The 55622-nt window shown below is 59.1% G+C and carries 55 protein-coding genes, 2 pseudogenes and 1 riboswitch (1 of these 58 running past the window's edge); of the genes and pseudogenes, 23 read left to right on the plus strand and 34 right to left on the minus strand.

What is annotated here, in order from left to right:
- The 4 genes from J3353_RS05730 to J3353_RS05745 form a co-directional block, all read right to left on the minus strand.
- A partial coding sequence (locus J3353_RS05730) for a glycoside hydrolase family 2 protein (RefSeq protein WP_207684379.1) occupies positions 1–1658 on the minus strand: 1658 nt, incomplete at its 3' end.
- 162 nt (positions 1659–1820) lie between these two features.
- Positions 1821–2192, minus strand: coding sequence for a hypothetical protein (locus J3353_RS05735; RefSeq protein ID WP_117476446.1), 372 nt, complete (start codon positions 2190–2192; stop codon positions 1821–1823).
- 212 nt (positions 2193–2404) lie between these two features.
- Complete coding sequence (locus tag J3353_RS05740) at positions 2405–2761, minus strand: hypothetical protein (protein WP_156065495.1); 357 nt, start codon at positions 2759–2761, stop codon at positions 2405–2407.
- Positions 2762–2933: 172 nt separating this feature from the next.
- The gene (locus J3353_RS05745; protein ID WP_035393384.1) at positions 2934–3554 is read right to left on the minus strand and encodes a flavodoxin family protein; all 621 of its coding nucleotides are present in this window, start codon (positions 3552–3554) and stop codon (positions 2934–2936) included.
- A gap of 196 nt (positions 3555–3750) precedes the next feature.
- Here J3353_RS05745 and rsmD point away from each other — a divergent pair, with 196 nt between their 5' ends.
- The 11 genes from rsmD (at position 3751) to J3353_RS05800 (ending at position 17204) form a co-directional block, all read left to right on the plus strand.
- Entirely contained in the window at positions 3751–4320 is a 570-nt protein-coding gene (gene rsmD, locus J3353_RS05750) for a 16S rRNA (guanine(966)-N(2))-methyltransferase RsmD (RefSeq protein ID WP_097770180.1), read from the plus strand.
- A complete protein-coding gene (locus J3353_RS05755; protein WP_005930075.1) occupies positions 4317–4778 on the plus strand; it encodes a hypothetical protein in 462 nt (153 codons plus the stop codon). The genes rsmD and J3353_RS05755 overlap by 4 nt, the downstream gene beginning before the upstream one ends.
- Positions 4779–5052: 274 nt before the next feature.
- Positions 5053–6021, plus strand: a complete 969-nt coding sequence (gene rsmH / locus J3353_RS05760; RefSeq protein WP_005930069.1) for a 16S rRNA (cytosine(1402)-N(4))-methyltransferase RsmH — start codon at positions 5053–5055, stop codon at positions 6019–6021.
- A gap of 38 nt (positions 6022–6059) precedes the next feature.
- A complete protein-coding gene (locus J3353_RS05765; protein WP_005930066.1) occupies positions 6060–6548 on the plus strand; it encodes a hypothetical protein in 489 nt (162 codons plus the stop codon).
- A gap of 60 nt (positions 6549–6608) precedes the next feature.
- The gene (locus J3353_RS05770) at positions 6609–9164 is read left to right on the plus strand and encodes a PASTA domain-containing penicillin-binding protein (protein ID WP_207684380.1); all 2556 of its coding nucleotides are present in this window, start codon (positions 6609–6611) and stop codon (positions 9162–9164) included.
- Positions 9165–9178: 14 nt separating this feature from the next.
- The gene (gene murF / locus J3353_RS05775) at positions 9179–10543 is read left to right on the plus strand and encodes a UDP-N-acetylmuramoyl-tripeptide--D-alanyl-D-alanine ligase (RefSeq protein WP_207684381.1); all 1365 of its coding nucleotides are present in this window, start codon (positions 9179–9181) and stop codon (positions 10541–10543) included.
- Positions 10544–10552: 9 nt separating this feature from the next.
- Positions 10553–11596: a glycosyltransferase family 4 protein gene (locus J3353_RS05780; RefSeq protein WP_207684382.1), complete on the plus strand. Its 1044-nt coding sequence runs from the start codon at positions 10553–10555 to the stop codon at positions 11594–11596.
- A 13-nt stretch (positions 11597–11609) separates the two neighbouring features.
- A complete protein-coding gene (locus J3353_RS05785) occupies positions 11610–12884 on the plus strand; it encodes an FtsW/RodA/SpoVE family cell cycle protein (RefSeq protein ID WP_035393380.1) in 1275 nt (424 codons plus the stop codon).
- A gap of 12 nt (positions 12885–12896) precedes the next feature.
- Positions 12897–14024 (plus strand): undecaprenyldiphospho-muramoylpentapeptide beta-N-acetylglucosaminyltransferase, encoded by a 1128-nt coding sequence (gene murG, locus J3353_RS05790; RefSeq protein WP_117534217.1) that lies wholly within the window; start codon positions 12897–12899, stop codon positions 14022–14024.
- Between the two features lie 36 nt (positions 14025–14060).
- Positions 14061–15710 carry a cell division protein FtsQ/DivIB gene (locus J3353_RS05795; protein ID WP_242700872.1) on the plus strand — a complete coding sequence of 550 codons (1650 nt, stop codon included), beginning with the start codon at positions 14061–14063 and terminating at the stop codon, positions 15708–15710.
- A 15-nt stretch (positions 15711–15725) separates the two neighbouring features.
- Positions 15726–17204, plus strand: coding sequence for a UDP-N-acetylmuramoyl-L-alanyl-D-glutamate--2,6-diaminopimelate ligase (locus J3353_RS05800; protein WP_207684383.1), 1479 nt, complete (start codon positions 15726–15728; stop codon positions 17202–17204).
- 123 nt (positions 17205–17327) lie between these two features.
- On the opposite strand, the gene J3353_RS05805 is transcribed toward J3353_RS05800, so the two are convergent.
- From J3353_RS05805 to J3353_RS05815, 3 genes are read right to left on the minus strand one after another with little or no spacing between them, the layout of a single operon-like run.
- Complete coding sequence (locus J3353_RS05805; protein WP_207684384.1) at positions 17328–18647, minus strand: SLC13 family permease; 1320 nt, start codon at positions 18645–18647, stop codon at positions 17328–17330.
- A gap of 9 nt (positions 18648–18656) precedes the next feature.
- A complete protein-coding gene (locus J3353_RS05810) occupies positions 18657–19382 on the minus strand; it encodes a response regulator transcription factor (RefSeq protein ID WP_154277365.1) in 726 nt (241 codons plus the stop codon).
- A complete protein-coding gene (locus J3353_RS05815) occupies positions 19372–20448 on the minus strand; it encodes an ATP-binding protein (protein ID WP_005930036.1) in 1077 nt (358 codons plus the stop codon). The genes J3353_RS05810 and J3353_RS05815 overlap by 11 nt, the downstream gene beginning before the upstream one ends.
- Positions 20449–20677: 229 nt before the next feature.
- On the opposite strand from J3353_RS05815, the gene glmM reads away from it, so the two are divergent.
- Genes glmM through J3353_RS05830 form a run of 3 tightly spaced genes read left to right on the plus strand, consistent with a single transcriptional unit; the run spans position 20678 to position 22816 of the window.
- On the plus strand, positions 20678–22063 hold the full coding sequence (gene glmM, locus J3353_RS05820) for a phosphoglucosamine mutase (protein ID WP_207684385.1): 1386 nt from the start codon (positions 20678–20680) through the stop codon (positions 22061–22063).
- 25 nt (positions 22064–22088) lie between these two features.
- Positions 22089–22523 (plus strand): InlB B-repeat-containing protein, encoded by a 435-nt coding sequence (locus J3353_RS05825; RefSeq protein ID WP_207684386.1) that lies wholly within the window; start codon positions 22089–22091, stop codon positions 22521–22523.
- An 11-nt stretch (positions 22524–22534) separates the two neighbouring features.
- Entirely contained in the window at positions 22535–22816 is a 282-nt protein-coding gene (locus tag J3353_RS05830; RefSeq protein WP_207684387.1) for a hypothetical protein, read from the plus strand.
- A 67-nt stretch (positions 22817–22883) separates the two neighbouring features.
- Here the strand turns inward: J3353_RS05830 and J3353_RS05835 are convergent, their stop codons facing one another.
- Positions 22884–23105 (minus strand): helix-turn-helix domain-containing protein, encoded by a 222-nt coding sequence (locus tag J3353_RS05835; protein WP_117534224.1) that lies wholly within the window; start codon positions 23103–23105, stop codon positions 22884–22886.
- A gap of 118 nt (positions 23106–23223) precedes the next feature.
- Here J3353_RS05835 and J3353_RS05840 point away from each other — a divergent pair, with 118 nt between their 5' ends.
- Both J3353_RS05840 and J3353_RS05845 read left to right on the plus strand, forming a co-directional pair.
- Complete coding sequence (locus J3353_RS05840) at positions 23224–23589, plus strand: hypothetical protein (RefSeq protein WP_156058929.1); 366 nt, start codon at positions 23224–23226, stop codon at positions 23587–23589.
- 20 nt (positions 23590–23609) lie between these two features.
- Positions 23610–25007: a hypothetical protein gene (locus J3353_RS05845; RefSeq protein ID WP_186851638.1), complete on the plus strand. Its 1398-nt coding sequence runs from the start codon at positions 23610–23612 to the stop codon at positions 25005–25007.
- A 106-nt stretch (positions 25008–25113) separates the two neighbouring features.
- On the opposite strand, the gene lepA is transcribed toward J3353_RS05845, so the two are convergent.
- From lepA to J3353_RS05865, 4 genes are read right to left on the minus strand one after another with little or no spacing between them, the layout of a single operon-like run.
- Entirely contained in the window at positions 25114–26925 is a 1812-nt protein-coding gene (gene lepA, locus J3353_RS05850) for a translation elongation factor 4 (RefSeq protein WP_207684388.1), read from the minus strand.
- Positions 26926–26947: 22 nt separating this feature from the next.
- Positions 26948–28153, minus strand: a complete 1206-nt coding sequence (gene alr, locus J3353_RS05855; protein ID WP_207684389.1) for an alanine racemase — start codon at positions 28151–28153, stop codon at positions 26948–26950.
- Positions 28134–28934 (minus strand): tRNA 2-thiocytidine biosynthesis TtcA family protein, encoded by an 801-nt coding sequence (locus J3353_RS05860; protein WP_207684390.1) that lies wholly within the window; start codon positions 28932–28934, stop codon positions 28134–28136. Before J3353_RS05860 ends, alr begins: the two co-directional genes overlap by 20 nt.
- On the minus strand, positions 28931–29500 hold the full coding sequence (locus J3353_RS05865; protein ID WP_097772909.1) for a hypothetical protein: 570 nt from the start codon (positions 29498–29500) through the stop codon (positions 28931–28933). The genes J3353_RS05860 and J3353_RS05865 overlap by 4 nt, the downstream gene beginning before the upstream one ends.
- 287 nt (positions 29501–29787) lie before the next feature.
- Between J3353_RS05865 and rplM the strand changes: the two genes are divergently transcribed.
- The 3 genes and pseudogenes from rplM to J3353_RS05880 all read left to right on the plus strand — a co-directional run.
- Positions 29788–30216 carry a 50S ribosomal protein L13 gene (gene rplM, locus J3353_RS05870; RefSeq protein ID WP_005929998.1) on the plus strand — a complete coding sequence of 143 codons (429 nt, stop codon included), beginning with the start codon at positions 29788–29790 and terminating at the stop codon, positions 30214–30216.
- Between the two features lie 17 nt (positions 30217–30233).
- Positions 30234–30632 (plus strand): 30S ribosomal protein S9, encoded by a 399-nt coding sequence (gene rpsI / locus J3353_RS05875; protein WP_005929995.1) that lies wholly within the window; start codon positions 30234–30236, stop codon positions 30630–30632.
- Between the two features lie 286 nt (positions 30633–30918).
- Positions 30919–31260, plus strand: a pseudogene (locus tag J3353_RS05880) (Bro-N domain-containing protein); the annotation flags it as partial.
- 92 nt (positions 31261–31352) lie between these two features.
- A riboswitch (cyclic di-GMP riboswitch) is annotated at positions 31353–31427 on the minus strand.
- A 260-nt stretch (positions 31428–31687) separates the two neighbouring features.
- On the opposite strand, the gene J3353_RS05885 reads toward J3353_RS05880, so the two are convergent.
- The 12 genes and pseudogenes from J3353_RS05885 to J3353_RS05940 form a co-directional block, all read right to left on the minus strand.
- Positions 31688–32494 (minus strand): ChbG/HpnK family deacetylase, encoded by an 807-nt coding sequence (locus J3353_RS05885; protein ID WP_005933023.1) that lies wholly within the window; start codon positions 32492–32494, stop codon positions 31688–31690.
- 17 nt (positions 32495–32511) lie between these two features.
- Positions 32512–33699, minus strand: a complete 1188-nt coding sequence (locus J3353_RS05890) for an N-acetylglucosamine-6-phosphate deacetylase (protein ID WP_005933024.1) — start codon at positions 33697–33699, stop codon at positions 32512–32514.
- 3 nt (positions 33700–33702) lie between these two features.
- On the minus strand, positions 33703–34644 hold the full coding sequence (locus J3353_RS05895) for a hypothetical protein (RefSeq protein ID WP_005933025.1): 942 nt from the start codon (positions 34642–34644) through the stop codon (positions 33703–33705).
- 91 nt (positions 34645–34735) lie between these two features.
- Complete coding sequence (locus J3353_RS05900) at positions 34736–35551, minus strand: PTS system mannose/fructose/sorbose family transporter subunit IID (protein WP_207684391.1); 816 nt, start codon at positions 35549–35551, stop codon at positions 34736–34738.
- Complete coding sequence (locus J3353_RS05905; protein ID WP_005933029.1) at positions 35551–36369, minus strand: PTS sugar transporter subunit IIC; 819 nt, start codon at positions 36367–36369, stop codon at positions 35551–35553. The genes J3353_RS05900 and J3353_RS05905 overlap by 1 nt, the downstream gene beginning before the upstream one ends.
- A gap of 51 nt (positions 36370–36420) precedes the next feature.
- Positions 36421–36912 carry a PTS sugar transporter subunit IIB gene (locus tag J3353_RS05910; protein ID WP_005933031.1) on the minus strand — a complete coding sequence of 164 codons (492 nt, stop codon included), beginning with the start codon at positions 36910–36912 and terminating at the stop codon, positions 36421–36423.
- A 23-nt stretch (positions 36913–36935) separates the two neighbouring features.
- The gene (locus J3353_RS05915) at positions 36936–37355 is read right to left on the minus strand and encodes a PTS sugar transporter subunit IIA (protein ID WP_099357231.1); all 420 of its coding nucleotides are present in this window, start codon (positions 37353–37355) and stop codon (positions 36936–36938) included.
- A 192-nt stretch (positions 37356–37547) separates the two neighbouring features.
- Entirely contained in the window at positions 37548–39542 is a 1995-nt protein-coding gene (locus J3353_RS05920; protein ID WP_207684392.1) for an HTH domain-containing protein, read from the minus strand.
- 593 nt (positions 39543–40135) lie between these two features.
- Positions 40136–40567 (minus strand): annotated as a pseudogene (msrB, locus tag J3353_RS05925) (peptide-methionine (R)-S-oxide reductase MsrB); the annotation flags it as partial.
- Between the two features lie 40 nt (positions 40568–40607).
- Positions 40608–41567: a TlpA disulfide reductase family protein gene (locus tag J3353_RS05930; protein ID WP_156074524.1), complete on the minus strand. Its 960-nt coding sequence runs from the start codon at positions 41565–41567 to the stop codon at positions 40608–40610.
- A 12-nt stretch (positions 41568–41579) separates the two neighbouring features.
- Entirely contained in the window at positions 41580–42464 is an 885-nt protein-coding gene (locus J3353_RS05935; protein ID WP_181967145.1) for a 4Fe-4S binding protein, read from the minus strand.
- 25 nt (positions 42465–42489) lie between these two features.
- Positions 42490–42636, minus strand: a complete 147-nt coding sequence (locus J3353_RS05940; RefSeq protein ID WP_165643166.1) for a CD1871A family CXXC motif-containing protein — start codon at positions 42634–42636, stop codon at positions 42490–42492.
- 148 nt (positions 42637–42784) lie between these two features.
- Between J3353_RS05940 and J3353_RS05945 the strand changes: the two genes are divergently transcribed.
- Entirely contained in the window at positions 42785–43462 is a 678-nt protein-coding gene (locus J3353_RS05945; RefSeq protein WP_156072628.1) for a response regulator transcription factor, read from the plus strand.
- Entirely contained in the window at positions 43459–44610 is a 1152-nt protein-coding gene (locus J3353_RS05950; RefSeq protein WP_156074526.1) for a cell wall metabolism sensor histidine kinase WalK, read from the plus strand. The genes J3353_RS05945 and J3353_RS05950 overlap by 4 nt, the downstream gene beginning before the upstream one ends.
- A gap of 109 nt (positions 44611–44719) precedes the next feature.
- On the opposite strand, the gene J3353_RS05955 is transcribed toward J3353_RS05950, so the two are convergent.
- The 6 genes from J3353_RS05955 to asnS all read right to left on the minus strand — a co-directional run bounded on the left by J3353_RS05955 (position 44720) and on the right by asnS (position 50402).
- Complete coding sequence (locus J3353_RS05955) at positions 44720–45205, minus strand: RNA polymerase sigma factor (RefSeq protein WP_117535622.1); 486 nt, start codon at positions 45203–45205, stop codon at positions 44720–44722.
- Between the two features lie 4 nt (positions 45206–45209).
- Positions 45210–45896, minus strand: coding sequence for a zf-HC2 domain-containing protein (locus J3353_RS05960; protein WP_207684393.1), 687 nt, complete (start codon positions 45894–45896; stop codon positions 45210–45212).
- 89 nt (positions 45897–45985) lie between these two features.
- On the minus strand, positions 45986–47290 hold the full coding sequence (locus tag J3353_RS05965) for a murein hydrolase activator EnvC (RefSeq protein ID WP_207684394.1): 1305 nt from the start codon (positions 47288–47290) through the stop codon (positions 45986–45988).
- Between the two features lie 165 nt (positions 47291–47455).
- Entirely contained in the window at positions 47456–47662 is a 207-nt protein-coding gene (locus J3353_RS05970) for a hypothetical protein (RefSeq protein WP_005929737.1), read from the minus strand.
- A gap of 127 nt (positions 47663–47789) precedes the next feature.
- The gene (locus tag J3353_RS05975; RefSeq protein WP_207684395.1) at positions 47790–48845 is read right to left on the minus strand and encodes an A/G-specific adenine glycosylase; all 1056 of its coding nucleotides are present in this window, start codon (positions 48843–48845) and stop codon (positions 47790–47792) included.
- A gap of 168 nt (positions 48846–49013) precedes the next feature.
- A complete protein-coding gene (gene asnS, locus J3353_RS05980; RefSeq protein ID WP_097772833.1) occupies positions 49014–50402 on the minus strand; it encodes an asparagine--tRNA ligase in 1389 nt (462 codons plus the stop codon).
- 467 nt (positions 50403–50869) lie between these two features.
- On the opposite strand from asnS, the gene J3353_RS05985 reads away from it, so the two are divergent.
- Positions 50870–52354, plus strand: coding sequence for a hypothetical protein (locus tag J3353_RS05985; protein WP_207684396.1), 1485 nt, complete (start codon positions 50870–50872; stop codon positions 52352–52354).
- A 118-nt stretch (positions 52355–52472) separates the two neighbouring features.
- Here the strand turns inward: J3353_RS05985 and spoIIP are convergent, their stop codons facing one another.
- Positions 52473–53582 (minus strand): stage II sporulation protein P, encoded by a 1110-nt coding sequence (gene spoIIP / locus J3353_RS05990; RefSeq protein WP_242700873.1) that lies wholly within the window; start codon positions 53580–53582, stop codon positions 52473–52475.
- 153 nt (positions 53583–53735) lie between these two features.
- The gene (gpr, locus tag J3353_RS05995) at positions 53736–54521 is read right to left on the minus strand and encodes a GPR endopeptidase (RefSeq protein ID WP_035393352.1); all 786 of its coding nucleotides are present in this window, start codon (positions 54519–54521) and stop codon (positions 53736–53738) included.
- Between the two features lie 176 nt (positions 54522–54697).
- On the opposite strand from gpr, the gene rpsT reads away from it, so the two are divergent.
- Positions 54698–54958: a 30S ribosomal protein S20 gene (gene rpsT / locus J3353_RS06000; protein ID WP_207684397.1), complete on the plus strand. Its 261-nt coding sequence runs from the start codon at positions 54698–54700 to the stop codon at positions 54956–54958.
- A gap of 1 nt (position 54959) precedes the next feature.
- On the opposite strand, the gene J3353_RS06005 is transcribed toward rpsT, so the two are convergent.
- Both J3353_RS06005 and J3353_RS06010 read right to left on the minus strand, forming a co-directional pair.
- Entirely contained in the window at positions 54960–55241 is a 282-nt protein-coding gene (locus J3353_RS06005; protein WP_207684398.1) for a peptidoglycan synthetase, read from the minus strand.
- 106 nt (positions 55242–55347) lie between these two features.
- On the minus strand, positions 55348–55622 hold the 3' portion of the coding sequence (locus J3353_RS06010; protein ID WP_207684399.1) for a SpoVA/SpoVAEb family sporulation membrane protein. It continues 82 nt past the right edge of the window; the window shows 275 of its 357 coding nt (coding positions 83–357); its start codon lies beyond the right edge, outside the window — the gene reads right to left on this strand; its stop codon occupies positions 55348–55350.

Genomic DNA, 55622 nt, shown 5'->3' on the forward strand with positions numbered 1-55622 from the left:
CCCAGCGCCATACTGGAAGAGACCTCGAACACCACGTCCGAAGGGGAGCGGGGCGTTTTCTGGCTTGCGTAGACGGCGGCAGAGAGCTTCGGGTTGCGGAACAGGTCCGTCACGCCGTGGTAGCAGATGCGGTCGCCGCTGCCGAACTCACGGTGGGTGTTGTAATCGGCCATGCACCAGCCAAGGGCACCGGCCACGCCCTGCTGGGCAATGGCATCGTTGAGGACGGCGGCGTGGCGCAGAGCCTGTGCCAGCCGGTGCGGCTCGTCGTCAAAGGCTTTGGCCGGGAACTGCTGGCCCCCGAACTCGCTGATGAGGTAGCCCTTGCGGAGATCGGGCGTAACGGCAGACCGGGGCTCGCAGCCCGGGCCGCGGCCGGAATAGGAGTAATCGTTGTAGGCATAAACGTCCTCGAGCAGCTGGCTCTTGCGGGCGATCCGCACGCCGCCGGTGGGGCGGGTGGGGTCCAGCCGATGGACGGCCTCGTTGGTGCGCTTGTAAAAGGCCTCGTTGTCGGAACTGCCGTTCACCCGCACGCCCCACAGGAACACGCTGGGGTGATTGCGGCACTGGCAGACCATCTCGCGGCAGTTCTGCAATGCCTGGGCCTGCCAGGCTTCATCCCCGATGTGCTGCCAGCCGGGCATCTCCACGAACACCAGCAGGCCCAGCTCATCGCAGGCATCCAGAAAAGCCGGGCTCTGGGGGTAGTGGCTGGTGCGCACTGCATTGCAGCCCAACTGCTTTTTCAACAATTGGGCATCCAGCTGTTGAATGCTGTCCGGCATGGCATAGCCCTGATAGGCGTAGCTCTGATGCCGATTCAGGCCCCGCAGCTCCACCCGCTGGCCGTTCAGATAAAAGCCCCCGGCCACGAACTGGATGGTGCGGAAGCCGAACCGGGTGCTCTTTTCGTCCAGCACCCGGTCGGGCAGGCCGCTGGTGCCGGGCCGGATGAGCCGGACGGTCAGGGTATAGAGGAAGGGGTGTTCCACGCTCCAGGGGTGCACGCCGTTCAGGGTGCCCACAATGGGCAGGCTGAGTTCACCGCTGTACAGGGCTCTGCTCCCGGCGGGGCTGCGGATCTCGGCCTGCAGGGTGCAGCCGATGGTCTCGCCCACTGTGGAGGAATAGATGCGGAAATCGCCCTCGGCCTGCGCCTCGATGAAGATGTCGCGCAGGTAGGCGGGCTCCTTCACGTCCAGACTGACGGCCCGGTAGATGCCGCCGTAGGTCAGAAAATCGATCTGCCCGCCGAAGGGGGGAATGTTCAGGTCCTCCCGGCTGTCGCACCGGACAGCCACCACATTTTTTTGGCCCAGCAGCAGCGATTCGGTCAGGTCCACAGTAAAGGCGGTGTAGCCGCACCCGTGGTGGAACACCCGCCGCCCGTTGCAGAACACAGTGGCATCGTGGGCCACGGCTCCAAAGGTCAGCAGTACCGTGCGGCCCTGCCACTCTTTGGGCGCAAAAAACTCCCGCCGGTAGCCGGACACCCGCTGGTATTCGTTCTCGTTGCAATAGTTGTAGGGCAGCGTTTTGACCGTGTGGGGCAAGCGCACCGGCTCCAGCTCCACCCCGGTGCATTCGGGGCGGACGATGGCGGGATCAAAGGTGGGGGCAAACAGCCAGCCGTCGTTCCAATCGTAGTGTTCCATAGCCTGTCTCCATCGCTCTGCACAAAATAATTCTTACCCTTATGCTACCACAAAGTTGTGAACGAAAAAAGCACTCCGTCCCTTATTTTTTCCGTTTTTGCAGAAAAAGCTGTTAAAATCAAAAACGCCCCCGCCGGCAAGGGCAGAGGCGCAAGGGAAATATCAGAATCTGGGAAGGTCGTAGGCACGCATGGCGGGGTGCTTGTGGGAAATCTGCTCTTCCGTAGAAACTACGCTGGTGCCAAACTTACAGGATTGACATTGATAAATTTCAACATGAGTGCGATTCTCGACCGAATCATTATATCGGGGGTCGCGTCCCTGACAAGGAATAAAATTGACTGTATACCAGGAAGCATAATACTCATCCACACAAATCATATCGCTCTGTCCGCAATATTCACAGACGAGGACCGCAGGTTCGGCAGTTGTTGCAGCATTTGTGGAACGAACCTGAGACGCTGCGAATGTGGGAAGAGCACATAGACTTGCCAGAAGAAAAGCGGCGAAAAATGCGGAAAGAATCTTTTTCATGGTAAACGCCTCCTTTTTGAGAAAGTATGGGGGTGAACTTCTCTGATCTCATCTTCATTATAGCATGGATCGCAGAAAGAGAAAATTGTGAGAGGAACAGAAAAAAGAGAGCTCCTTTTATGCGGATTGACGACAAAAAAACGCTCCCGCCGGAAAGGCGGGAGCAGAATGCAAGGATTATAAAGTACTATAAGTGAATAAGCAAAAGCTAATTACCAGCCGTGTTCATGCTCAACCTTCGTTTCACGGACAGCGTCGCCAAAGCCGCTTCCACAATGATCACAGAGATAGTACTTGGTTAAATCGCGATAATACTCCTTATCACGATATTGAGGATCGCCGGAAAGGCATTCGACATACCGATTGAAAATCCAAGGACCTTCTGTTTTGGTATTGTACCGGACTTGACCAATGCCACATTCGTCGCAAAGAGAAGCATAAGGAACAACGCTAGAGTTGTCGATAGAAGGGTCATCAGAAATGACAGAAGTTGTTGTAGCTGATGCGGGAGCGAGCAACATGGAACCAACTAAAACTCCAGAAAGTAAACAGGTGATAAGCTTTCTCATAGTGATGGCCTCCTTTGATAAAATAATAATTCAACCCTCACTGGATTGTGAATACAGTATATCATAAAATCCTTTTAATGGGAATTGAGGAAGTAAATGAAAAAAGATAATAGATATTGTGCGATTTGTCAACGAAAAAGCCCCCGCCGGGCAGGCGGGAGCGAGGGGAAACTCAGCGGATGAAATTGGTCATGGGGCGGCGGGGATTTTCAGGGTGGGTGATGCCGTTTGCTTTGCCCAGTTCGATGCACTTGAGCAGCCAGGCCATGTTGCGGCCCAGCTCCCGCATCACGGCACAGCCCTCTTCATCCTCCAGCACCTGCTCGGGCTTGGAGCCGTGGACCATGGGCCAGTAGGAGCCGCTGACCAGCGGCATGTGGAAGAACTCGGGGTACTTTACCAGCTGGTCCAGCGTGGTGGTGGTGCCGGCGCGGCGGGCCGAAGCGCAGATGGCGGCGGGCTTGTAGGCCAGATACTTGCCGCCCGCGTAGGCCAGACGGTCCATGAAGCTGGTCATGTTGCCGGAGGCGGACGCATAGTGGACAGGTGTGCCGAACACAAAGGCATCGGCGGTCTTGGCCTTTTCGATGGCCTCGTTGACCACGCCGCCGAACACGCAGCCCTTACCGGCGGCACAGCCGCCGCAGCCGATGCAGCCGCCCACCGGCTTTGTGCCGACGTTCAGGATCTCGGTCTCGATGCCGCTGGCGTTCAGCTCCCCGGCGATCAGGGACAGGGCGGTATAGGTGCAGCCCTTCTCGTGGGGGCTGCCGTTGATGAGCAGGACTTTCATAAGCAGATACTCTCCTTTTTTGGCAAAACGCGCCGCACATGGGGCGCTTTGCCCTGATTTTAGCACAATTGCACCCTGAGTGCAACGCGTGCCCTTGACAAAGAGTTGCGTTTTGACGATAATATGGAGATACGAAAATACGAAACAGCTGCTGGCCGGGCAGGGGGCCCGGACAGCGGGAGAAGGAGGCAGATACATGCGCGTTATTGCAGGAGAAGCACGGGGCCGCAGGCTGGAAGCCCTGCCCGGCACCGAGATCACCCGCCCGACGATGGATCAGGTCAAGGAGGCCATGTTCAGCATCGTCCAGTTCGACCTGCCCGGTGCCCGGGTGCTCGACCTCTACGCAGGCAGCGGCCAGCTGGGCATCGAGGCCCTGAGCCGGGGTGCGGCCCGGTGCGTGTTCCTGGACGAGAACCGGGAGGCCGTGAACATCGTGATGAAGAACTGCAAGAACTGCGGCGTGTTTGACCGCAGCCGGGTCAACATCGGCGAGGCGGCACGGTATCTCTCCGCCTGCCATGAGCAGTTCGACATCGTGCTGCTGGACCCGCCCTTCCACACCGGCACGCTGGAAAAGATCCTGCCCGGCGTGGACAAATGCCTGGCTCCGGGCGGCATCGTGATCTGCGAGAGTGAGACCGGCCTGGTGCTGCCTGCCGAGGTGGGCGGCATGACCCTGAAAAAACAGTATAAATACGGCAAAGTCCTGCTGTGGAAGTATGGTAAGCCCCGGCAGAGCGCTGGAGAGGGAGATGCGGAATGAACGTAAACGAGCTTTTGGATACCATTGAGGATACGCTGGAGGAGAGCGCCGGAATGCCCCTTTCGGGCGGCAAGCGCATCGTGGATGTGGAGCAGATCCGGGATTATCTGGACGAGATCCGCCAGAACCTGCCTGTGGAGCTGCGGCAGGCCCAGTCCATTGTCAGCGACCGTGCCCAGCTCATCGAATCGGCCAACGCACAGGCGCAGGCCATTGTAAAAAAGGCCGAGGAGCGCGCCCGTGTGCTGGTGAGCGAGGCCGAGATCGTCAAGGCGGCCCAGCAGCGCGCCGGAGAGATCGTCTCCGCCGCCCAGACTGAGGCCCGCACTGTCCGCCAGACCGTGACCGACTACTGTGATAATATGCTCAAGACCACGGAAGAGACGATGGCGGAAAACGCCGCACAGGTCAAAAATGTCCGTGCAAACCTGCGCCAGAGCCCTCGGAAACAGCTCTGATGCGGGAATGTGAAATTTCCCGGTGAGAGCTTCCGGCCCCTGCAAGCAAAAACGACGGCTTGCAGGGGCTTTTTTTGGTACATTTTGAGAGAAAAAACAAAAGGGAAACTCTTGCAATCAGGGGCCTGTTTTGTTACAATAAAATTGTATCCTCAAGGCTGACCGGGCCACAAACTCCCGGCAGGCCGCAGGCCGCTTTCCCGGGCAGCAGCTCCGGGCAGAAAAGGGCGGCAGATGCAGGATCTTATCTGAGTTTTGAAAGGAGGCTGGGAACATGGACACAGAAAAAACAGCACAGCCCTTTGACCCGGCCTCGTTTGAGCATGTCCCGGTGCTGCTGAACGAGTGCCTGGACGGCCTGAAGATCGACCCGGCGGGCACCTATCTGGACGGCACGGCGGGCGGCGCGGGGCACTCCCGCCAGATCGCCCTGCGGCTGAACGGCGAACAGGGCGGCAGGCTCATCTCGCTGGATCAGGACCCCGATGCCGTGCAGACGGCCCGGGCCCGGCTGGCGGGCCTGCCTGCCACCGTGGTGCAGATTAACTTCCGCTATGCCGGACAAGCTCTGGAGCAGCTGGGCATTGAAACGATCAACGGCGCGCTGCTCGATCTGGGTGTGTCCAGCCATCAGCTGGATGACGCGGCCCGGGGCTTTTCCTACCGGGCAGATGCCCCGCTGGACATGCGGATGAGCCAGGAGGGTGAGACGGCCGCCGATCTCGTGAACAGCGAGAGCCGGGAGGAGCTGGCCCGCATCCTGCGGGATTACGGCGAGGAGCCCTTTGCCTGGCAGATCGCGGGCAGGATCGTGGAAGCCCGGGAAACTGCCCCCATTGAAACGACGCTGCAGCTGGCGGATATCGTGGCCAGCGCCATGCCCCCGGCGGAGCGCCGGAAGAACAAAAACCCCTCCCGCCGCACCTTCCAGGCACTGCGCATTGCGGTAAACCATGAGCTGGACGCACTGGAAGAGGGGCTGGATACCATTTTTGCGCATCTCGCACCGGGTGGAAGACTTTGCGTGATCACCTTCCACTCGCTGGAGGACCGGCTGGTCAAGAACAAGTTCCGCCGCTGGTCCACCGCCTGCACCTGCCCGCCGGAGTTCCCGGTGTGCGTCTGCGGCGGCAAGGCCAAGGCAAAGCTGATCACACGCAAACCCATTGAAGCCAACACGCAGGAGCTGGAAGAGAACCGGCGCAGCCGCTCGGCCCACCTGCGGGTTTTGGAAAAGATCTGAGGGCGGCACAGCCCCGGAGATGTGAGGAGGAGATCACCATGGGTCAGGCAGCATACGATATGACAGAGGTCCGGCGCAGAAGAGCGCCGCAGGCACAGCCCAAAGTCCCGCTGCGGGTAGAAAAGGGCGGCAAAAAGCGGCTGAACCCCGTGCGGGCCGCTATGCAGCACGCGCTGCAGCTGGTGGGCGCGGCTTTGCTGGTGGGCTTTGCGGTAAGCCTGCTGTGGAGCGAGGCACAGCTGGTGGAGCTGAACTCTCAGATCCAGAGCGCCAAGGCAGAGCTTGTGAGCGAGCAGAGCCAGTATACATACTACAACAGTGCCCTGAACAGCCGCACCAACATCACAAGTGTTGAGGAGACCGCCACCCGCCTGGGGCTGATGAAGATCGACCAGAGCCAGATCACCTACATCCGGCTGGATGAGGGCAGCGTTCTGGTGCGCAAGGCATCCGCTGTGCGGCAGTGGTCGGATCTGCTCCACGATGGGGCAATGACCATTCTTGCCTCTGTCAGAACGGCAAAATAAACCAAACAACGAAAAGCGTGCGGCAGCGCACGCTTTTTCGGTTTTCTTCGGGAGTACGCAATGCAAACACCATCCTCCAATCCCAAAAAGAACAGCGCCCGCCGCCGCAGTGCGGACCCGCACGCACGGCTCAGTGCCCGGCTGCGTCATATCAGCTTTGGTGCCGCCGTGCTTCTTGTGGTGGTCGCCGCGCTGACCGTGATCTACAGCCTGTACAAGATCCAGATCCGCGACGGTGCCACCTACCGCCAGTACGCCGCCGAGCAGCAGCTGCTGGACAGCACCATTCAGGCCACCCGCGGTGAGATCTACGACACCAGCGGCATCACGCTGGCTTCCACCAGCGTGGTCTGGACCATCTGGGCCGACCCCTCCTACAGCACGGCCCTGTATACCACCACCACCGATCAGGACACCAAGGCGGAGACCCGCACCATCGATGAGGCCGCCATGAAGGAGGTCTGCACTCAGATCACCCTGCGCCTGCTTTCGGGCGACGGTGAGAGTCTGGACAGCGTGGACACCGCTTCGGCAGAGTACCAGACCCAGTATCAGGCGGTCTGCGATGCCCTCTCCCAAAACGAAAGCTCCTATCAGGTGCTGGCCACCAAGGTCAACAACGCCATCAAGCTCTCCATTGAAGAATACGTCAAGACCTACAACAAGGCCCACAGCAAGAGCGGAACATCCGCCGGTGCGCTGGAAAAGATCCTGGCCAAGCTGGGCCTGGGCCAGCAGGAGAGCGACGACGGCACCCCCACTGTCCGCAAGGGGCGGGTGTCGGTGTCGGCCTCCAAGGGCTTCCAGCGGGATTACCCCTACGGCCGCTTTGCCGCCGCCGTGCTGGGCTTCTGCAATGCGGATGGTCAGGGCGTGTACGGTCTGGAAAACTCCTATGAGTCCACGCTGGCCGGTGTGAATGGCCGCACCATCACCCTGCGCAACGCCTACGGCAATGCCATTGCCGATGAAAACGCCACCACCTACGCCGCCAAGGACGGCTCCAATCTGGTGCTCTCGCTGGACGTGAACATTCAGGAGGTGGTGGAGCGCTACCTGAACGAGGCCGTGGCGGCCAACACCGTTGAGAACCGCGGCTGCGCCATTGTGATGAATGTCAAGACCGGTGCCATCCTTGCCATGGCCTCCAAGCCGGACTTTGACCCCAATGACCCGCAGGATTTCAGCGCCAATCTGGCCTACCTGACGGAGCAGGTGCAGGCTGAGCCGGAGCTGTACACCATCTACAAAAAAGACGAGAACGGCAACTACCTGCGGGACGAGAACGGCCAGAAGATCGCGGATGCGGAGGCCGACTATACCGGTACCTACCGGGATATCCAGTGGAAGAACAAGACCATCACCGAGCTGTACTATCCCGGAAGCGTGTTCAAGGTCATCACCGCCGCCATGGGTGTGGACAGCGGCAAGGCGACCTATTACACCACCCTGAACTGCTCCGGTGCTTACAGCGTGGCAAAGCAGACCTACCACTGCGCCGGCAGAAAGGCGCACGGGGCCCAGAATCTGGCCGAAGCCCTGCGCAACAGCTGCAACATCTACTTCATCCAGCTGGGCCAGCGCGTGGGTTCCAGCCTGTTCTATGATTACTTTGATGCCTTTGGCTTTACCGAGCGCACCGGTGTGGACCTGCCCAATGAGACCAGCTTCATGCAGTATTACAGCAAGAGCCGTCTGGGCGAGGTGGAGCTGGCCTCCTCCGCTTTCGGTCAGGCCATGGCCGTGACCCCGCTGCAGGTGTGCACTGCCGTCTCGGCGGCAGTCAACGGCGGCTATCTGGTCACCCCCCATGTGGTGGATAAGATCACGGACCAGAACGGCAATGTGGTGCAGGAGATCGGCACCAACATCCGCCGTCAGGTCATCAGCGAGAGCGCCAGCGAGACCATCCGCCAGATCATGGAGTTTGAGGTGGGCGACGGCACCCAGGGCGGCGGCGGCAACGCCTACGTTGCAGGCTACCGCATCGGCGGCAAATCCGGCACCTCCGAGCAGCTGAACATGGACCGCCGCGCCGACGGCGACTACAAGAAGGTGGCATCCTTTGCGGCTGTCCTGCCCGCCAACGACCCGGAGATCCTGGTCTATGTCATGCTGGACGACCCCAACAATGCCCGCACCGACTATTCCTCCATTCTGGCGGCTCCGGTGGTGGGCAACATCATCAGCGAGATCGCGCCCTATCTGGGCATCGCCACCGACGGCGTGGACCGCAGCGGCACCACCGTCAAGGTGCCCAACCTGACGGGCAAGGAGTGGAGCAACGCGCAGGTGCAGCTGAACATCAAGGGCTTGAAGCATCACCTGGCCGAGAGCGAATCCGACCAGACCGCCGCCCTTGTCACCTACCAGTACCCCCGCGCGGGAGCAGAGGTGCCCTACGGCACCACCGTTTATCTGTATACCGATACCTATGAGGGCAAGCACGCCGAGGTGCCGGACGTGACCGGCAAGAGCGCGGACTTTGCCCGGCAGATGCTGAACGCCGCAGGGCTCAACTGCACAGTCGAAGGCTCCGGCACGGTCCAGAGCCAGAGTGAGGCACCCGGCTCCAGCGTCCAGCAGGGAACCATCGTACATCTGATCTGTGGATAAAGGGGAATGAGAGTATGGAAGCAATTGCAGCAAACATCCTGTTGGAGGGCCTGGCCGTCAACGCGCTGGCCCAGTGCGAGACCCCGGTCACGCTGGTGACCACCGACAGCCGTGAGGTCTGCCCCGGGTGCATCTTTGTGGCGTTCCCGGGCGAAAAATTCGACGGCCATGATTTTGCCGCCAAGGCGCTGGAAAACGGCGCGCTCTGCGTGGTGCTGAACCACCCCGTGGAAGGCGTGCCGGAGGAGAAGAGCGTGATCTGCCCGGACAGCTACCACGCCATGATGGTGCTGGGGGCCAATTATCGCAGCCAGTTCCACCCCAAAGTGGTGGGTGTGACCGGCAGCGTGGGCAAGACCACCACCAAGCAGATGACCTACGCCGCCATTGCAGGCTTTGGCAGTACCATCAAGACCGAGGGCAACCAGAACAATGAGCTGGGCCTGCCCCGCACCATGTTCCGCATCGGCAAAGAGACCCAGTACGCCGTGGTGGAGATGGGAATGAGCCACGCCGGGGAGATCGAGCGCCTGAGCAAGTGCGCCCGCCCGGATGTAGGCATCATCACCTGCATCGGTGTGTCCCACATCGGCAATCTGGGCAGTCAGGAGAACATCTGCAAGGCAAAGCTGGAGATCTGCGCCGGTCTGCCGGAGGGTGCTCCGCTGGTGCTGAACGGGGACGACCCCTTCCTGCGCAAGGCCGTTCTGCCCGACCATGTCCGCCCGGTCTGGTTCAGCCTGGGCGATGAGAACGCCGATGTCTGTGCCCTGTCCATCCAGCAGGATGAAAAGGGCATGAGCTTTGTGCTGGAGGATCACGAGGAGGGGACTTTCCTCGTAAAGATCCCCGCCATGGGCCGGCATAATGTGGCCAATGCACTGGCTGCCTACTGCGCCGCCACCCGTCTGGGGCTGAATGCCCGCCGGGTCATTGCCGGTCTGGCCGACTTTGAGCAGACCGGAATGCGCCAGAAGGTGGTGCACGTCAGAGGTGTGGATGTCATTGAGGATTGCTACAATGCCAACCCCGACAGCATGAAGGCCGCGCTGGCCATGTTCAGGGAGTATCCCTGCAAGCGCCGCTTTGCCCTGCTGGGCGATATGCTGGAGCTGGGCGATATCAGCCGCGCCGCCCACGAGGAGGTGGGCCGTCAGGCCGTGGAGAACAAGGTGGACTACCTCATCACCTATGGCGAGCAGGCCAAGCGCATTGCCGTGGTGGCTGCCGCCAAGGGGCTGCCCACCCTCCATGCCGACACCTACGCTCAGGCCGCCGAGACCCTGCTGAACAAAATGCAGCCCGGCGATGCCCTGCTGGTCAAGGCCAGCCGCGGCATGGCACTGGAAAAAGTGCTGGAGATCTTTTACAAGGAGTAACATCGAGCTATGATTCGTTTCGCCTTGATCGCCGCCTCAACGTTGGGGTTCTTCCTCACGGCGGCGCTCGGGAATTTGATGGTGCCGCTGCTGCGGGCGTTCCAGGGACGCTGGGATGAGCCCAAGGCCCGGCAGGCACCATCACCCAAGCAGGAAGCACCGGATGCCGAGCCGGAGCGCCCGCCGCAGGCCCCCACCATGGGTGGGCTCTGCCTGATGGTGGGGGTGCTGGCCGCTGTGGGCGTGGGCTGGACAGCCGCCTGTGTGGCTCAGCCTGAGCTGCTGGGGGCCAAGAGCCTGTTCTCGGTCCGGCTGCTCACAGCGCTGCTGGGAGCTCTGCTCTTTGGCGGCGTGGGCCTGCTGGAGGATCTGGCCCGCATCCGCAGCCGTTCCGTGCTGGGCCTGCGGCGGCACACCCGCCTTGGGCTGGAAGCCGCTGCCGGTGCCGTGGTACTGGTGCTGCTGGGAGCCAAAGGCTGCCTTGCAGCCGGGATCACCCTGCCGGGCGTGGGCTATGTCGATCTGGGCATTGCAGCCCCGCTGCTGTGGGAAGGGCTGCTGGTCGCACTGGCCGAGTGCGCCCGCGTTGCCGATGGCATGGACGGCATCGTCTGCGGCACGTCCTTTGCGGCCATGCTGGGCCTGATGGGGGTGATGACCCTGCTGGGCTGGTTCCCGCTGGGCGTTCTGCCCGCCGCACTGGCCGGTTCCCTGATGGCTTTCCTGCTCTGGAACTTCCCACCCGCAAAGCTGCGGCTGGGCAGCGTGGGAAGCCTGTTTCTGGCCGGGATGCTGGGGTGCGTGCCCCTGTGCATCGGCTGGCCTGACCTCACCCTGCCGCTGGCCCTGCCCTTCTGGCTGGAGGGCGGCATGGTGGCCCTGCAGATCCTGGTCTGCAAGGCCAGCCGGGGCCGCAGGCAGCTGTTCCGCTCGGCACCGCTCCACCGCTGGCTGGAGCTGCGGGGCCAGAGCGCGGAACAGATCTTTTATACCTTTTGTGTCATTGCCATGCTGGGCGTGGCGCTGACCGTTCAGCTGGCAAAAATCAGTTAAGGAGGGGTGCAGTTTGGCAACACTCCGCAGAAAAAAAGCAGAGCCTTTTTCCGTCTTTCAGCGGGACCCCGGCCCCTGGCCGCCCATCCTGCTCAACTGGATGGCGACCCTGGCCATCATCATGGTGTTCGGGCTGGTCATGCTGTTCAGTGCAAGCTATACCACGGGCTATCTCCGCTTTGGGGACAGCTTCCATTACATCAAATCCCAGCTGCTCTGCACGGTGCTGGGCCTGGGCATGATGTTCCTGTTCTCCTATTTTGACCACCGTTTCCTGCGCAGAATGGTCAAGCTGGGCTATGTTGTCTGCCTGATCCTGCTGGTGCTGGTGCTGTTCAGCAGCCCCATCAACGGCTGCCGCCGGTGGATCAGCTTCGGCGGCCTGACCCTACAGGCCTCCGAGGTGGCAAAGTTTGAGATGATCCTGCTCACGGCAGATATCGCCGCCAGGACCCCGCAGGTCAAATTCGGCGAGGTGCCCCTGCGCAAGTGGGTCTACCACAGCATCGTGGTGGAGCTCATCCGGCCCATCCTGTGGCTGGTGCCTGTCCTGATCCTGCTGGTGCTGGAGCCCCACATGTCGGGCATCCTGCTGACCACGGCCATCGTGGGCACCATCCTGCTGCTGGGCGGCAGCGGTGGCATCATTACCTGGGGCTGCGCCGGTGCCGCGCTGTTCCTGCTGGAGACTTTGCTGAAGCATGTGGACTCCATCGACTACCTGCAGAGCCGTCTGGACGGCTGGACGCAGGATCTTGACCGGATGACCAGCCAGACCAAGCAGAGCCTGTACGCCATCGGCTCAGGCGGTGCCACGGGGCTGGGGCTGGGCAACAGCATCGAAAAGCAGCTCTGGCTGCCGGAGAGTACCAACGACTTTATCTTCAGTGTCGTGTGCGAGGAACTGGGCTTCGTCGGCGCGGTGATCGTCATCGTGCTGTTCGTCCTCTTTCTGGTGCAGGGCTTCTGGATCGCCTTCCATGCCGAAAACCGGTTCTGCACGCTGGTGGGCATCGGCATCATGGCGCAGATCGCCTGGCAGGTGTTCTGCAACATTGCCGTTGTCACCAACACCCTGCCCAACACCGGCATTTCGCTGCCCTTCTTCTCCTCCGGCGGCACCAGTCTGATCCTGCTGCTGGCCGAGATGGGCGTTATGGTCAATATCGGGCGCAACGGTGAACGGGCCCGCCTGGAACGGGAGGAAGCCCACGCCGAGCGGGAGCGCCAGCGCAAGGCAAAGACCATTGTGCTGGATACCGCGCGCAGAGCGCAGACAGAACAGTAAGGAGGAACCAAGATGCGTGTACTCATTGCAGCTGGCGGCACTGCCGGCCATATCAACCCGGCTCTGGCCATTGCGGGAGCCATCAAAAAAGCCGACCCCACCGCCGAGATCCATTTTGCGGGCCGGAAAGAGGGCATGGAGTACCGTCTGGTCACACAGGCGGGCTATCCCTTCCATCACATCGAGATCACCGGCTTTCAGCGGAAGCTGAGCCTGAACAATATCAAGCGGAATATCATTACCCTGTGGAACCTGGCACTCTCCGGCCCTAAGGCCAAAAAGATGATGAAGGACATCCAGCCCGACCTGGTCATTGGCTGCGGCGGCTATGTGTCCGGCCCGGTGGTGCGCTGCGCCGCCAGACAGGGCATCAAGACCGCCCTGCATGAGCAGAACGCCTTTCCCGGTGTGACCAACAAGCTGCTGGCCCCGGATGTGGACATCGTGTTTGCCGCCGTGCCCGCCGCCGTGGAAAAGCTGGGCGCACCCGAAAAGACCATCGTGGTGGGCAACCCCGTCCGGCCTGAGGTGTTCACCCAGGCGAAGAACCGGGAAGCCATCCGTGCCGAACTGGGCGCAGGCGACCGCACCGTGATCCTCTCCTTCGGCGGCAGTCTGGGTGCCCGCCGCGTGAACGAGGTGGTGGCCGACCTCTGCGCATGGGAGCAGAAAAACCACAAGCCTGTCCTCCATCTCCATGCCACCGGCCAGTACGGCGTGCAGCTGTTTCAGGATCTGGAAAAGGAAAAGGGCTTTGCCCCCGGCGAGAGCCTTGTGGTGAAGGAATACATCAACAATATGCCCGAACTGCTGGCCGCAGCGGACCTTGTCATCAGCCGTGCCGGTGCCCTGACACTGGCCGAGCTGGAGGCTGTGGGTCGTGCCGCTGTGCTTATCCCCAGCCCTAACGTGGCCGAGAACCACCAGTATTACAACGCCATGGAGCTGCAGAAGGCCGGCGCTGCTGTGGTCATTGAGGAAAAAGACCTGACCGGCGAAAAGCTGGTGCAGACCGTTTCCGGGATGCTGGCCCAGCCCGGCAAGCTGGCTGAGATGGGCCGCAATGCCCGGAGCCTGTCGGTGGACGACAGCCTGGATCGCATTGCGGATGCCCTGCTCAAGCTGGTCAAGACCCCGTAACGGAAGGAAAAAACAGAGGAAAGGAGGTGCAGCCGGATGCCGCAGAATGATCGGAACAGCCGGAACCGCAAGCGCCGCCGGGCCTACGATCAGGCCCGGGATGACCGGCGCGGCGGGCAGAGCACCCAGCGCCGCAGCAGCGCGGGTGCAGGCAGTGACCTGGGGTACAGCGGGTACGCAGGATATTCCTCCGGCGGCCACCCCATCACGAACCCCAATTATGACCCCGATGCGCCCCGCCCCAGCCGGTATACGGAGCGCACGGTGAACTACGGCTCCTACCCGGATAACAGCATCACCTTTCCCACCGGCGGGCGGGGCAGCCAGAGCGGCGCACAGCGCCCCCCCCGCGGGCAGAACGGCCAGCGGCGCCCCTCCGGGGGCAATCAGCGGAACCGCCGCCCCGCCAACGGCCAGAACCGGAACGCCCAGCGCCGCCCACAGAACGCCCCGAATCGCAGCGGCCAGCGGATGCGGCCGGTGCAGGGGCAGAACGCCCGGCGTGACCCCGTCCGGCGGGAGGGCAGGAAAAAGCGGAAGCTGACCCGGGCCGCCATCCGGCGGCGCAGGCTCATGCGGCGGCTCACGGCCCTTGTCATGCTGCTCTGTGTCATCGGCGCGGGGGTCTACCTCACCGTGACGATGCTGTTCAAGATCAGCTCCATTCAGGTGCAGACAGCGGACGGTGTGGTGCAGGAGGCCGGCGGCTATACCAGCGAACAGATCCTGCAGGCGCTGGATGTCCATCCGGAAGAGAATATCTTCAGTTTTGACCCCGGCAGCAAGGCCGCCGCGCTGGAAAAGGTGTTCCCCATGCTGGAGGATATCCGGGTGGAGCGGGATTACCCCGGCACCGTGGTGGTGCGGGTAACAGAAGCCCGGCCTGCCTGGGCCATGCAGACCTCCTCCGGCTGGCTGACCCTCTCGGGCGGCCTGAAGATCCTGGAGAAGGATTCTGCCCAGCCTGCCGGTCTGCCCACTCTGTACGGCGGCGAACCGGTCTCTGCCGAGCCCGGCGAACAGCTGACCTTTGCGGCGGAGCCCAAGGCCGACAGCACCCCGGACAGCACCCCGGACAGCGCCGCCGACAGCAGCGCCTCCGGCACTGTTGAGGAGGCGGCGGACCAGCGGCTGGAAAGCCTGAACACCCTGCTGGCCGCGCTGGATGCCGCAGGCATGAGCGCCGACGTGACCCGCATCGAGTTTGCGGATGTGGACGAGATGGCCTTCCTCTATCAGGACCGCATCAGCGTCTGGCTGGGCACCTTGAACGAGCTGGAATATAAGCTCAAGCTGGCAAAGCACGTCCTGCTGAATGAGGACGGCAAGGGCTGTGCCGCGACCGACACCGGAAAGCTGGACTTCACCCATATCAGCATGTCCAGCACCCGCAAGTTTACCTTTGCACAGGGTGAGCCGGAGCTGCCCTCCGGCTACATCGTGCCTGAACCGGTGGAGGAAACTCCTACGGAAGAGGGTGTGACCGGTGAAACGGCAGAAGGCACGGCCACAGACGGCACTGCCCCGGCAGAGGGCGAAGCCGCTGCAGATGCCGCTGCCGAAACACCAACGGATACCGCCGCGGCCCCGGCAGGACCCGAAGCCGGACAGACTGTACAGCCGACTCCCGCCGAAGGAACGACCCCGGCGGCGGGCGATGCAAACCAACCCAAAACCACCCAATGAGGAGCGTGTAATGTTATGAAGCTGGAACAATTACTGGAAGGCGTGCCCTTTACCCTGGTGCAGGGCAGCCTGGATACCGAAGTGCAGGACATCATCTACGACAGCCGGAAGGCGGCCCCGGGCCTTGCCTTTGTCTGCATCGTGGGCACCCAGCGTGACAGCCACGAGTTTGCCACGGACTGCGCCGCCAAGGGCGTGAGCGTGCTGGTCATCCAGCATGACATTGAGCTTTCTGCCATGCCCGGTGTGACCGTGGTCAAGGTGGAGAGCAGCCGCTATGCCATGGCGCTGATGAGCGGCAACCTCTTTGGCAACCCCTCCCGCCAGATGACCATGATCGGCGTGACCGGTACCAAGGGCAAGACCACCACCACCCACATGATCAAGAGCGTGCTGGAAGCTGCCGGGAAAAAGGTCGGCATGATCGGCACCAACGGCATCTATTTCATGGGCCGCCATCAGGAGACCGCCAACACCACCCCTGAGAGCTACGAGCTGCAAAAGACCTTCCGCCAGTTTCTGGACGCAGGCTGCGATGTGGCCCTGATGGAGGTGTCCAGCCAAGGCCTGATGATGGACCGTGTGGCGGGGGTGCACTATGATATCGGTGTGTTCACCAACCTCTCCCCCGACCACATCGGCCCCGGTGAGCACAAGACCTTTGAGGAGTACCGCAGCTGGAAGGGGCAGCTTTTCCGGCGGTGTGATGTGGGCGTGGTGAACATCGATGACGAGAACACCGAAGCCCTGCTGGAAGGCCACACCTGCAAGCTGGTGACCTATGGCCGCAGTGAAAAGGCCGACTACCGCGCCGAGGGCTGTGAGCTGCTGCGCACCCACGATTTTCTGGGCGTGGCGTTCCACGTCTCCGGCAGAGACAATATGGATGTCAGGGTGAATATGCCCGGCGAGTTCAGCGTCTACAACGCGCTGGCCGCCCTGGCTGTGGGCAAGGTGCTTGGCCTGCCCGATGCCGCCATCCACGAGGGTCTGGGCAAGTGCGTGGTCAAGGGCCGCGTGGAGCTGGTGCCCATCAGCAAAAAGTTCACCATCCTGCTGGACTACGCCCACAACGAGGTCTCCACCGAGAGCCTGCTCACCACCCTGCGGGCCTATCACCCTCACCGGCTGGTGGTGGTGTTCGGCTGCGGCGGCAACCGCTCCAAGCTGCGCCGCTACGGCATGGGAGAGACCTGTGCCAAAATGGCGGATTTCTCCATCCTGACCGAGGACAACAACCGCTTTGAGAAGATCGAGGACATCCTCGCCGATATCCGGGTGGGCATGAACAAGGGCAACCCCGATGCCAAGTTTGTGGAGATCCCCGACCGTCTGGACGCACTCCACTACGCCGTGGATCACGCCCAGGAGGGCGACCTGATCGCCGTCATCGGCAAGGGCCACGAGACCTACCGCGACCGTGAGGGCGTGAAAACCCCCTTCCTGGAGCGGGAGCTGCTGGAAGAATACGCCCAGCAGATCGGGTTGGAATAAACAAGAAAAACGCGCTGTGTCGTTGGACACGGCGCGTTTTTTGCTTCTGCTTTGGCACACGGGCCTTCGGCTCAGCAGGATCGAATTTGCAGGCGGCCGGCACTGGCACGGCCATGGCAGCGCTTACGCGCCCCACACCAGCCAGAGATACACATAGCCCGTCAGGACGGCTGCCAGCGTGAACGGAATGCCGATGCGCAGAAAATCACGGGTGCGCACCTGCTCACCCTGCTTGCGCAGGATGCCGATGGCTGCAATGTTGGCCGAAGCGCCAATGGGGGTCAGGTTGCCGCCCAGAGTTGCGCCCGTGAGCAGGCCGAAATAAAACAGCTCAGGCGGGAAGCCTGCACCGCCGTTCATCAGCCCGGCAATGCCCTGCACCACCGGCAGCATGGTGGCCACATAGGGGATGTTGTCGATGAAAGCAGAAAGGCCCACCGAGACGAATACCAGCAGGGTATAGAGACGGAAGGAATCATCACCGGAGAGGGTGTAGAACAGCTGGGCGGCGGCATCGATGACTCCGGCCTTGCGGATGCCCTCGATCAGGATGAACAGCCCGAACAACAGCAGCAGGGTGTCACAGTCCAGCTCCCGGGCCGCCAGCCGGAACGGCGCGAACGAGTGGCGGCGCAGGCAGGCGCGCAGGATGCCGAACAGGCAGACCCCTGCACAGATCAGCCCGCTGCGCAGGCCATAGAGCGCCAGCGGCAGCCCGCCCGCAGGCTGGGGCAGGAAGGAGGCCGCGATGAGCAGGCCCACCGTCAGCAGCATCAGGGCGGAGGGAACGGTGTCGGTGACCTCGGTCTCCACCGTGGCCGAGATGGGCTGGGTCTCGTGCCGGAAGGTGAACAGCAGCACGCCCAGAGAGGCCAGCGCCCCCAGCTCCACCCCGAAGAAGATGCCGGGCCTGCCCTCCATCCAGAAGAAATTGAAGAAGTTCATTCCCGCAAAGCCGCCCAGCAGGATGCTGGTGGTGTCACCCACAAGGGTGGCAGCTCCCTGCAGGTTGGAGGAGACCGCAATGGAAATGAGGACGGGCACGGGGGAGATCTTGAGCTTGCAGGCAATGGCAAGGCCCACAGGGGCCACCATGAGCACCGTGGCAACATTGTCCACAAAGGCGCTGATGACCCCGGCAAAGAGGGCCAGCATACACACGGCCCATTTCACGTTGGGCACCCGCACGATGAGCAGCTCGGCCAGCCGGGCGGGCATCCTGCTCTCAATAAAGAGGGAGACCGTGCCCATGGTGCCCGCCATCATCAGCAGGACATTGAAGTCCACGGCCCGGGCGGCATCCATCAGGGTAAAGTCCCACAGGCCCGCCGCGCCCAGAGCCAGAAACAGAGCGGCCCCGCCCAGCGCGGCAAAAGGCCGGTACTGCGGCAGGGCCAGCATCAGAAGATAGGTCAGCAGAAAAAGGATCAGTGCAGGAAGCATACGCAGTCCTCAGCTTTCGGGCCTGGCATCGGTGTCCTCGTCGATCATCCGGTATCCCACGCCCAGTTCGTTCAGAATATAGGTGTTGCGGCCGGGCACGCTGCCCAGCTTTTTGCGGATGTTTGCCATGTTGACCTGCAGCTTTTTGGTGCTGCCGCAGTCGGTATCGCCCCAGATGGCCCGCACGATGGCGGCATAGGTCATCACCCGGCCTGCATGTTCCGAGAGGAAGGCCACGATGTTGTATTCGGTCTGAGTCAGCTTGATCTCGGCACCGTCCACAAAGACCTTGCGGCGCTCATAGTTGATCTCAAGCCCCTGTGCCTGGAACACGCCGCCGGGCATTCCGCCCAGCACGCCGAAGCGGTTGGTGCGCAGGGCGGCGCGCACCCGGGCCAGCAGCTCGCCGGTGCCAAAGGGTTTGGTGATGTAATCGTTGGCTCCCAGATCCAGCGCTTCGATCTTGTCCTGCTCGGTGGTGCGGGCCGAGAGCACGACGATGGGGGTCAGGAACTTCTGCCGCACAAAACGGATGAGCTCCAGACCGTCCCGGTCAGGCAGGCCCAGATCCAGGATGATAAGGTCCGGATTGTGGGAGGTGAACAGGGTCTGACCCATGGCGCAGGTGTTGGCAACAAGGGCCTGATAGCCGTTGGTCTCCAGCAGCGTCTCAATAAAGCTGCAGATGTTGGCCTCATCTTCCACGACCAGAACCTTGAATTTGTTATTGCTCATCTTCATTTTCCTCCGTCTCAATCGATTCGGTCTCCAGCCAGAAGCGGATGCTGGTGCCCTCGCCCACCTTGCTCTCGGCCTGGATCTCGCCGCCGTGCGCCTTGACGATGGCGGCACAGACCGAAAGGCCGATGCCCATGCCGTGCTTGCCGCTGTCGGCCGCGGCATCGGCGGGCAGCACACCGGTGAACAGGGTGCGCAGGCGTTCCTTCGGAATGCCGCAGCCGTTGTCCGATACCTCAAACACCGCCCGGCTGCCCAGCGTGAACACCCGCAGGGTCAGCTGGGTCATCCCCTCGGCGTGGACGGCGGCATTCTCCAAAAGGTTCGTCAGCACCTGCGAGATCAGCATCGAGTCCATGGGGATCACAATGAAGCTGTCGGGCAGGTAGGTGGTAACGGGCACCTTGGGGTAGCGCTTCTGGAACCGTACCAGCACGGTATCGATCAGCTCGTCCAGCACGGTGGGGGTCTTTTGCACGGCTACCTGCCCGCCGTCAAAGCGGGTGACAGACAGCAGGTTCTCCACCATCCGGTTCAGCCACTGGGCATCGGAACAGGCTTCGCCAAGAAGTTTTAATTTTTGCTCTTTTTCCAGGCTGTCATAATTTTCAATGACCGTGGAACAGGCCCCGTAAATGGAAGTAAGGGGCGTGCGCAGATCGTGGGAGACGGCCCGCAGCAGGGTGGCCCGCATCTTTTCGGTCTCGCTCTCCATCCGCAGCTGTTCCTGCTTTTTGATGCGGGTGGTCAGGGTGCTGGTCATAATGGACACCACCAGCATCGCCATGCCCGAGAACAGGTTTTCCGGCAGAGTGAAGTTGAAGGCAAAGTAAGGGGAGCGGAACGCAAAATTCACGGCCAGCACGCCGATCAGGGAAGCCACTACGCCCCACACATAACCATCCGTATAGACCGAGATCAAAAAAACTGCCAGAACAAACACCATCGATGCAACGCCGTCGATCCGGCCGGTGATCTGCTGTGTGCCGGTCACGATGAGAAAGGCGGCGCACAGCACAGCGGCCAGGACCAGCGCGTCGTGCCAGCGGGTCTTCTGCTTCATGGGGATCCCTCCATATCTATTCTACTCCAGATGAAAAGTATACCATACTTTTCCTAAAGATGCAGTAAAGGCTGAAAAAAGAGCGGTTGTTCCGAGGGTGGGCTGCACAGAATGCCCAAACCCATGGATTCTTTTCCGATTTTATGCTATTATAAAGAGTAAGAGCAAGGAGAGAGCGCTCTCAGAGATAAGAGAAAACGTAACGTTGCAATAGAAGGAGAAGAGGATCATGGGAAAATATTTTGGAACCGATGGCTTCCGTGGCGAGGCCGGTGTGAATCTGACCGCCGACCACGCCTACAAGGTAGGCCGTTTTCTGGGCTGGTATTATAATGCACTGCGGGAGCGCAGCGGCAACAACGAGCCTGCCCGCATCGTCATCGGCAAGGACACCCGCCGCAGCTCGTACATGTTCGAGTACAGCCTGGTGGCGGGCCTGACCGCTTCCGGCGCAGATGCCTACCTGCTCCACGTCACCACCACCCCCAGTGTGGCCTACATTGCCCGCGTGGATGATTTTGACTGCGGCATTATGATCTCTGCCAGCCATAACCCGTTCTACGACAACGGCATCAAGCTGATCGACTGCTACGGCGAAAAGATGCCCGAGGAGACCCTGCTGCTGGTGGAGGACTACATCGACGGCAAGCTCCATGTTTTTGATCAGGACTGGCCGGAGCTGCCCTTTGCCCACCGGGAGCATATCGGCTGCACCGTGGACTATGTGGCAGGCCGCAACCGCTACATGGGCTACCTGATCAGCCTGGGCATCTACTCCTTCAAGGGCATCAAGGTGGGTCTGGACTGCGCCAACGGTGCCAGCTGGAACATTGCCAAGAGCGTGTTCGATGCACTGGGCGCAGACACCTATGTCATCAACAACCAGCCCAACGGCCTGAACATCAACCTGAACGCAGGCTCCACCCACATCGAGGGTCTGCAGAAGTTTGTGGTGGAAAAGGGTCTGGATGTGGGTTTTGCCTATGACGGCGATGCAGACCGCTGCCTCTGCGTGGACGAAAAGGGCAATGTGATCACCGGTGACCACATCCTGTACATCTACGGCTGCTACATGAAGGAGCGTGGCAAGCTGCTGACCAATACTGTGGTCACCACGGTCATGTCCAACTTTGGTCTGTACAAGGCCTTTGACGAGCAGGGCATCGGCTACGCCAAGACTGCCGTGGGTGACAAGTACGTCTATGAGTACATGGACAAGAACGGCTGCCGCATCGGCGGTGAGCAGAGCGGCCACATCATCTTCTCCAAGTACGCCAGCACCGGTGACGGAATCCTGACCAGCCTGAAGATGATGGAGGTCATGCTGGCCAAGAAGAAGCCTCTGAGTGCGTTGGCAGCCCCGCTGAAGATCTACCCGCAGGTGCTGGAAAATGTTCGTGTGACCGATAAAAAGGCCGCGCAGGACGATGCTGCCGTGCAGGCCGCTGTCAAGGCGGTGGCCGAGGCGCTGGGCGATACCGGCCGCATCCTTGTCCGGGAGTCCGGCACCGAGCCGGTGGTCCGTGTGATGGTGGAGGCCCCTGACCACGACACCTGCCAGAAGTATGTTTCTCAGGTGGTGGATGTCATCAAGGCACAGGGCTACAGCGTCTGACACTGAGCCGGAAAGAGAGCGCAGAATGAAGAAGTTCAAACGGATGCTGGCGGGGCTGGCCTGTGTGCTGGCGGTCTGCCTGTGTACCCCCACCGCTTTTGCGGCAAAGGTCATTATCTATTTTGATGCCAACGGCGGCACCTGTACCTCTGCCGCAGAGCGCACCAATGACGAGGGCAAACTGGGCAGCCTGCCCGGTGCCAGCATGGAGGGCTATACCTTCGATGGCTGGTACACCACCGGTACGGATGATGTTACCGGTTTTCCCATTGATGTGCAGGTCAAAGCCAACGATACGGCGTTTGGTGCGGATACCACCGTCTATGCCCACTGGTCGGCCAATGGCGGCAGTGCGGAAGTGGTGGAGGAAAAAGAGGTAGACCCGGACACCCTTCTTACAACGATGGGGCTGGCGGCCGGAAGCGTCGTTCTGGTGCTGCTGGCAAGCCTGGCACTTTGAGAGGAGCGGACATGCAGCAGAACTTAAAATTTCCGGCGCAGTGCACCGTCATTCCCGCTGAGGAGCTGGAGCAGATCTCCGGCGGCGCTCCTGCCTGGGTAGGAGCGCTGAAGGATCAGATCCGCTCCCTCTGGCATCAGGTCAAGCCGCTGCTGAGCTATGGCGTGGAGCTTGGAAAAGCCTTTGTGCAGATCGTCGGAGCGGCGTATACCATTTATGTCTATGGAAAGATCATCAAGAATTCCATGGAAGGCATCAAGGATACCATGAACTGGTTCATAAACCTGAACTGAGAAAGTAAGACAATAAATAGAGAGCTCTCTTGCATCGCAGCAAAATGATGCAGGGGGAGCTCTCTGTTTATGTTTTGGGAAATTCCGGATTTTCTATTCGACCAAGAAGATAATCGGTAGAGGTATGGTATAGATCAGCAAGTTGAATTAATGTAACGGTTGGAATGTCTCTTAGTCCTTGTTCATAGCGGTTATACTGAGATTGTGGCATTTTTAGAATGGCGGCAAGTTGACGTTGAGTTAAGTCGTGATCTTCGCGCATGTCACGGATTCGGCGGTAGTAGGCCATAAAAATCCTCCTGATATCTGAATGGATATCTTGATAATACCGCAAGGAGATGCTATGCTGGGTGTATGATATCCAATTGGATATCAAAAATACAGGAATTGCTTGAGGAGGATGCAAAATGAAAGAGATTACACGTCGAAACTTCTTGAGAATGGCCACAATTGCAGTGCTCATAAGTGGAATGGGAATGTTGTCGAGTTGCGGAAAAAGTAAAGAAGAGCTGATGAGTGGGGATTGGTATCTCCAAGGAGATGATCGACTGTCCCTTTCGCTTTATGATGATGGTACTTGTCAGATTCGAGGAGACTACGGACAGGGAAAATGGAGCATTGTAGATGAAGATACCTTGAAACTTACAGATTTCTATGGAGAAACAAGAACCTATCCTATTACAGCTGTCGATGATAATTCGCTTGAACTTGAGTTGCCCAATGGTGAAACTGTCACATATTATCATACGGCTGAAGAAGCGTTAAAACATTAAAGCTTCCGGGAGAGGACAATATGAAAAACTTAAAGAATATTGTGCTTTTTACAATAATATCCTTGTTACTGTTCTGCGGGTGCAGTCAGGAAAATAAAAGCGCTTCGGATACAGTGAATCCGCAAGATGGAAAAAGTGTGTCTGAACAACAAGAAACTATAGTGGATTCTGAAAAAGCAGCGGAAAACGTTACGGATAAGATGAGTTTGTTAGAAGCTGTGGGAGAGGGGCATGTTTACTTGACATTCCCCAATTTTGATGAACTTTCAGTAGGCGAAATCAGAGATGGTCAATCGAACAAAAGCGTTCTTTTTGATGCACAGGGAATGGTTCATCACCTGTTTGAAGACGGAAGCAGGGTTGTGTCTGGATACTATAATGGTATGTGCTTACTTAGTAATGGGATGATGGCAACAGAAGACGGAACGCAGCTGCTGGTATCATGGCTTCCAGAGAATGAAAAAATTATCCGGTTTGCAAAGGATGAAGAGGGCGTTCTTCTATGGTCGATAAAGAGAGAAGATGGAATCGATGGGACAAAAGTTACGTTTACCGCAAGAAAAATGGATAGCTCAATCTGTTTTCAATGCGATACGACACAGCCAGAGTTCTCTGAGCTTAATCCGAATGATCTTTATGAGACACTTGTGAATGCTGGATATGATATGAATGCAGAAGGAATCTCTACTCCGTTCATTTATTGCGGAGGAACGCTTTATCGTGTCCGAGGATGGAATGGATATGTCTTTATAAACATTGCAAATGGAAAACTCCATTATATTTCTGAATTTAATGCATGTCAGATTAGAATGGAAAATGGTGTGATGTTTCAGACAGCACCGAGCATTCGAGTTTTGGACGATGACTTTAATGAACTGCCGGAGTGGAAGAGTATTAAATCACAGCGAAGTGGAACGCCAGTATTGGCAGAGGGGCTGATTTACCTTGATGCAAGAAGAGATACAGGTGAGTTTGAGAAATATCCATCAGGATTTTATGATATTCACTTGAACTGTATCATCGATTTGAGCCAGTATAACATTCAGCCGGTTACAACTGATGAACCACGATTTATGAATGGGTATGCTGCATTGCAAATGCTGAATCCTGATGGGGTTCCTTTTTGGGGAATCATAAGAAAAGATGGGACGTGGAGTGTTGAACCGCAAAAGGGGACAATAAAGAGCATATATCCAACGAAAGATGGATTACTGGTAACAGTGAGTCAAGAAAATGACTATTATACGACAATCAATCAGGTGGGACAGAATCTTAGTGACGTAGAAACGTTTGTATTTGATGGAGCAAACGGATATTGGAATTCGGCCTATGAGATTTATAATGAATCGCTCTATGCAACAATAAATGGAGAAATTGTAAGAATAGATAAAAATGGTTCGGCTGAATTTTTATGCTGATAAGTAAAGAAGGGCAAGAATAATGCAACAGCCCCCACGGTATGCAGCTTTTTGCTGTATCTGGTGGGGGCTGTTGCTGTTATTCTATGATAGAAGGGATAAAGAATCAGTTGTCGTCGCTGTCGAGCTTCAGCACGGCGGTAAAGGCCTCACTGGGCAGGGAGACGCTGCCGAGCTGGCGCATCTTCTTTTTGCCCTCCTTCTGCTTTTCCAGCAGCTTCTTCTTGCGGGAGATATCGCCGCCGTAGCACTTGGCCAGCACGTCCTTGCGCATGGCCTTGACGGTCTCACGGGCGATGATCTTGCCGCCGATGGCGGCCTGCACCGGGATCTCAAACAGGGTACGGGGAATGTTATCACGCAGCTTTTCGCAGATGCGGCGGCCCTTGGCGTAGGCATTGTCCCGGAACACGATCATGGAGAGTGCATCCACAGGGTCACCGTTCAGCAGGAAGTCCAGCTTGACCAGATCGCTTTCGCGGTACTCCTTGAACTCGTAGTCGTAGCTGGCGTAACCGCGGCTGCGGCTCTTGATGGCATCGAAGAAGTCGTAGACGATCTCGCCCAGAGGCAGGGCGTAGTGCAGGTCCACGCGGACATCGTCCAGATACTTCATGTCGATGAGCACGCCGCGCTTCTGCTGGCACAGATCCATCAGGGCACCCACGTAATCGTTGGGGGTGTAGAGGTGGACATCCACAAAAGGCTCCTCCTGCTTGACGATGTTGGAGGGGTCCGGGTAGCTGGACGGGTTGTCGATCATCTCCACAGTGCCATCCGTCATGGTCAGGCGGTAGCGGACGCTGGGGGTCGTGGTGATGATATCCAGGTCGAACTCCCGCTCGAGACGCTCGGTGATGATCTCCATGTGGAGCAGGCCCAGGAAGCCGCAGCGGAAGCCAAAGCCCAGAGCGGCACTGGTCTCAAGTTCAAAGGTCAGGGAAGCGTCGTTCAGCTGCAGCTTTTCCAGCGCGTCTTTCAGGTCGGGGTACTTGGCACCGTCGGCGGGGTAGATGCCGCAGAACACCATGGGCTTGACCTGACGGTAGCCGGGCAGGGCCTCGGAGGTGGGGCGGTCTGCCAGTGTGACGGTATCGCCCACGCGGGTGTCCTGCACGGTCTTGATGCTGGCGGTCAGGTAGCCGACCTCGCCGGCCTGCAGCTGGCTGCAGGGGGTCAGGCTGGTGGCACCCATGTGGCCCACCTCTACCAGTGTGAACTCGGCCCCGGTGGCCATCATCTTGATGGTGTCGCCGGGCTTCACCGTGCCCTCGAACACGCGGATGTAGACGATAACGCCCTTGTAGCTGTCGTAGATGCTGTCAAAGATCAGGGCCTTGAGGGGAGCGTCCGGGTCACCGGTGGGGGCGGGGATATCGCTGACCACCCGCTCCAGCACCTGATCGATATTCAGGCCGGTCTTGGCGGAGACGCGGGGCGCATCCATGCAGGGCAGGCCGATCACATCCTCCACCTCCTGGGCCACCTCGTCCGGGTGGGCGCTGGGCAGGTCGATCTTGTTCAGGATGGGCACCAGCTCCAGATCGTGCTCCAGCGCCATATAGGTGTTGGCCAGCGTCTGGGCCTCCACACCCTGGGTGGCATCCACCACCAGAATGGCACCCTCACAGGCGGCCAGACTGCGGCTGACCTCGTAGGCGAAGTCCACATGGCCCGGGGTGTCGATGAGGTTGAACTCGTAGGTCTTGCCGTCCTTGGCAGTGTAGTTCAGGGTAACGGCGCGGGCCTTGATGGTGATGCCGCGCTCCCGCTCGATGTCCATGTTATCGAGGATCTGATCCTCCATGGTGCGCTCGTCCACGCTTTTGGTCAGCTCCAGGATGCGGTCCGACAGGGTGGACTTGCCGTGGTCGATGTGTGCAATGATGCAGAAATTTCGGATGTTGTCTCTTGCCATGTAATTCCTCCGGGAGAGTGTGTTAGTCGTTCAGGATCCAGTCCTCTACGGCAGCGGTGGTGCCGTGTTCCAGATAAACGCGGGGCACCCGGCGGGAAACGCCGCAGAGCACCTCGTAGGTGATGGTATCGGTTTTGCGGGCAATGTCCTCTGCACTGTCGCTGACAGTGCCGCCCCACAGGATGGCTTCGTCCCCCTCCTGCACCGTGTCCGGCACAGCGGAGAGATCCACCATCATCTGATCCATACAGACCCGGCCCAGCACCGGGCAGGGCGTGCCGTGGATCTCCACGATGCCCTTGCCGCAGCTGAGCTGGCGGGGGTAGCCATCGGCGTAGCCGGTGCAGAGGGTGGCCACCGGTGTGGGCCGCTCTGCTGTGAACCGGCGGCCATAGCTGGTGGACTGGCCCGGCTGCAGCACCTTGACCATGCTGACCACGGTCTTGAGTTTCATTGCCGGGCGGAACAGCCCGAAGCGGATTTCATCGCTGGGGTCAAAGCCGTACAGGATGATGCCGGGGCGGGCCATGCAGTGTGCCCGGGGCAGGCCCTCGGGCCAGTCCGGGTGGAGCATCACACCGGCAGAGTTGTCGCAGTGGACGATGCCGGGTTCGTGCCCGGTAGCCTTCAGCGCGTGGAACGCCTTCACGAACAGCGCGTGCTGCTCGGCGGTGTAGGCAATGTTTTCCTCAGCGATGTCATCGGCCACCGAGAAGTGCTGGAACAGGCCGGTCATTTCCAGGCCGGGCAGGGTGCAGGCGGCGATGGCCTCGGCAATGGCGGCATCAAAATCGGTGCGCAGAGCAAAGCCGATGCGGCCCATGCCGGTATCCACAGCCAGATGCACTTTGACCCGGCCCCCGGCGGCCTGTGCGGCCTCGCTCAGGGCTTTGGCCTGGGGCAGGGAATAGCAGGCCGCGGTGATATCGTCCCGGATGAGGGCGGCGGCGTACGCGGGCTGCACATGGCCCAGAATGAGGATGGGCAGGGTCTGGCCGCTCCTGCGCAGCTGCAGGGCCTCGGCCAGGCAGCTGACAGCCAGCCAGGAAGCGCCCTCCTGCGCAAAGACCCGGGCGCACTGGACGGCACCGTGGCCGTAGCTGTCGGCCTTGACCACGGCACACAGGGGCAGGCAGCCTGCCCGCTGTTTTACGGTGCGGAAGTTGGCCCGCAGGGCATCGAGGTCGATCTCAGCCCAGACGTGTTTTTCAAAGTTCTGCATCTGCATGATGCATTCCCTCCTTTGGGGATGGATTGGAAGCGCGGCCTGTGTGGACCGGCCGCCAGCCATCAATGCCGCTCTCCTGCAGGGCATGGAGCGTTTTTTGCCGGAAAGCGTGGTCGGTGCGGCAGCGCTCCCGGACAAAATCCTTGGTCTGCTCCCGCACGGTCACACCGTCGGCGGGGCAGCGGCTCTTGACGATGGGGAAGTCCTCCTCCTTTACCGCACAGCGCACCTCGTGTTCGGTGGCCAGCAGCATGGGGCGGATCAGGGTCAGGCCCCGGCGGTCCAGCTGGGTGACCGGGGAGAAGCAGCCAATGCGGCCCTCCCGCCAGAGATTCATGTAAAAGGTCTCGACAGCATCATCAAGGTGGTGACCCAGCGCCACTTTATTGCAGCCCAGCTCCTGCGCCGCCGTGTGCAGCGCGCCCCGGCGCAGCCTGGCGCAGAGGGAACAGGGGTTCTTTTCCTGCCGGTATTCAAACACGATAGGGCCGATCTCGGTGCGGCGCACCTCGTAGGGAACCCCATACCGGGCGAACAGCGCCGCCAGCGGGCTGTAATCCACAGCCTGGTGGTCAAACTGCGGGTCAAGGGTGACGGCCACGACCTCATAATCAAAGCCGAGGTAACGGCGCAGCTGGGCCAACCCGATGGTCAGAGCCACGCTGTCCTTGCCGCCCGAAACGCCCACCATGATCTTATCACCGGGGGAGATCATCTCGTAATCCTGCACGGCCTTGCGCATCAGGCCGCAGAGCCGCTGCATGGCGTGTGGATCGCTCATGTCAGGCTCACGCTTTCCACCAGATTGACGATATCGCTGATGGAGGCCAGTTTGGTCAGGCCGGAGACATAGACCACATCGCCGCTGTCGTATTCGATGGTGGCCAGCACGGCGTAGTAGGCCTGGATATCACAGCGCACGGCAGTGACCGTGGCACCCTCCACCTGCAGCTTGACCTTGCGGGGGCTGATGACACCGTAGGCTGCTTTCAGGTCGGCTTCCGACTGGCCGATGAAATCTTCGTAAGTGGCTTTGTCACCCCGCTGGAACAGCACCACCTGATAGTTGGCGTTGGCGCTGTCCTCACCGGAAGCCAGCTGCAGCGCATGGCCCAGCGCGGCATCCTCGGTCATCTGGCAGACGGGCCAGACGGCACTTTCGTAATCCACCGAGATGCCATTCTCCGCATCAAAGTGGGTGTCGGGGTTGGCGGGAGTGCGGCGGTTGACGGCCAGCGTCAGCCCAAAGTAGGCCAGCGCACCCAAAAGCACGATCACGCCCATGGCGAGCAGCAGCCTGGAGGCCCGCTGCTGGGAGGAATCCTGCGTGTGAATGTCTTTCGGCATGGGAAAAAACTCCTTTTTACAATATCTTATATAGTATAACACACTTAGCGGCAAAATTGTAGCGCCGCCGGGACAAATTTGCCCCCCGGAGGCCGAAAAACTTTTTGAAAATGCGATTTTAGAAATAACGAGATTTCGAGAGGATTCAAGAGATTTTGAGAGGTATAAAAATTTCCACTGAAAAAATCGCAAAAAGATGTTGACAGGCGCTTTTTTGTGTTGTATACTGACACTCGCGCCCCAAAGGCGCCTGAATCGTACCAAACACTTATCAGGAGGAAATAGATATGAGCACTACTCTCGTAAAGCCCGCTGAAGTCGAGCGCAAGTGGTATCTGCTCGACGCAACCGGCAAGAGCCTGGGTCACGTCGCTGCTGAGGCCGCTGTTCTGCTGCGCGGCAAGCAGAAGGTCAACTACACCCCCAATGTCGATTGCGGCGATTACGTCGTTGTCGTCAACTGCGACAAGGCAGTTCTGACCGGCAAGAAGGCTGAGCAGAAGTTCCACATCACCCACAGCAAGTACATTGGCGGCCTGAAGAAGGTCCAGTACAGCAAGCTGATGGCTGAGAACAGCGACCTGGCTATGACCTACGCTATCAAGGGCATGATCCCTTCCAACACCATCGGTGCTAAGGCTCTGACCCGTCTGCACTGCTACCAGGGTGCCGAGCACGCTCACGCAGCTCAGAAGCCCGAGAAGATCGAGTTCTAAGAAGGAGGCAATCGAACATGTACGAAACCAAACCTTATTTCTACGGCACTGGTCGTCGTAAGGATTCCGTTGCCCGCGTTCGCGTTTACACCGGCACCGGCAAGATCACCATCAACGATCGTGATATCGACAACTACTTCGGTCTGGAGACCCTGAAGCTGATCGTCCGTTCTCCGCTGGTCCTGCTGGGCCTGGAGGGCAAGTACGATGTCGTCGTCCGCGTTTCTGGCGGCGGTGTTTCCGGCCAGGCTGGCGCTATCCGCCACGGCCTGTCCCGCGCCCTGCTGCAGCAGAGCGATGAGAATCGTTCTGTTCTGAAGAAGGCTGGCTTCCTGACCCGCGATCCTCGTATGAAGGAGCGTAAGAAGTACGGTCTGAAGGCTGCACGTCGTGCACCCCAGTTCTCCAAGCGCTGATTTATTTCAGATGTATCTTTACGGCTCTGCTTCGGCAGAGCCGTTTTTTGTTGCCTGCTTTCCCGGAGAACTGGGGAGCACGACTGCGCATCTCCGGCGGTTGCCCCGCAAGGGGCGAGCCGGTGGCGCTGAAGATCTTTGCTCAAGCATCGCGTGCAGGGCGCAGCCCTGCCAGCGATGCACCCCAGTTCTCCAAGCGCTAATCTACAGCTTAATAATGCTAAAAAAGCCCGGGAATACACCATTTCCCGGGCTTTTTCTATGCCTGAAATTCTGTTTGGACTAGATGATGGAAGTGTTTGAGAACCAGGAGTTCGGTTCGATCCGCGTGTTGCAGGAGGCAGGCAAGACCTTCTTCTGTGCAAGCGACGTGGCGAAAGCGTTGGGGTATGTGAATCCCTACGCCGCTGTGAAGCGCCATTGCAGAGGCCCCCTAACGAAACGCGAGGGGGTCGTTCAGAAGGTGAATCAGTATGGAAGTGCTGGAGAGCAGGTCGTTGAAATTTCCTTTATCACAGAAGGCGATGTTTATAGGCTGATCGTTCACAGCAAGCTGCCATCGGCAGAACGATTTGAACACTGGGTGTTTGATGAAGTTCTCCCTTCCATCCGCAAACATGGTGTGTATCCCAAACGCTTTTCCCTGCATCCGTCGCAAATGTAAAAAGGCACCGCACCTGCCCCGAAAGGCTGGTGTGACGCTGTGGTGTACTTCTGGGGAAGTGCAGCTGGCTGCCCGGTCTGGGCCCTTTAGCTTTGCGTCGCAGCCTTCCAGCTGGTTTGCCGATTCTTCTGTTTTGTGTGTGGGGGGAGGGCTCTTTTGCATTTTATTATGCCCCCTATATAGGAATCAAGGGGTTTTCCATGAGTTTGTCATTTGTAACAAATGCAGTCTATTTTTTAGTGCGATTTGACGGGGGTGGGGGGCCCTCTCAGTCAAAGACTTTGGCTGAGAGGGTTAAGCCATTACTAAGAAAACGCCGCCGCACAGGTCGCAATTCTGTGCAGCGGCGTTCCTATGGAGGATGATAAAGTATCACTTGGAAATGGCGCAGTTATTCGTACAGGGCATCAAAGTTGGTCAGTTCCACCTCATGCTCATCCAGCCAGCGACGAACCTGCGGGTCACACAGGGTCGCCAGATCACGGCAGCGGGGCAGGGTCAGGGAAGTATTGTCCAGAAGGTACTGATCCAGATAACCCGGATGGAAATGTAGGATATTGTACTCGTAGGGAGAGCTCAGGATGCCGAAGCGGTCTTCCAGCCAGTCCTCCGGGCGGCTGCCCCGGTTCAGAATCTCCATTGCGTTGCTGTTGCCCAAACTGAACAGCTCGCAGGCCGGTTTCATCGGCAGTTCTTCGGCCAGCGTATCGCCCATGTTATGGATGCCCAGCTTCTTTCCGATATCCCGGAACGCCTGCTCCATGGGCCTTGTCATGGCGCTGTGGCCCTCAAAATGCCGGGGATAATGTCCCACAAGTTCTTTGTGCCGGTCCAGCTGGGCCATGGTCTCGGTATACAGGTCCTCATAGCTGGGGTAAACTTCGCCCTTGCATTTGGCATCATTGGGATTCTCGCTCTTCCACAGATAGCTGCGGTAGAACATTCCCTCTTCGTTTACCAGCGTGGGCACCTTTTCCGGGGCGCTGACGGGGCGGTACTGCACAAAATTGGTGTGCTGGACCAGCGGCACCTCCGGGCACTCGCTCTGCCAGAGTTTCACCGCATGGGGGACGGCGGCCATGTTGCTCATCAGCGAGAGGGTGCAGACCACGCCCTCCTTATAGGCTTTGATGACACCATAGTTGTATGCCTCACTGAAGCCGAAATCATCGGCTACTACGATCAACTTCTTGCTCATAGCTGTTTCCTTTGTCCTTATCGGTTCAGATAATCCGCATTGAAGATCTTGCCCTCGGTGCTGCGGTCATAGACCTTCCGGCCCTCGGCGTAGGTGACCTGTGCCTGATAATCGTCGCTGATGACCACCAGATCTGCGTCCTTGCCCACTTCAATGGTACCCTTGCGGTCGGCAAAACCATACTTGATGCAGGGATTGAGGCAGGCCATCTTCAGGCAGGTCTCCAGCGGGATGCCAACATTGTTCACCAGATTTCTGATGTCGAACAGCACCGGCTGGCTGGAACCGCACAGGCGGCCGGTATCGGTCAGAACAAAGCCCTCCGGGGTCACATTCAGGGCCATCCCCTCAAAGATGCCCTCATACTTGCCCACCGGTGCACCGGACAGAGCCGTACAGTCACTGACCATCATGAATTTGTCGGTGCTCTTGACCTTGAAGTAGATGCCCAGCATCTCATCGCAGATGTGCAGGCCGTCGCAGATCACCTCACAGGTAACGTTTTCATTGGTCAGGGCTGCTCCCAGACCGCCGATGTCCCGGTGATGCATATCGGTCATGACGTTGCCGGTATGGGTCGCCACACTGATGCCCTTGGCATAGGCGGCCATGGCCTGCTTATAGTTGTTGTCACTGTGGGCGGCTGCCACTGTGATGCCCTGCGAGAGGAAATACTCGATGATGGGGTCCATCCCGGGGATCTCCGGTGCCAGTGCCACAAGACGCAGCCACCCGCCGCCGGCTTCCACCATGGCATGTGCCGTCTCCATACTTACCTCCGGCCAGCCGGTACGGATGCCTTTTTCACCGGTGCGGTTCAGCCAGGGGCCTTCGCTGTGGATACCCAGAATGGTTGCACCGTCCTGATCACCCTCTTTTGCCACCTCTGCCACCGCACGGATGGAATCCGGGTCGCACACCGTCGGGAAGATGTTCACGGTGCCCTGACTTGCCAGCCCCTTCAGATAACCTTTCACGGATGCGATCTGCTTTTCATGGGGGGCATTCTTATTCATGATATCATAACCGCAGGTGCCGTGGTTATGAGTATCAAAAATGCCGGGGATAATTCGCTGGTCGCCGTATTCAATGGCTTCGGGGTCGGTCGTGTTTTCTGCAAAGGCAGTGATCTTGCCGCCTTCCACAGTCAGCACACCTGCCTTGGGGCCTTCCGGCGTATAAATGCGGTTGGAATGCAGTTTCATAATTCAGTTCTCCTTCTTATTTGCTTCCTGTTTTGCAAAATCGGCCAACGCCCGTTCCATCCGCTCCATCCGGGGCAGATCCAGTACATGGTCCTGTGCACAGCAGGTATTCTCCACAACAAATTCGCCTTTTTCCACTCGTCCACAGCTGAGCATCATCCCTCTGGGAAAGAGCGCCAGCAGATTCCGCTGCCGCTGTTCCTCCGGGTAGTTCCGGTCATAGACCTTATCCTCCGGCAACAAACTGCACAGCTGTTCCGCCGCCTCTTTCCGGTACTCGCCGTGCGCCAGCGCCACTGCCGGGCCGCTGGTCAGATTGTCCAGCAGCAGAACAGTTGCCGCAGTTGGCATCTCCTGCGCCAGAAGCCGGAAGCCGTCATAGTTATCCACTGCATGGTCACAGAAGGCAAAAGCGATGTTCTCCTCACCGCTCAGGTCCTCCGCCAGCTTTACGGCAGTGGCGACCGCACCGGAACAGCGGCTGAAGTTGCAGGGGCTTGCATGGGGCAGCAGCAGCCAGACACCTACCCCTGCCAGCAGCAGTGCCGCCAGCGTCCGGGGCAGCATGGCACCGGTTCCCCGTCCGGACCAGAACATCAGGCAGGCCGCTCCGAAACAGAGCAGTTCCAGCACGCATTGCAGTGCAAGGTCTCTCCCCCGCTGCTGAACATTTTTGTCCGGATGGAACGGATAGTATTTCTGGGGCCGCAGCGCCTTTGCCGGCGTATCAAAGGGGACCGCAATGACGACCTTTGCATTTGCCAGATCCCCGGCGATCAGGTTTTCGATTTTGGAAAACCGTCCTTCCCTCTGTTGAACCCGCACCGGCCAGCCCAGCGGCGGTAGGCTCTCGTTGAGCTGCTGGGCAAAAAGATATTTCTGCTTTGCAGTGCGCCGTTTGCCCAGGGTGACACCATACAGCATCATCAGGTCTTGCAATGTCATATCCGTTCTCCTTCTACAAAAAAGTCCGGCAGGAAGCGTTTTACTCCTGCCGGACTGCGGACCCCTTGCAGGATCAGGCGATCTGATTTTTTTAGAAGATTCCAAGGAATGCGCCCAGCAGACCAAAGATCAGCAGACCGATGATCAGCTGTGTGGGGCGGTTGCCCTTCTTGATTCGCCACATCATGAACAGCACCAGAGCCAAGCTCAGAATGCCCGGATAGATGGCATCAAACAGCTCGGAGACCACGATGGAGGTCTCGCCGATGTTCAGCGTCCAGTTCAGGGGGAAGCCCACGGTGGTTGCCGTCATGGCACCGACCATCATCAGGCCGAGGATGGATGCACAGCGGGTCGCAACGCTCATCAGGCCGCTGTTAAAGACGGTGTCGATGAAGCTTGTGCCCAGTGTGTAGCCCAGTTTCAGCAGGACCCATTTGAGCAGGGACTGCGAAATGCCATACAGCAGGATGAAGATGAAGGTGCCGAGGATGTTGCCCTGCGAGCACAGACCGATTGCAATACCGGCACCGATGACACGCAGGCAGTTGAAGAAGATGGAGTCGAACATACCGGCGGTGGGGCCCATCAGGGAAGCCTTGATGGCATCAATGGTCTCGCCGGGAACTTTACCGTCGTGGCAGTCCTTTTCCAGTGCGTAGCACAGACCTGCGATAAAGTTGAATGCGACTGCATGGGTATTGAAGAAGGACTGATGGCGGGCATAAGCGGCCTTCTTGCCTTCGATATCGTCGCCATAGATACTCTCCACGGCGGGGGCCATGGTCATGGTGAAACCATTGGCTTCCATCTTGGTCATGTTGAAGTTTGCAAAGACCAGATGGCTGTTCCAGAACATCTTTTTGAGGATCTTATTTTCCTCTGCGCTGACAACTTTCTTTTCCATCAGAAGAAATCCTCCTCACTGTTGGCAGGGGCAGCAGCACCCGCAGCGGGGGCAGCAGCCACAGCGTTCTTTGCATCAATGATGCGCTTGTCAATGAAGAACAGGGTCAGGGCGATGGCTGCACCGATGACGGCGATACCAAGGCTGCTCAGGCCCAGGCTCTTGGCGCAGATAAAGCCGACAAAGTAGAACACAGCGATATCGGTGGACCAGATCATGGACAGCAGGATGCCGAAACCGACGGCGGTCATCATGGTACCGGCAGCGGCCAGACCTGTCATGACCCATGCGGGGCAGGCAGCCAGACCAGCCTGCAGACCCTCGATGCCAAAGGCAACGCCCAAGAAGATGATTGCCGCACCGGGCAGGCAGGCGATGAAGTTGACGACCATGGAGATGGCACGGAACTTGTTGGGCTTGCACTCAGAAGCCAGTCTCTCCCAGTAGGGAGCCAGGCCGGCCCACAGAGGCATCAGCATGGTGTTGATGGTAGACATCACGGTACCGATGGTCAGGGACAGAGCCAGACCGGTTTCCATGGCACCGTCGCCGCCCACCACGATGGTATACGCCACAGCGATGATGGAGCCGGACAGGCAGTCGGACGGAATCGAGCCGCCCACAGCAGAGATGCCCATGAAGATTGCTTCCAGCGAAGCACCCATGATGATGCCGGTCTGGAAGTCGCCCAGAAGCAGGCCGACCAGCGGTGCCACCACGATGGGGCGGTTCAGGCACTGCCAGGACAGGGTGTACGGGTCAAGCCAGTTGATGACCGCATACACGACTGCACAGATGATTGCAGCGGTAATTGACATAGCGATTTTTCCTCCTTGTACTTTTTTCTATTTTCAGGCAGAGCACCACGCTCAGCCCAGTACCTTGGAAAGTTCCTGCGGAACATCATCGGGGATGGTCTGCACATTGCAAGGGATCCCGGTTGCCATGACCTGCCGCAGAACCTCGACTTCGTCCTCGTAGGCATACAGATTCTTGGTATAGGTCTTGCGGGCTTCCGTTCCGTGCTTGGGAGCAATGCGGCCATAATTGCCCACATTGATCTGCGGGATATCCTTGACTTCCTTGGCCACACGCAGCAGATTTTCCGGCGTGCTGACGATCAGCAGGATCTTCAGACCGGCTGCACGGGGATCGTTGCAGAGCGAGACCGCCTTATCCACCGTCACGATCGCCGTCTTGCAGGTGGCCGGTGCAGCCATCATCAGGGATTTCTGCATGATATCGCTGGCAGCCGCCGTATCATCTGCCACCACGATGCGGTCAACGCCTAGCGTGCGGCTCCACTTGGTGGCGACCTGGCCATGAATCATGCGCTCATCCAAACGTACCCATTTGATCATAAGTTTTCCATCCTTTCTTTTTATCAGAAGAAGTCGTCGCTGCCTGCCGGTGCCGTGTCCGCAGGAACTTCCGGTTCCACACGGCGCAGATACTCGCGGCTTTCTTCAATGATCTCATCCAGCCGTTCGTCGCTGAGGGTATCCTCGCTCAGAACATTCATCATGAAGCTCATGTTCACACCGCTCACCAGCCGGGTGTTTGGGCGGTCCAGGTAGGTGAACATGGCCTGATTCACGCTGCCGCCGTAAAGGTCGCTGCACAGCAGCACTTCGTCCTCCGGACCGACAGTCTCATAGAACGCATCCAGATGATCCTGCACGCAGCTCTCATCCAGATAGGCATCAAATACGGTCAAATTCTCGCACTCTCCCATCAGGATCTTCAGCGAGCTTTGCATTCCGCTGGCCATTGAGCCATGGGACGAGAGAAAGATTTTCAGCATAACAGGCATCCTCTTTTCGACTACAAGCTAATTATTTTCCTTCGATGTTCACATTTTATCTCTATTTTGCACAGAGTTCAACGCTTTTTGATTTATAGAATAAGTTCAAGTCGTTTTGATTTCATTTTATAAGTTCAAAATGGCGCACAGTTGAACACCCTGTTCAAAACTGTGCGCCATGATTTGGTGATTTTACATAGTCTGCAACGAGCGCCGAAGCCATTCCGCCGCCATCCGGGGCGGGTCTTCCGCAAAGGCTTCCAGTTCTTCCGGATACCGCACAAAAGAGTACAGCAGTGTATTCAGCGCTTTCATCTTCTGCCAGTCGTGAAGTCCGCCGCCGACATACAGCAGTGCCCGGATCTTCCGTTCTCCCCAGAGTGCCCGTTTTTCCAGCGGGTAAAATTCCAGTCGGATCTTTTCTCCTTCTGCGCCCTGTTCCTCCTGAAAGACCACCACGACTTCGCCGCACTGGTACCAGCATTTTTTCCGGATGATCCACCGATTCAGAAGCGCCTGCCGTTCAGCTTCGTCCCTGCCATGTACCCCCGCCAGATACAGGAAGAACTGCTCCGGCGTGTAATACTGGAAGTTTCGGATCACCCGGTAATTCTCCGGCAGCGGAAGCTGCTGCCGGTACTGGTATGCTTCCACCAGCAGAGTGTTGTAAACACGGTCAAAGTCCCGTTCGTTCCGGATCAGCAGCAACAGTTCCACCGGATAATCATACCGGTAGCCGGGCTTCAATCCATCTTCCTGTTCTGCGCCATTTCCCAGCAGCACTCCGTCGCATTCTGCCGGGTCGATGCGGCGCAGCTCGTACAGGTTCATCGGCGTGATCTCTTCGATCAGTTCGGGGTAACGCTCTTTCAGGCCCTCTGTCTGGATCCGGGCATACTCGGTTCCCAGAAAATGGGTGGAGCACAGACGGAGCGGCCGGATGGGATACCGGATCTCGTGCAGCAGACTAAAGAAATAGCAGCTCAGCATTGCCCGCAGGAACCGGTTTGCCCGGAAAGGATAAATCGTCTGAATAAATTCGATCACCCGGCGGCTCAGTTCCGCACAGAGCGGGCAATCCAGAAATTGCAGTTCATAAACATAGTCATACTGCACTGCACCATCCATTCCATAGAAATGTTGTGCGATCAGATTGAATAGGATCTGCTGCAGCAGATCCCTTGCCATTGGCAAGGGCGCAAAATCCAGTCCAGTCTCCTGCTTCAGGTAGACCAGCACCCGGTCCCGCAAGCGTCCCGCCTGCCCTGCAAAGCCGGGATGCAGGCTGAACGGGTCCCGCTTCAGGTTCACATCCAGCATACTGAACAGCAGAATGCCCAGAAACGCCACCTCATCCCGGGGCATGGCATAGCCCCCGTATTGTTCCTCCAGTGTGTGGTAAATGGACTGTGCCAGCGGATAGAACATCGTTCCGGAGATGCTTTCCAGCCATGGGTCCGGCAGCCGGATCTCATGGCCGTTCTGCACCCGGTTCCGTGCAATGATCAGGTAGACCGCCACACGCTGGGTCGCACTGTCCCGCAGGGAGATCGGGCTTTCCCGCAGGATCTTCAGAAATGTATGCCGGATATCCTGCCGCTCTTCGTATCCGCAGCTGAGCCAGGATGCACTGTCCGGGTCACTGCAATCCAGCGTTTCCTTGTGGAAATGCACACCGGAGACCTCGGTCAGTGCCAGCCTGCGCTTGTACTCTTCTCCTTCCACCCGCATTCCGGTGCCGGGGCGTGAGACGATCCGCAGGCCAAAGCTCTCGCACAGGCGGGTCGCCATGCTCAGTGGCTCCCGCAATGCCGAAGCCGAGAGAAAAAGCTGATCGGCCAGCTGTTCTTTCTTAATGCCGGTTTCCGTGGAGATGATGCGCCGGGACAGATACCGCACCCGGCTTTCCCGGTCGGCGTTCAGTATACTGCCCGGCATCTGCCGGATGCTGGTCACAGCCGAAAAAGTATCGTACGCTTCCGGGTCCAGAACTTCCACATAGTAGCCCTTATGCCGCCGGGAAACCAGCCGGGCACCATTCTCATTCAGGATCTGCGCCACCTGCGGCATCTCATTCTTGATGGTGTGCGCACTGACACCGATCCGCTCCGCCAGTTCCTGCGAAGTCATCGTCTGTTCGGGGGCATTGCTCAACTGGGTCACGATCTGCAAGGCTCTGCTGGACATAAAACCGCTCCTTTTCCCAATCATTCCTGCCTTTATTGTAGTAAAACACTGCCCGAAATGCAAGCCGGAAACCGGAAATGCCGCTCCGAGCTTTTCAGCCCAGAGCGGCATTTCCGGTTTTGGGATATAATTAGAGAATGGCTTGATTGTTAGCATCCTCACCCTCTCCGTCATTGCTTGCTACACAAAAATTATTTGTGCTGACTGCGGCTCTTTTGCATGACACGCTGTTCTTGGATTTTGTGTATGAAGATAGATAGGAGGAGAATACATAATAAACCTGAGGAATTGAGCAGCATTGTGAATGCAGCATTCGGGCTGCGTTAAACTACACCAAAAATTTCGCGATTTCGTGGGTTTACCTATGGGTTTACTGAGAGAGGAAAGCCCGAAAACCTGCATGAATACTGGACTTTTCGGATCAAGGTCAGGTGAATACGGCCTGAAGGCTGCACGTCGTGCACCTCAGTTCTCCAAGCGCTAATCTACAGCTTAATAATGCTAAAAAAGCCCGGGAATATGCCATTTCCCGGGCTTTTTCTATGCCTGAAATTCTGTTTGGACTAGATGATGGAACATTGTATTATGCGAACTCATTCCTCGAACAGATACAGAAGATATCCGTAGCCCTCTGCTTTCATCTTTGCGTAAGGCACAAAGCGCAGGGCCGCACTGTTGATGCAGTAGCGCACGCCATTGGGGGACTCCGGATCGCCGGTGAACACATGACCAAGGTGAGAATCTCCGGCACGGCTTCTGACCTCCGTGCGGCGCATTCCGTGGCTCAGGTCCTCCAGTTCCACCACGGCAGGCTCCTCGATGGGCTTTGTGAAAGCCGGCCAGCCGCAGCCGCTCTCGTACTTATCCGTGGAGGAAAAGAGCGGCTCGCCGGTGACGACATCCACATAGATGCCCTTTTCAAACTTATCCCAGAACTCGCCTGTGAAAGGGTGCTCTGTGCCGCTCTCCTGCGTAACACGGTACTGCTCCGCCGTCAGCTTGTCCCGGATGGATCCCGCCGAGGGCAAGGCAATGGCGCGCAGCAGGTACTTTTTAAATCTCAGGTCAGCCCATATCGGCGGCAAGAGCCTGGTCGATGAGCTTTTGCAGCGTCTCCGCCTGCTTCTTTTCCGTGATGGCACCTACGATGGGTTCACCCACGATATTGCCACTGCGGTCGACCACATAGGTGGTGGGATAGGCAAAGATGTTGGTAGTAAACTTTCCCGCCTCACCGTCGGAGTCAAAATACACATTCTGATAGGTGGCACCCTTCTTGGCAAGCACATCCTTCGCCTCGGAAATTGCCGTTTCGTCGCCGTCCAGCGTGAAGGTGTTGACACCGATGAGGGAGCCGCCCTTCTCCGCCAGTTCCTTGTTCAGCGCATCCAGCTCGGAAAGCTCGCCTACGCAGGGATTGCAGGTGGTGAACCAGAAATTCACTACGGTGACGGCGTTGGCAGAGAACAGCTCGTCGCTCTTCACCATGTTGCCGTCCAGATCTTTCCCTTCAAAGGCGGGGAACTTCTGCATACTGCCGTCGTCGGGAGGGGTGCTCGTGTCGCTGCCCGCGGGCATGCTCATATCGCCATCCATGGACTTCTGGATGATCTCGGGATACTTCTCTTCCAACTCGGTCAGCCGGTTTTCAATATTGCTGATCTCCGTGGCGGACTCCTTCAGCCACGCATACTCCTTGTCGGTGAACTGCTCTTTAGCGGCCTCGACGGTATCCAGCAGGAAGTCGCCGTAGTTTTTGCCGTCCTCCTGCATGGTCATGCCCTTATCGGCCGCCATGAACACCTTCTCCCAGAGTTCGGCATTTTCCGACAGGAGCGCGTTTTCCCGCTCCAGCAGCTCCTTGTGCAGAGCGAGCGCCTCCTCGGCGGTTTTCGGCTCGCCGGTCATGGCGGAACTGTCTCCGCTCATATCCGCCTGCTTGTCGTTGCCCTTTGCGCCGCAGGCTGCAAGGGAGAGCAGCATCATCGCGCACAGCATCAGAGCCAGTATCTTCTTTACGTTCATATTCGTTTCTCCTTAAGCTTTGTTGTTGTTTTCTCGCAGTGTCGCTGCGTTTTCTTTCTCTTTTCCATCGCCGAAGCCGTAGCGGAAGCACACGGCGTTCGTCGGACAGGCGCGGATGCACATTCCGCAGCGGATGCACTCGGTATGGTTGGGCGTTTTCGTCACATCCACATCCATCTTGCAGGCTCTGGCGCATTTCCCGCAGGAAACGCACTTATTCTTATCCACCTTCATCTGGAAGAGGGACACCCGGTTGAACAGCGCGTAGAACGCGCCCAGCGGGCAGAGCCACTTGCAGAACGGTCGGTAGAACAGTACGCTCAGCGCAATCACCGACAGCAGGATGCTGAATTTCCATGTAAACAGCTTGCCCAGCGCCGCCCGGATGCCGGAATTGGCAAGGGACAGAGGGATGGCTCCCTCCAGCACGCCTTGGGGGCAGAGGTATTTGCAGAAGAACGGGTCTCCCATGCCAACATCGTTCACAAGGAACGCCGGCAGCAGGAAAACCATCACCAGCAGGACAGCGTATTTCAGGTATGTCAGCGGCTTCAGCCTCTTTGTGGAGAGCTTCTTTGTCGGGATTTTGTGCAGCAGCTCCTGAAACCAGCCGAAGGGACATAGAAAGCCGCAGATAAAGCGTCCCAGCAGGACTCCCAGCAAAATGAGAAAGCCTGTGATATAATAGGAAAAACTGAATTTTGACGAGCCTACCACTGCCTGAAACGCACCGATGGGACAGGCACCGGAGGCTGCCGGGCAGGAATAGCAGTTCAGCCCCGGCACGCAGACGGTCTTCCCCGCCCCCTGATACAGTCCGCCCTTGAGAAAGTTCGGCAGATGCAGGTTGGTCAGCAGCGCCGCACCCGCCTGAATCCAGCCCCGGAAGCGGGACATGGTCTGTGAAACGCCTGAAAACTTTTTACCCAATGCCTACACACTCCAGACATAATTTGATTGCTTTGCTCAGCACTGTCGCCGCCTCGCCCCGCCAGACACCGAAGCACAGCATGGCGGCTCCGGCCATCAGCAGCACGATCTGCGCCGCTGCCTTTTTCCCGCAGCTCATTTTTCATCACCCTTTCCGATTTTCTGCCCCCATCATAGCGCGGGAGAGTTAAAGTCTCTGTTAAGAACGAAAACTTAACGCAAACCTTATCTGTTTTTGCTATAATGAAAGCAACACAAAAAACGAAGAAATAAAAAGGAGGGCTATCATGCACCTTTTAGTAATTGAAGATGAACGCGCCCTGTGCGAGACCATCGTCCGCAGCCTGCGGCGGCTGGCCTACAGCGTGGACTACTGTTATGACGGGGAAAAGGCGCTGGCGCTTCTGGGCGTGGAACGATACGATCTGGTGCTTCTGGATCTGAATCTGCCGAAAAAGGACGGCATGACAGTGCTGCGCACCCTGCGGCAGACCGACCGGGAGACGCGGGTGCTGATTCTCTCCGCCCGCAGCGAAGTGGAGGACAAGGTGCAGGGGCTGGATGCCGGGGCGAACGACTATCTGGCAAAGCCTTTCCACTTGGCGGAGCTGGAGGCCCGCATCCGCAGCCTGACATTGCGGCAGTTCACCCAGCAGGATGTGCTGCTAAGCTGCGGAGGCCTGACCTTTGACACCCGCTCCCGTACCGCCGCCGTCAATGGGCAGACGCTGACGCTGACCCGGAAGGAAACGGGGATCCTGGAATACCTGATGGTGCATCAGGGGCGGCCCGTGAGTCAGGAAGAGCTGATGGATCACGTTTGGGACAACAGCGTGGACAACTTCAGCAATTCCATTCGCGTCCACATCTCCGCCCTGCGCAAAAAGCTCCGCGCCGTGCTGGGCTATGACCCCATCCGCAACCGCATCGGCGAGGGCTATCTGATGGGAGGCGAGGAGGAATGAAGCGGCTTTCCCTGCAGTGGCGCATCACGCTGATGACCGTCCTGCTCATCGGCATCACCTGCGTGGCCATGAATTTGCTGCTGTGCTCCTCCGGTGTGTACTATATGGACACCATTGCGGACAGTTTACAAGGCGGCGGCACGGTGATCCTGAATGATGGCGGAGCGGCGAGCTTTGACCCGCAGCTCATAGCGCCCAACGAGGAGTTGACCATCGTCGTCGATGGGGTGCAGGGGCGCTTCCGCACCACCAACTGGTACATCACGGCGGCGGTAACGCTGCTCAGCGGCATCCTCGCCTATTTCGTCAGCGGACGCGCTCTCAAGCCCCTGCGCAGCTTTACCTCGCAGGTGGAGCAGGTGCAGCTGAACAATCTTGCCGATATGAGGATCGATGAAGACACTATTTCGGAGTTCCGGCAGCTGAGCCGCTCGTTCAACCAGATGCTGGAGCGGCTGAACAACGCCTTTTCCGCCCAGCGGCAGTTCACCGGCAACGCCGCCCACGAGCTGCGCACGCCACTGGCACTAATGCAGGCGCAGTTGGAGCTGTTTTCCGCGGAGCATCCTGATGTGCGGCCGGAGACGGCGGAGTTCCTCACGCTTTTGCGCGAGCAGACGGAGCGGCTGGCACAGATGACCAAGACGCTGCTGGAGATGAGCAATCTGCGGCAGGTGGCGCGGAACGAGCGGATCCAGCTCGCTCCCATGATCGAGGAGATCTTCACAGATCTTGCGCCGCTCTCAGATAAGCTCGGTGTCACGCTGACGGCGGAGGGCGACGGCATTATGACCGGCAGCGATGCACTGATCTACCGGCTGATCTTCAACCTGACGGAGAATGCTGTCAAGTACAACCAGCCGGGCGGCTCGGTACGGGTTTCTGTCACTCAGGAGTTGGAAAAGCTCCTGCTCCGCGTCTCCGACACCGGCTGCGGCATCCCGGAGGAGTATCAGCGCAGTATCTTCCAGCCCTTCTTCCGGGTGGACAAGTCTCGCAGCCGGGAATACGGCGGCGCAGGACTGGGGCTCTCACTGGTATGGGAGATCGCCGACCTCCACGGCGGCTCCGTTTGGGTGGAGAAAAGTTCGGAGAAGGGCACTACCATTGCGGTGGAGCTGCCAACGCAACAATCAGCGAAGCCCTAACCCCCTTTTATTTTGGTCAGCTTGAGCAGGCAAAACGGCCTGAGTCCTGCGCACAAAAAGAACACCCCCGCGCCTTTGGGCCGGGGGCGTTCTGCTGTGATAGGGAATGTCAGGTGGAAGAGGAAAGCATCTTTTGCAGCTGGGTCTTGGCCCGGTAGTAGGTCACCCGGGCCCATGCGGCGTTGTGGCCGAAGATCAGCCCGATGCGCTCAAAGGGCAGCTCGCCGAATACCCGGAGGCTGAACACCTCTTTGTAAGGCTCGTCCAGCGTGTGCAGACACTGATGCACGGTGAATGCCGCATCCTGATCGACCAGCAGCTGGGCAATGTCCGGAGTGTCGGCGGGGGCGGTTTCGGCATCTTCCAGCGGGGCAGTGTGCTTTGTCCGGCGGCAGTGGGAATAATAGGCGTTGCGGGCCACCGTGAACAGCCAGGCCCGTACATCCTGCCGGTCGTCGTAGTCCTTCAGACCGTCCAGTGCCTTGAAGAAAGTTTCCTGCGTCAGCTCCTCGGCCAGCGCTTCGTTGTGGGTCAGGCCCTGCAGGAACAGAAACACATCCCGGAAATAGAGCCGGTAAACGCTGTCGATGTCCATAGGCTCAGCCCTTCTTATAGTCGATGCCGTATTCCTGGTCGGTGCCGTAGGCGTAGTCGAAGGTACCGTCCGGGTTTTCCTGCACGATGTAGCGGTCTACCAGCTGTCCATCGCGGTAGTACAGGGTCTGGTCTGCGCAGTCCACGGTCAGCAGCTGGGTGCGAGACACCATGACCCATACAGTGGATCGATCAGAATCCACCAGGGCTGTCAGTACCCGATGCACGCCCGGAAAGCGGTAGCGCATGGCCCGCACAGTGATCTGCGGCTTGCCCCAGCTGAAGGTGTCCTCCATATCCAGCCAGACCCCCTCGCCCTGTGCTTCCAGAATGCAGATGTCTGCACCATTCTCTTTGCGGTTGTAGGTCCAGAACTGAGCCTGCTCTGTGGTGGCCGGGACGCGGGCAGTGCCCATCCAGAATATCAGTGCCAGAGCGCACAGGGCTGCCAGCACTGTGCCGATTGCTGCACGGATGCTCCTTCTTTGCAGGGCGGCCCTGATCCTGCGCAGGGGCGCATCCGGCTGCGCTTCCGGCCGCACCGGCACCGGCTGCTCCATCTGCTCCAGCTCGGCGCGGCATGCTTCACATTCGGCCAGATGCTCTTCCACCAGTGCATTGGTGGCCTCACTGGTGATATGCTCCGCATACAGCGGCAGCAGGTCACGGATGATATCACAATTCGTTTTCATCGTCTTTTGCCCTCCTTTTTCATGGCCTTTCACCCCAATAACGCAGAAAAGGAGAAAGCGTTACAGGTTTCTGCAAATTTTTTGCAGGATCAGCCCTTCTCCTGCCAGAATAACCCGCCGCTGGTTTGGAACAGGGGCCAGGGGTTCACGCTCTTGCTGCCGAGTTTGAAGTCCATGGTCAGCTCCTCGTCCAGCACACCGACAGCCTGCCCCCGCTCCACGGTCTGGCCGCGGGTCACGGAGCGCTCCTGCAGGCCGTACAGATAACTGCGCACGCCGCAGCCATGATCGATGACCACGGTGCTGCCGGTGAGGGCCAGATCGCCTGCAAACACCACCACGCCGCCTGCCGGGGCACGGCAGGGTTCACCGGGGATGGTGTAGAGCCGGGTGGAGTTGGAGCGGCTGCCCTGCTGGCCGCCGGTCACCTTGACCTGACCGAAATCCACCAACGTTATGTAGTTTTTTGCCGGGCAGAGAAAGGCACCGGCCCAGAGTTTTTCCCGCACGGGCTGCTCGTACAGGGGCCAGATGTTGTTCCGGAACTCGGTGTTGGCAGCCTCGGTGGATGCAGGTTCCGGCTCCACCTCCACGGTGCCGAAATCCTTGGGCAGAACGGTCAGCGTCCGGGCAAAGGTCTCGCCGTTGACGGTAACGTTGACCGTGTGCCCACCCGCCGAAGCGTTGTAGGCGGCGGGGATGTAGGCACGCCAGCCGCTGCCCAGCCGGACGCACTGGACGCTGCCCAGGTCGGTCTCCACGGCGGGAGCGGTCTCGCCGGTCAGGCCGGTGATGGAAAGCGCCGCCACGCCGCCCTGCTCCAGCCGCTCGGTGGAAAGGGCGACCTCCGCGCTGGCCTGCAGGGTGAACCGGAAGGAGTAGCTGTACCAGCCCGTGGGCTTGGCCGGGTGCTCCACGCCCAGGTTCTTGCGGATGGCACCGGTGGTTCCGCCCTCAAACTGGGTGGCGAGATAATCCTGTGGCAGCCGCCAGACCGTCAGCTTTGCCTTGTAATCCCCATTGGCAGGGAAGAGAAAGTCCTCGTACTGAGAGGCTGACCCCGCAAACACGATGCTGCCGATGTCGGTCTCGATGGTCAGGGTGGTGTAGCTGGCCCAATCGGGCAGGGCGAGGGCCGGGTGTGCGTCATACAGCACGCCCAGTTTCTGCACGGTGAGCGTTTCGGGGCTGGTGAACACCTTATCGAACACGCCGCCCAGCAGCGGCACCTGCCAGCAGGAGCCGTTCACTTCCAGCGCCTGCCCGCCGAACTGCGTGTCTGCCGCTGGGCGGGAACCCTCGCCGGTAAAGGAATAGCTCACGGTCATCACCGCGCCCAGCAGCACGGCAACGCCCAGAATGACACCAACGACCCACAATAAAAATCGTTTCATGGATATGTACTCCTGTTACAAAGCCGCATCCCTGCACTTGGCTCCCCTGCCAGGGGAGCTGGCCGCGCCGGAGCGGGGACTGAGAGGTTGATGAATCAATGCGGCGTATAAAAAAGCGCACCACAGCTTGCAGGGACAAGCCGGGTGCGCTTTTCGGTGTTTGGTTTATTCTGCGGCATCCTCGGCAGAAGGATCTTCTGCGGGCTGCTCTGCGGCAGGCTCAACGGTCTCAGCCTTATCCTCGCCAAACAGCAGACGCTCGTACTCGTCCAGCTCTTTCTCACGGCGGTGCAGATAGACAGCCACGGCGGCCAGCGCACCGGCCACAGCGGCCAGCGTGGCGATAACAGCGATCAGACAGGATTTCTTCATAGGACACACTCCTTTTCTGGTGGGGAACGGTGGTTCATGGAACCGGAGTTCATTTTGATAAGGCTATTATACCCGGAAAAGCAAAAAATTACAATCCGAAATGCAGAAATTTCATCAATCCGGGCAATCACAGCAATTTGGATAGCAGCAGCTTTTTGTAGACTTTGAAGGCACCGGGCAGGGTATACGCGGCCTCCAGCTGCTCCTTTCCGGCCCAGACGCAGCCTGCGGGGGCGGGCTGCTCCGGCACAGTGAGGAAATAGCCGCTCTGGTGCCACTCGATGTGGGTGAAAATGTGCTTGGCCGCAGGCAGGGGCGTGAAATGTACCCCTGTGCAGTCCAGCCCCAGGGCAGCAAGGCGGACGGCGGTCTCTGCGGCGGTAAGGGTGGTATCCTCCCACAGCACCGGCTGCCACAGCCCGGCCAGCAGGCCCTTGGCGGGCCGCTGCTGGAGCAGCACCCGGCCCTCGTTCAGCACCAGCGCCACCGTGACTGGTGTGATGCGCCGGGCCTTGGGGGGCGTTTTCTGGGGCAGGGAGAGGGCGGTGCCTGCGGCCCGGGCCCGGCAGAGCCTGCCCAGCGGGCACTGCTCACACAGAGGTGCGCCATTGGGCAGGCAGACCAGCGCGCCCAGCTCCATCAGGGCCTGATTGTAGTCTCCGGCTTTTGCGGGCGGCTGGTGCTCCATGACCCGTGCCGTGAACTCCCGCTTCACCTGCGGGTCGGTGACCAGCCGGGGGTCGTTGTAGAGCCGGGCAAACACCCGCAGGACGTTGCCGTCCACGGCGGGAACCGGGAGACCGAAGCTGATGGATGCAATGGCCCCCGCCGTGTACTCCCCGATGCCGGGCAGGGCCAGCAGGGCGTTGTAATCAGCAGGCAGCTGCCCGCCGTACTGGGCGCAGACGATCTTCGCTGCCTTCTGCAGGTTGCGCACCCGGCTGTAATAACCCAGCCCCTCCCACAGCTTGTGCAGCTTTTCCTCCTCACATCCGGCCAGCGCGGGGATATCCGGCAGGGCGGCAAGGAAGCGCTCGTAGTAGGGCAGCGCCGCCGAGACCCGGGTCTGCTGCAGCATGATCTCGCTCAGCCAGACATGGTAGGGCGTGGGGTCCTCCCGGAAGGGGAGGATGCGGCGGTTGGTGTAGAACCAGTCCAACAGGGCAGGAGCGATATTTTCCACTTGTATTTATCTCCTTGTTGAAAACAACCCTCTCCGTCATTGCTCCGCAATGCCACCTCTCCCGAGGGGAGAGGCTATGCTGCCTTTATCCAAGAGCCGCAATAGGCTCCCCCCTCGGGGGAGCTGGCAAAGCCGACAGGCTTTGACTGAGAGGGTTGAATTTAATCCTTAGAAACCATAAGCGGTGCGGGGGAAGGGCAGCACGTCACGGATGTTCTGGATGCCCGTGAGGTACATGATCATCCGCTCGAAGCCCAAGCCGTAACCGGCGTGCTCCACGCCGCCGAACTTGCGCAGGTTCAGGTACCACTCGTAGTTGGTCTTGTCCATGCCCAGCTCGTCCATGCGGGCCACCAGCTTGTCGTAGTTCTCCTCACGCTGGCTGCCGCCGATCAGCTCGCCGATGCCGGGTACCAGCATATCGGCTGCGGCCACGGTCTTGCCGTCCGCGTTCATCTTCATGTAGAAGCTCTTGATCTCCTTGGGGTAATCGGTGACAAAGACGGGCTTCTTGAACACGACCTCGGTCAGGTAGCGCTCGTGCTCGGTCTGGATATCCACGCCCCACTCCACGGGGAACTGGAACTTCTTGTTGTTCTTCTTCAGGATCTCAATGGCCTCAGTGTAGGTGATGCGGCCGAACTCGCTGTTTGCCACCAGCTCCAGGCGCTCGATCAGGCCCTTGTCGATGAACTGGTTGAAGAAGGCCATCTCATCGGGGCAGTTGTCCAGCACGTAGCGGATGACGAACTTGGTCATGGCCTCGGCGGTGTCCATGTAGCCCTTCAGGTCGCAGAAGGCCATCTCAGGCTCGATCATCCAGAACTCAGCGGCGTGGCGGGTGGTAAAGCTCTTCTCCGCACGGAAGGTGGGGCCGAAGGTGTACACCTTGCCAAAGGCCATGGCCATGGCCTCGGCCTCCAGCTGGCCGGAAACGGTCAGGTTGACGGGCTTCTCAAAGAAGTCCTGGCTGTAGTCCACGGTGCCGTCCTCGTTCTTGGGCACGTTCTGCAGGTCCAGCGTGGTGACCTGGAACATCTCACCGGCACCTTCGCAGTCGGAAGCGGTCAGCAGGGGAGAGTGGGAGTAGATGAAGCCATTCTCCTGGAAGAACTTGTGGATGGCATAGGCAGCCACGCTGCGCACGCGGAATGCGGCGTTGAAGGTGTTGGTGCGGGGGCGCAGGGTGGGCATGGTGCGCAGATACTCCATGCTCATTTTCTTTTTCTGCAGGGGGTACTCGTCTGCGGGGCAGTCGCCCAGAATCTCCACGCTGTCGGCATTCAGCTCAAAGGGCTGCTTTGCCTGCGGGGTCAGGACGATGCGGCCTACGATGCGCAGGCTGCTGTACAGGCCGGTGTGGATGACCTCCTCGTAGTTTGCCAGCTTGCCTGCCTCCAGCACGACCTGCAGGGTCTTGAAGCAGCCGCCGTCCGACAGGGCGATGAAGCCGATGTTCTTGGAATCACGGATGTTCTTGGCCCAGCCGCACACGGTGACCACCGTGCCGTCGGCGGGAGTGTTCTTGTACAGCGAGACGATCTCAGTACGTTCCATCTTTCTTTCCTCCGATATAAAAATAAAAAGACAGCTTTGCCCTGAATTTTCAGGGCGAACAAGCTGTCTTGTAATGTCCGCGGTGCCACCTGAATTACCGGAAGTGTCCGGTCGCTCGCGCGCTCCAATAAGCGCTGCCCTGGTAACGCTGGGCTTTGCGGCGCACCTACTGGCGGCGGAATGCCGTGTTCAGTTTGCAGCTCCCGGGTGTTCGTTCGCGCACTGGCCCGCACGCGGCTCTCAGCTGCTGCCGCGCTCTCTGGAGCGTCCGGAATGCGTTACTTTTCCCGATCCTTGCTTTTCAGTAATTCTAAAAATAGCACAGCAGCACCGGTTTGTCAATCGGCTTTTTGCGGAAAAACGGTTGAATTCTGCCGGAAAGAATGATATTATTTATCCTGTTATAGTATGTGCATTGCACAAAACGGAACAAACATGAAGATTGGCTTTGTCCTGAGGAGTAGAGCATGAACGAAAATCAAACCACTTACCCCACCGGCGCACAGGATGAGGAAGAGATCGACCTCGTTGCGCTCATGGTGACCCTTCTGCACAAGCTCAAGCCCATCCTGCTGACCGCGGTTGTCTGTGCTGTGATCGCTGGCGGCCTTGCCGGGGTAAAGATCCTGCGCGGCGGCGCTGTTTCGGCAGAAGATCAGGTTGCTTATGAAGAGGCTCTGGCTGAGTATCAGCAGAAAGAGAAGGATTATGAGTTTGCTGTGCAGCAGTACGAGCTGACGGCGAAGAGCAACGAGGATGCGCAGTCTAGTGTGCAGGAAGCACTGAAACAGGCACAGGACTATGCAGAAAAGTCGCTGCTAAAAAATCTGGACGTTTATAATGTCTGGACGGCGCAGGCTGACCTTTATATTGACAGCGGCTACAAAATCCAGCCGGGTTCTGCGTATCAGAATGTTGACCCGACCGGTGCGTTGCTGGCTGCATATCAGAAACAGCTGGCCAGCGGTGACTCCATGAATGCTGCCGCTGATGCCGTAGGGGTAGATGTGCGCTACCTGAAGGGCGTGGTCACGGTAGAACTTTCCCAGAACGACAGTGGCGAGTATAACGGCGTGATGACCTTGCAGGCGTATGCTGCAGATCAGCAGACCGCAGAGAAAATTCTGAACGCGCTGCTGGGTCGTCTGGATCTGATCCATGAGAAAGCGGCAGCTGCTGTGTGCAGCCACAGTGTACGCGTGATTGATCAGAGCGTGACACAGGGGGTCTCCACGGAACTGCGTGCGTTGCAGCAGACGAGCGATGAAGATGTTCAGAATCTGCAGAGCCAGCTGGTGGAACTGCAGAGTGCCCGTCAGGCGCTGGATGACAATCTGGCTTCTGCTAAGAGTACATGGGAGAGTGCGGAGGAGCCCGCACTGGACGGCGGCGCTGCCTCCTCGGTGGCAAAGTACCTGCTTATTGGCTTCCTGCTGGGCGGTGTGCTTGCCTGCGGCGTGGTCGTGGTCAAGTTCCTGCTGGACGGCATGGTCTACTCGGCCAGCGAGCTGAACCGCTCCACCGGCCTGCCCGTGCTGGGCGCGCTGGCCAGCGACCGCACCAAGAAGGCCGGAAAGCTGGATGCAAAGCTCTATCAGATGGAAGGCCGCCCCGATGGCAGCGCGGACGCTGAGATGCTCTGCCTGATGGCTCAGACCATCCGCAGCCGCGCCCCGGAGGCGAAGAATATTCTGGTCACCGGCGACCTGCCTGCGGACCAGCTGGAAGCACTGGCCGCTGCCCTGCAGGCCACGGAACCCCTGCGCGGCCAGAGCGTGACCGCCGCCGAGAGCATCCTCAAGGCCGCTGCCACCGTGCCCCATGTGGTGGCTGCCGATGCCATTGTGCTGGCTGCTGACTGCACGGTCACCCGCACCGATGCCGTGCGGGAGCAGAACGAGAAGATCGTTCGGCTGGGCAAGCAGATCCTGGGCTGCATCGTATACGAATAAGCAGAAATAAAATAAACCTCTCAGTCTCGCATTCGCTCGCCAGCTCCCCTGATAGGGGAGCCCTTGGCAAAGAGGGCAGGTCGTACTTGCCAAAGAAGCAGATGCGGACTGGGAGGTTTTACTGTTTTAATGCAGAAATCAACCCTTGGGCGGCAAGCTGCCCGGCATAGAGGGCCTCGTTCAGGTTGTTGCCGTGCCCGCCGATCTCTATGAGCAGGCTGCCGGGGGTCAGATCCTGATTGTAGAACCGGTAGCTGAACAGGACCGGGCGGGTGAAGCCGGGGTACAGGCCCTCCATGGCGGTTTCCCAGGCAGCGGCAAAGCGGAGGTTGAGTCGGTAGTTGGGCAGGCTGACCGTGGTGCCGTTGTCGCACCCGCAGATGATCATCACCTGCGCTGCCTGCCGCCCGTTGACGGTGCACACCGGGGCCATGCGGGAGCCATTCTCAGTCTCGATGGCATCCCGGTGGACATCCAGCACGATCTTGATGCTGGGATACTGCGATAAGTATTGCTGTACCACCGCGCGGCTGTTGGCGTAGCTGCCGGTGTAGCTGGGGTAGTCGTTCAGGGTCTCATCGTGCAGGGTATTGAGCCCGGCGGCGTTGAGGGTGTCCGCCATCACCCGGCCCACAGCGCACATGTTGAGGTCCCGGTCGGTGGTGCGGGAACCGTCCCCCGGGCGGTACCACAGCCCTGCTGAGAGCCGGTAATCCTCAGTGGCATGGGTGTGCATGATGAGGATCTGCGGGTCGGGGCTGTTCCACTCCACCGCAAAGGGGAGCGGATTGGTGATCTCGGCGGTAATGTCGGCGCTGGAGACGCTGGTGTTGTTCTTGATGCTGCCGCTGCCACAGGGAATGTATTTTTCCCCGCTGCCCTGCGGATAGTTCTTTTCCAGGATGGCACCGGCTCCCTCCGGGCGGGCCTCGTCGCCTTCCAGCGGGACAAGGTAGGCTTCCATGTCACCGGCAGGCAGGGCGGGAGCCTCCTGTGCAGGCTCTGCCTGTGTTTCCTGCGCGGGTTCGCTTACGGCCTGTGCGGCATTCTCGGAGAGGTCTTTCCGGCTCAGGTAAAGGGCGGTCTGCACGGCTGGCAGCGGCCCGATGACCACCGCCGCCAGCGTGAGAAGCAGCTGGTGCGCAAACAGTGCCAGCCCCAGCGCAAGGCCTGCCGCCGCTGCAAAAGGCAGGGGATGCCCGCACCCTGCCATTTCCCGCCTGCGCATGGAACCTCACCCCCTTCTGCAAAATAGATATGAGAGAACCGCTCCATCAATGCGAACGGATTGCTGCCTCTCCCAGTAGGAGCAGCAGGCCGGCAGCAGCATAAACCTGGCCCCTATCAGGGGAGCAGGCGAGCGAAGGCGAGACCGAGAGGGTTACCCCACCAGCCAGCACAACTGCGCCACACTCAGCTTTGGCTGCAGGGCCCGGTTGATGGCAGCCCCCAGCAGGGCCGCGCCGTGGGCGATGACTCCGTCCAGATCCCGGGGCGTGACGACCAGATCCCGGCCCTCCTCGGCCTGCATCAGGGTGGGGATGCCCGCCGCAAGGACAGGCACACCCAGCCGGGCGGCATCCAGATGCCGGGAGTGGTCGGGCTGGGCCGGGTGGAGCCCAGTGTCTGAAAACTGGAGCGTTCGGCCCAGCCGCTCCGGCTCAGCAGAGCAAAGGCTGTCCACACAAAGCAGGGCGGCGGGGCGCAGCTCCCGCACCAGTGCCCCGGCCAGCTGCTGTAAGCTCAGGCCCGTTGCCGCTGATACCCCCGGAGCCACAGCCGCCACCGGCCGGATGCCCTGCACCGGTACGGTGCGCGGCCCCATGGTCACGAACACCTTCTGCACCGTGCGGGGGCCCAGAGCATCCGCCGTGACTCGGCGGTTGCCCACCCCCAACACCAGCACCGGGCCTTCGGGCGGCAGCAGGGGCCGCAGCTCTGCGGCGGCGGCTTCGATCACGGCGCTGTCCCGCTCGTCCAGCAGGCTCACGCTGGGGACCTCCAGCGTCACATACCGGCCCCGCGGCCGCGCCAGCCCCTCCCGCGCGATCTCTACCCGGGTGATCGTCACGCCGCCCTGACGGGCCGTTGCCACGCGCACCCCGGCGGGCAGGGCGGTTTTGCCCGGCTGGCCGAACAGTTCATCGGCAAGGTCAGTTTCCCGCATTTTGCATCCCCCATCCGGCTGAATTTCCGTATTTGGGCGCTTTTCCCGCCCAAACGGTACCAGAAGTATGGGAAAATGAAAAAATTCTAAACAAAAATTCAAAAAAGGCTTGCGCTGGTACGGCAAATATGGTATCATAAGGTGCGCTGTTATAGGTAGCCAAGGAGGTGGAACGAATGCCTAACATCAAATCTCAGAAGGACCGCGTCGTGCAGGCTGCTGCAGAGCAGGCTCACAACAAGGCCATTAAGACCAACCTGAAAACAGTCGTCAAGAAGGCAGACGCTGCCATCGATGCTAAAGCCGCTGACAAGGACGCAACTGTCCTGGCTGCTGTTTCCGTGATCGACAAGGCTCGCGCTAAGGGTGTCATCAAGAAGAACACCGCTTCTCGCAAGATCAGCCGTATGGCCAAGCGTGCAAACAAGAACGCCTGATTTACGACAGATCAAGTGATCGACTGACGAACAAAACCTCTGTATCGGGAACCCGATACGGGGGTTTTTGTTTTTCCAGCAGCTGTTCCGGGGGCAGGGGCGCGGGCTGCTCTGCCAGCGCCCAGAACACCCAGCCTGCAGGCACAGCAGCCGCCAGTACCAGCCCGGGCCAGAGCACAGCGGGATATGTAAGGGCCTCGCTGCCGGGCAGGAACACCGCCGCCGCGCAGAGTACGAGGGCGGTCCAGCCCTCCCATAAGATCGTTGCAAGAGTCTCGCACATGACTATCATCTCCTTTTCTGGAAAAGTATACCATACAGAGGGCGCGAATCGGCGCAGAAAAGGACGATACACGAAAAAAGCGTATCGTCCCAGGAAGAGTTCTGCTTCAGTTCTGGTCGTGGCTGCGGCCCACCAGCGAACAGACTACGCCGCAGACAAGGCTGGTGGTGATGCCTGCAGCAGCGGCGGTCAGTCCGCCGGTCAGGATGCCGATGGCTCCCTCTTCGGCAAGGGCGGTGCGCACGCCTTTGGCAAGCAGATGCCCGAAGCCCAGCAGGGGAACGGTGGCACCGCAGCCTGCAAACTCGGCCAGTGGCGCGTACCACCCAAGGGCCGAAAGCACCACACCTGCCACCACATAGCCCGTCAGGATGCGGGCGG

The organism is Faecalibacterium sp. Marseille-Q4137, assembly GCF_017377535.1.
GTDB lineage: Bacteria > Bacillota > Clostridia > Oscillospirales > Ruminococcaceae > Faecalibacterium > Faecalibacterium duncaniae.

Bases quoted from the DNA above. Each gene is read 5' to 3' on its own strand.
- J3353_RS05740 (WP_156065495.1), bottom strand. From the start codon at position 2,761: ATGAGAAAGCTTATCACCTGTTTACTTTCTGGAGTTTTAGTTGGTTCC.
- J3353_RS05970 (WP_005929737.1), bottom strand. From the start codon at position 47,662: ATGAAGAAATCCTGTCTGATCGCTGTTATCGCCACGCTGGCCGCTGTG.
- J3353_RS05955 (WP_117535622.1), bottom strand. From the start codon at position 45,205: ATGGACATCGACAGCGTTTACCGGCTCTATTTCCGGGATGTGTTTCTG.
- J3353_RS05830 (WP_207684387.1), top strand. From the start codon at position 22,535: ATGCAGCAGAACTTAAAATTTCCGGCGCAGTGCACCGTCATTCCCGCT.
- murF (WP_207684381.1), top strand. From the start codon at position 9,179: ATGGAAGCAATTGCAGCAAACATCCTGTTGGAGGGCCTGGCCGTCAAC.
- J3353_RS05735 (WP_117476446.1), bottom strand. From the start codon at position 2,192: ATGAAAAAGATTCTTTCCGCATTTTTCGCCGCTTTTCTTCTGGCAAGT.
- J3353_RS05900 (WP_207684391.1), bottom strand. From the start codon at position 35,551: ATGGAAAAGAAAGTTGTCAGCGCAGAGGAAAATAAGATCCTCAAAAAG.
- J3353_RS05940 (WP_165643166.1), bottom strand. From the start codon at position 42,636: ATGAGCTGCGGGAAAAAGGCAGCGGCGCAGATCGTGCTGCTGATGGCC.
- J3353_RS05945 (WP_156072628.1), top strand. From the start codon at position 42,785: ATGCACCTTTTAGTAATTGAAGATGAACGCGCCCTGTGCGAGACCATC.
- J3353_RS05795 (WP_242700872.1), top strand. From the start codon at position 14,061: ATGCCGCAGAATGATCGGAACAGCCGGAACCGCAAGCGCCGCCGGGCC.
- rplM (WP_005929998.1), top strand. From the start codon at position 29,788: ATGAGCACTACTCTCGTAAAGCCCGCTGAAGTCGAGCGCAAGTGGTAT.
- J3353_RS06005 (WP_207684398.1), bottom strand. From the start codon at position 55,241: ATGTGCGAGACTCTTGCAACGATCTTATGGGAGGGCTGGACCGCCCTC.
- J3353_RS05935 (WP_181967145.1), bottom strand. From the start codon at position 42,464: ATGTCCCGCTTCCGGGGCTGGATTCAGGCGGGTGCGGCGCTGCTGACC.
- glmM (WP_207684385.1), top strand. From the start codon at position 20,678: ATGGGAAAATATTTTGGAACCGATGGCTTCCGTGGCGAGGCCGGTGTG.
- spoIIP (WP_242700873.1), bottom strand. From the start codon at position 53,582: ATGCGCAGGCGGGAAATGGCAGGGTGCGGGCATCCCCTGCCTTTTGCA.
- rsmD (WP_097770180.1), top strand. From the start codon at position 3,751: ATGCGCGTTATTGCAGGAGAAGCACGGGGCCGCAGGCTGGAAGCCCTG.
- J3353_RS05910 (WP_005933031.1), bottom strand. From the start codon at position 36,912: ATGATCAAATGGGTACGTTTGGATGAGCGCATGATTCATGGCCAGGTC.
- J3353_RS05815 (WP_005930036.1), bottom strand. From the start codon at position 20,448: ATGAAGCAGAAGACCCGCTGGCACGACGCGCTGGTCCTGGCCGCTGTG.
- J3353_RS05860 (WP_207684390.1), bottom strand. From the start codon at position 28,934: ATGAGCGATCCACACGCCATGCAGCGGCTCTGCGGCCTGATGCGCAAG.
- J3353_RS05845 (WP_186851638.1), top strand. From the start codon at position 23,610: ATGAAAAACTTAAAGAATATTGTGCTTTTTACAATAATATCCTTGTTA.
- J3353_RS05770 (WP_207684380.1), top strand. From the start codon at position 6,609: ATGCAAACACCATCCTCCAATCCCAAAAAGAACAGCGCCCGCCGCCGC.
- lepA (WP_207684388.1), bottom strand. From the start codon at position 26,925: ATGGCAAGAGACAACATCCGAAATTTCTGCATCATTGCACACATCGAC.
- J3353_RS05765 (WP_005930066.1), top strand. From the start codon at position 6,060: ATGGGTCAGGCAGCATACGATATGACAGAGGTCCGGCGCAGAAGAGCG.
- rpsI (WP_005929995.1), top strand. From the start codon at position 30,234: ATGTACGAAACCAAACCTTATTTCTACGGCACTGGTCGTCGTAAGGAT.
- J3353_RS05840 (WP_156058929.1), top strand. From the start codon at position 23,224: ATGAAAGAGATTACACGTCGAAACTTCTTGAGAATGGCCACAATTGCA.
- J3353_RS05895 (WP_005933025.1), bottom strand. From the start codon at position 34,644: ATGACATTGCAAGACCTGATGATGCTGTATGGTGTCACCCTGGGCAAA.
- rpsT (WP_207684397.1), top strand. From the start codon at position 54,698: ATGCCTAACATCAAATCTCAGAAGGACCGCGTCGTGCAGGCTGCTGCA.
- J3353_RS05780 (WP_207684382.1), top strand. From the start codon at position 10,553: ATGATTCGTTTCGCCTTGATCGCCGCCTCAACGTTGGGGTTCTTCCTC.
- gpr (WP_035393352.1), bottom strand. From the start codon at position 54,521: ATGCGGGAAACTGACCTTGCCGATGAACTGTTCGGCCAGCCGGGCAAA.
- J3353_RS05755 (WP_005930075.1), top strand. From the start codon at position 4,317: ATGAACGTAAACGAGCTTTTGGATACCATTGAGGATACGCTGGAGGAG.
- J3353_RS05745 (WP_035393384.1), bottom strand. From the start codon at position 3,554: ATGAAAGTCCTGCTCATCAACGGCAGCCCCCACGAGAAGGGCTGCACC.
- murG (WP_117534217.1), top strand. From the start codon at position 12,897: ATGCGTGTACTCATTGCAGCTGGCGGCACTGCCGGCCATATCAACCCG.
- J3353_RS05960 (WP_207684393.1), bottom strand. From the start codon at position 45,896: ATGAAAACGAATTGTGATATCATCCGTGACCTGCTGCCGCTGTATGCG.
- J3353_RS05915 (WP_099357231.1), bottom strand. From the start codon at position 37,355: ATGCTGAAAATCTTTCTCTCGTCCCATGGCTCAATGGCCAGCGGAATG.
- J3353_RS05865 (WP_097772909.1), bottom strand. From the start codon at position 29,500: ATGCCGAAAGACATTCACACGCAGGATTCCTCCCAGCAGCGGGCCTCC.
- J3353_RS05920 (WP_207684392.1), bottom strand. From the start codon at position 39,542: ATGTCCAGCAGAGCCTTGCAGATCGTGACCCAGTTGAGCAATGCCCCC.
- J3353_RS05985 (WP_207684396.1), top strand. From the start codon at position 50,870: ATGAACGAAAATCAAACCACTTACCCCACCGGCGCACAGGATGAGGAA.
- J3353_RS05805 (WP_207684384.1), bottom strand. From the start codon at position 18,647: ATGCTTCCTGCACTGATCCTTTTTCTGCTGACCTATCTTCTGATGCTG.
- J3353_RS05825 (WP_207684386.1), top strand. From the start codon at position 22,089: ATGAAGAAGTTCAAACGGATGCTGGCGGGGCTGGCCTGTGTGCTGGCG.
- J3353_RS05950 (WP_156074526.1), top strand. From the start codon at position 43,459: ATGAAGCGGCTTTCCCTGCAGTGGCGCATCACGCTGATGACCGTCCTG.
- asnS (WP_097772833.1), bottom strand. From the start codon at position 50,402: ATGGAACGTACTGAGATCGTCTCGCTGTACAAGAACACTCCCGCCGAC.
- J3353_RS05905 (WP_005933029.1), bottom strand. From the start codon at position 36,369: ATGTCAATTACCGCTGCAATCATCTGTGCAGTCGTGTATGCGGTCATC.
- J3353_RS05885 (WP_005933023.1), bottom strand. From the start codon at position 32,494: ATGAGCAAGAAGTTGATCGTAGTAGCCGATGATTTCGGCTTCAGTGAG.
- rsmH (WP_005930069.1), top strand. From the start codon at position 5,053: ATGGACACAGAAAAAACAGCACAGCCCTTTGACCCGGCCTCGTTTGAG.
- J3353_RS05835 (WP_117534224.1), bottom strand. From the start codon at position 23,105: ATGGCCTACTACCGCCGAATCCGTGACATGCGCGAAGATCACGACTTA.
- J3353_RS05930 (WP_156074524.1), bottom strand. From the start codon at position 41,567: ATGAACGTAAAGAAGATACTGGCTCTGATGCTGTGCGCGATGATGCTG.
- J3353_RS05810 (WP_154277365.1), bottom strand. From the start codon at position 19,382: ATGAGCAATAACAAATTCAAGGTTCTGGTCGTGGAAGATGAGGCCAAC.
- J3353_RS05800 (WP_207684383.1), top strand. From the start codon at position 15,726: ATGAAGCTGGAACAATTACTGGAAGGCGTGCCCTTTACCCTGGTGCAG.
- J3353_RS05965 (WP_207684394.1), bottom strand. From the start codon at position 47,290: ATGAAACGATTTTTATTGTGGGTCGTTGGTGTCATTCTGGGCGTTGCC.
- J3353_RS05890 (WP_005933024.1), bottom strand. From the start codon at position 33,699: ATGAAACTGCATTCCAACCGCATTTATACGCCGGAAGGCCCCAAGGCA.
- alr (WP_207684389.1), bottom strand. From the start codon at position 28,153: ATGCAGATGCAGAACTTTGAAAAACACGTCTGGGCTGAGATCGACCTC.